Origin of the sequence: Streptomyces sp. MS06, from assembly GCF_047200655.1 — a bacterium.
Classification (GTDB): domain Bacteria; phylum Actinomycetota; class Actinomycetes; order Streptomycetales; family Streptomycetaceae; genus Streptomyces.
Genome location: NZ_JBJZOJ010000025.1, coordinates 1 through 56,590 on the forward strand (window position 1 = coordinate 1; position 56,590 = coordinate 56,590).

The following is a 56,590-nucleotide window of genomic DNA, read 5'->3' on the forward strand; positions in this document are numbered from 1 at the left end:
GAGCTCCGGCTCCCGGGCATACAGCCCGGGAGCCGGAGCTTTTTTGCGTTGAGGTAGGGTCAGGAGGCATCGTTGGTTCGTTTCCCACTGGAGGCCCCCGGGTGGAGGTCCAGGAGACCCGCGTCCAGACTGACCGGGTCCTCACCATCCCCAACATCCTCAGCATGGCGCGGCTCGTCGGCGTGCCCCTGTTCCTGTGGCTGATCCTCAGGCCCGAGTTCGGAGGGCCGAAAAGCGACGGCTGGGCACTGCTCGTGCTGGCGTTCAGCGGTATCAGCGACTACCTCGACGGGAAGCTCGCGCGACGCTGGAACCAGATCAGCAGCCTCGGCCGGCTGCTTGATCCGGCCGCCGACCGGCTCTACATTCTCTCCACACTCGTCGGCCTGACATGGCGTGAGATCCTGCCGCTCTGGTTGACGGCTGTACTACTCGCCCGCGAGTTGGTCCTTCTGGTGATGGTGGGAGTCCTCAGGCGTCACGGGTACCCGCCACCCCAGGTGAACTTCCTCGGCAAAGCCGCCACCTTCAACCTGATGTACGCCTTCCCGCTGCTGCTGCTCAGTGACGGGACCGGATGGATCCCGTCACTCGCTGCTGTTTTCGGATGGGCGTTCGCCATTTGGGGTACGACGCTGTACTGGTGGGCAGGAGTTCTCTACGTGGTACAAGTCCGCCGTCTCGTCCGTGCGGACGCCCTGGTCGACTGAGCCCGGTTCCCTCGACGCGACAGCGGCTCGATGGCCCGTTACAAAGAAGTACGGGACAATCTGGACGGGCGAAGTCGGCCAGACCGTCGTCTCTTCGAGGAGGACGCTTCCGACATGAAGGCCGTCGTGATGGCCGGAGGCGAAGGCACGCGCCTTCGTCCGATGACCTCAAGCATGCCCAAGCCGCTCCTGCCCGTCGCCAACCGGCCCATCATGGAGCACGTTCTCCGGCTGCTCAAAAGGCATGGGCTCAACGAGACCGTCGTCACCGTCCAGTTCCTGGCGTCTCTGGTCAAGAACTACTTCGGTGACGGTGAAGAGCTCGGAATGGAGCTCACCTACGCCAACGAGGAGAAGCCCCTCGGCACCGCCGGAAGCGTGAAGAACGCCGAGGAAGCGCTGAAGGACGATGCCTTTCTCGTCATCTCCGGCGACGCACTCACCGACTTCGACCTCACCGATCTGGTCAATTTCCACAAGGAGAAGGGCGCCCTGGTCACCGTCTGTCTGACGCGTGTGCCCAATCCGCTGGAATTCGGCATCACGATCGTCGACGACGACGGCAAGGTCGAACGCTTCCTGGAGAAGCCGACCTGGGGCCAGGTCTTCTCGGACACCGTCAACACCGGCATCTACGTCATGGAGCCCGAGGTCTTCGACTACGTCGACCCCGATGTGCCCGTCGACTGGTCCGGCGACGTCTTCCCCCAGCTGATGAAGGAGGGCAAGCCTGTCTACGGCTATGTCGCCGAAGGCTACTGGGAGGACGTCGGCACCCATGAGAGCTATGTGAAAGCCCAGGCCGACGTCCTCGAGGGCAAGGTCGACGTCGATATCGACGGATTCGAGATCTCGCCCGGAGTATGGGTCGCCGAAGGCGCCGAAGTGCACCCCGACGCGGTCCTGCGCGGGCCGCTCTACATCGGGGACTACGCCAAGGTCGAGGCCGGGGCGGAAGTCCGCGAACACACCGTCGTGGGCTCCAACGTCGTCGTCAAGACGGGTGCCTTTCTGCACCGGGCCGTCGTGCACGACAACGTGTACGTCGGGCAGCACAGCAATCTGCGCGGCTGCGTGGTCGGCAAGAACACCGACATCATGCGCGCGGCCCGCATCGAGGACGGCGCCGTCATCGGCGACGAATGCCTGATCGGCGAGGAATCGATCGTCCAGGGCAACGTGCGGGTCTACCCCTTCAAGACCATCGAGGCCGGCGCGTTCGTCAACACCTCGGTCATCTGGGAGTCCCGCGGGCAGGCGCACCTGTTCGGGGCGCGCGGCGTCTCCGGCATCCTGAACGTGGAGATCACGCCGGAACTGGCGGTGCGGATCGCGGGAGCCTACGCCACCACACTCAAGAAGGGCTCCACGGTCACCACCGCCCGCGACCACTCGCGTGGCGCGCGGGCCCTGAAGCGGGCCGTCATCTCGGCGCTGCAGGCCAGTGCCATCGACGTGCGCGACCTGGAGAACGTGCCGCTCCCGGTGGCGCGGCAGCAGACCGCGCGGGGCAGCGCCGGCGGCATCATGATCCGCACCACGCCCGGGGTGCCCGACTCGGTGGACATCATGTTCTTCGACGGACGGGGCGCGGACCTGTCCCAGGGCAGCCAGCGGAAGCTGGACCGGGTGTTCGCACGGCAGGAGTACCGACGTGCGTTCCCGGGGGAGATCGGCGACCTGCGCTTCCCGGCCAGCGTCTTCGACTCCTACACGGGCTCGCTGCTGCGCAACGTCGACATCAACGGGATCGCCGACTCCGGCCTGAAGGTCGTCGTCGACGCCTCCAACGGCAGCGCCGGACTCGTCCTGCCCAGTCTCCTCGGCAGGCTGGGCGTGGACTCGCTGACCATCAATCCCGGCCTCGACGAGTCCCGGCCCACCGAGACCCCCGAGATGCGGCGGGCGGGCCTGGTGCGCCTGGGCGAGATAGTGGCGTCGTCGGGAGCCGCGTTCGGCGTCCGTTTCGACCCCGTCGGCGAGCGGCTGTCACTCGTCGACGAGAAGGGCCGGATCATCGAGGACGACCGGGCACTGCTCGTCATGCTCGACCTGGTCGCCGCCGAGCGCCGCAGCGGACGGGTGGCACTGCCGGTGACCACGACGCGGATCGCCGAGCAGGTGGCCGCCTACCACGGCACCCAGGTCGAGTGGACGACCACCTCCCCGGACGACCTGACGCGGGTCGGCAGGGACGAGGGCGCCATCTTCGGCGGGGACGGAAAGGGCGGCTTCATCGTTCCCGAGTTCAGCGGCGTCTACGACGGCGCGGCCGCCTTCGTACGCCTGATCGGCCTGGTCGCGCGGACCCAGCTCACCCTGAGCCAGATCGACGCCCGGATTCCGCGGGCCCACGTCCTGCGCAGGGATCTGGCCACCCCGTGGGCGGTGAAGGGTCTCGTCATGCGCAGCGTCGTGGAGGCCGCCGGAGACCGCTCCGTGGACACCACGGACGGTGTCCGCGTCGTGGAGAGCGACGGCCGCTGGGTGATGGTGCTGCCCGACCCGGCCGAGGCCGTCACCCACCTGTGGGCGGAAGGCCCCGACGACGCCTCCGCGCAGGCGCTGCTCGACGAGTGGTCGGCGGTCGTGGACAGCGCGGGCCGGTAGCCGCACCGGCACCCGTGCGTGCCGGACGGGCATCCCCAAGGGGGCCCGTCCGGCAAGCCGATGGGGCCGTTCGGAGGTCCCGGGCGCGACATGCGACGATGTGCGGCATGCCGCAGCCACCCCCCGTTCGGAGCAGTCGTACGACCTCCACGCGTCCGGACGCGTCCATGTCGCTGCTCACCAACGTCATGGACCACAGCCTCGACGACGGATACGCCGAGGCCGCAGCCCGGAAGGCCGCCGAGAACGGCGGGCTGCCCAAGACCCTGCGCGCCAGACTGGGGCTCGCCTCCGGACTCGTGCTCGCGGCTCTGATCGTCACCGTCGGTGCGGCGCAGGCCCGGGTGGCGGCACCCGTCGTGGCCAAGGAACGCCAGGAACTCATCGACCGCATCGACCAGGGCACCGACGCGGCGGACGAACTGCAGGACTCCGTCGACCGGCTCCGGGACGATGTCGGTGCTCGGCAGCGAGAGGCGCTGAAGCAGACCGGAGGCGGCGGCCGGGCGGACCTGGTCGGCCTCCTGGCCGGTGCAACCGCCGTCCACGGTCCCGGCGTCAAACTGGTCGTGGACGACGCCGAGGAGGCCGACGGGGGCGGCTCCGGCAACCCGCGGGAGACGACGGGCTTCGCCGACACCGGCCGGATCCGCGACCGGGACATGCAGCGCGTCGTGAACGGGCTGTGGCAGTCGGGAGCCGAAGCCGTCTCGATCAACGGGCAGCGGCTGACGGCACTGTCCGCGATCAGGGCCGCGGGCGACGCGATACTGGTCGACAACCGGCCGCTGGTCCCCCCGTACACGGTCCTCGCGGTCGGTGACGGGCGGCAACTGAGCAGCGGGTTCAAGGACAGCGCGGACGGGCTGTACCTGGAGGCCCTGAAGGAGAGCTACGGCATCCGCTACACCCTCTCCGTCCAGGACGACGTCCGGCTGCCGGCCGCGCCGAGCCTGATCGTCCGCACCGCAAAGTCGAACACCGAGAATTCCGAGAAGGGCACATCGTGATCGCCGTACTGGGCCTCGTCGTGGGAGTCGTGGCAGGACTGTTGGTCCGGCCCGAGGTGCCGGCGGCCGTCGAGCCCTACCTCCCGATCGCCGTCGTGGCGGCGCTGGACGCCGTCTTCGGCGGCCTCCGGGCCATGCTGGACGGCATCTTCGACGACAAGGTCTTCGTCGTGTCGTTCCTGTCGAACGTCGTCGTCGCCGCGCTGATCGTGTTCCTGGGCGACAAGTTGGGCGTGGGCGCCCAGCTGTCCACGGGCGTCGTGGTCGTCCTCGGAATCCGCATCTTCTCCAACGCCGCGGCGATCCGCCGGCACGTCTTCCGGGCGTGAGGCCGATGAGCGACCAGAACGAGCAGTCCGGGAACGAACCGGGCGAGGAAGCGCCGCAGAACACCCCCGCGGACGCCCCCGGGAGCGTGCCGCCGGAAGCATCGCCCGACAAGCCGCGGGACACGTCCCGCGAGACGCCGGGCCCCGAGGACCGGGGCATACCGGCGGAGGAACCCGGCACGGCCCGGGAAGCGGCCGACGGGGGCGGGCGGTCGGAACCGGCCGCCGCGCCGCCCGCGGAGCCGGCGCTCACCGGCAGGCAGCGGCTGGCGCAGGGGCTGTGGCCGCCGCGGGTCAGCCGCGCCCAGCTCATCGTCGCCGTGCTCCTGTTCGGCCTCGGCTTCGGGCTCGCGGTGCAGGTGGCCTCGAACAGCGACAGCGACAGCGCCCTGCGCGGCGCGCGCCAGGAGGACCTGGTGCGCATCCTCGACGAACTCGACGACCGGACTCAGCGTCTTGAGGATGAGAAGCAGGGGCTGGAGAAGCAGCGGGAGGAACTGGAGAACAGCTCCGACCAGGCCGAGGAGGCCCGCAAGCAGACCCTCCAGAAGGAGAGGCAACTCGGCATCCTGGCGGGCACGGTCGCCGCCCGGGGCCCCGGCATCACGATGACCATCGACGACACGAAGGGGACGGTCGAGGCGGACATGCTGCTGGACGCGATCCAGGAACTGCGTGCCGCCGGAGCGGAGGCGATCCAGGTGAACGGGGTGAGGGTGGTCGCCGACACCTATCTGACGGATTCCGGCAAGAGCGTCAGCATCGACGGGAACAAGATCACCGCTCCCTATCGTTTTCAGGTCATCGGCAAGCCGCAGGACCTGGATCCGGCGCTGAACATCCCGGGAGGCGTGGTGCAGACTCTGGAAAAGGAGCAGGCCACGGTGGTCATCGAGCGGTCGGACAAGATCGTCGTGGACGCCTTGCGAGCGGCGAAGCGGCCTGACTACGCTCGGTCGTCCTCCCGGTGAAGCGGCGGTGCATGGCAGGCATCGGGCGAGGGCATGACGTTGCGGGGGGTCGGCGCACCGAACCGGTGGTGCGTGGTGGAAACTGTCTGGTGGATACGGACGTTGTGAAGATGTCCGGGTCGACCGGTGTGTTCAGTCAGGGTTCGTCCTGCCCCACGGGCGGGTCTGTTTCGGTCAAGGGGAATCGCCCGTGAAGTTGTTTGGGAAGTTGTTCGGCAAGAGCACGCGAGAGGGCGGCGACAACGCGACCGCCCGGCATCGCGCACAGCCCGATGCCGAGGGACGGCGGCCGCTGTTCCGGGACCAGGTGGCTGGTCCGGGCGGTGACGCGTCCCGGGCGCCGGGCGCGCCGTCGGTTGACCCTGCCCAGGCGGGCGGCATAGGTTTCGGACAACCGTCGACCTCGGGTACGGATGCCCCGTACGCGTCCAATGCGCCGGCGGGGCAGCCGCGGCAGGAGGATCCGTCCATGTCGGCCCTGGTGTGTACGAGGTGCGGTAACCGCAACGCGGAGAACAGCCGCTTCTGCTCCCACTGCGGTGCTCCGCTCCGGGCCGGGGCCGCCGCGGAGCGCCCGTCGGAGACCACCTCGACGATCTCCATCTCCGGCATCGAGGCCTATGACGCGGAGGCCACCGGCCAGACGGCCGTCCCGGCGCTGTCGTCCGAGGCGCAGGCGGCCGTGGACGCGCTCCCGCTGGGCTCGGCGCTCCTGGTGGTGCGCCGCGGGCCGAACCAGGGCAGCCGCTTCCTGCTGGACAGCGACCTGACCACGGCCGGGCGCCACCCGCAGAGCGACATCTTCCTGGACGACGTCACCGTCTCCCGCCGGCACGTGGAGTTCCGTCGCGGACCGGACGGCAGCTTCACCGTGGCCGACGTGGGCAGCCTCAACGGCACGTACGTCAACCGGGAGCGGATCGACTCGGTCGCCCTGTCCAACGGGGACGAGGTGCAGATCGGCAAGTACCGGCTGGTCTTCTACGCGAGCCAGCGGGCTTACTGAGCGCTCCCGGACTCGGTCCGGGAGCACCCTCCAAGGAAGTTTGATGCTTCGAACACCGAGCGGCGGTGCCGATCACGGCGCCGCCGCCGCGGACAATGACCTGATGAGCATCGGTACCGTGTTGAACGCGCTGCGGGACGAGTTCCCCGAGGTCACCATCTCCAAGATCCGGTTCCTGGAGTCGGAGGGGTTGATCGAGCCGCGGCGGACCCCTTCCGGCTACCGCAAGTTCAGCGACGAGGACGTGGAGCGCCTTGCTCGGGTGCTGAGAATGCAGCGGGACCACTACCTCCCGCTGAAGGTGATCCGCGAGCACCTCGACGCCGTGGAACGCGGCGAGGCGGTGCATCTTCCGCCGCTGGGCCGGCCGGGAGAGGGCGACTCCGCGCAGACATCCGGCGAGCCGCCGGCCGCGGCCAGAATCGGCCGCGAGGAGCTGCTGGACGCCGCCGGGATCGGCGAGCAGGAGCTGCAGGAGTGGGAGTCGTACGGACTCGTCACGCCCCTGGAGGACGGCGTCTACGACGCGGAGTCGGCCACTGTCGCCTCGCTCGTCGCGCAACTGGGCCGCTTCGGGATCGAGCCGCGGCACCTGCGGTTGATGAAGGCTGCCGCCGACCGGGAGGCCGGGCTGGTGGACCAGGTGGTGGCCCCGCTCCGGCGCCACCGCAACCCGCAGACCAGGGCACATGCGGAGGACCGGGCGAGGGAACTGGCGGATCTCGCGGTGCGGCTCCACTCGGCGCTGGTGCAGACGGCACTCGGGGTGCGGTTGCCCTGACGGAAGGGGTCCTCGCGGTGCGTGATCGGCCACGCCTTGCCGGCTCGACTACCCAAACATCCCGGGCACGGCCTAGGGTTGCTGTGTGAACGAGCTCGATGTCGTAGGTGTCCGGGTCGAAATGCCCTCCAACCAACCGATCGTGCTCCTGCGCGAAGTGGGAGGCGACCGCTACCTCCCCATCTGGATCGGGCCGGGGGAGGCGACGGCGATCGCCTTCGCTCAGCAGGGCATGGCCCCCGCGCGGCCGCTGACCCACGACCTTTTCAAGGACGTGCTGGAGGCCGTTGGTCAGGAGCTGACCGAAGTGCGCATCACGGACCTGCGCGAGGGCGTTTTCTACGCGGAGCTGGTCTTCGCCAGCGGAGTCGAGGTGAGTGCCCGCCCGTCCGACGCCATAGCGCTGGCCCTGCGCACCGGCACGCCGATCTACGGCAGTGACACGGTCCTCGACGACGCGGGCATCGCCATCCCGGACGAGCAGGAGGACGAGGTGGAGAAGTTCCGCGAGTTCCTCGACCAGATCTCTCCGGAGGACTTCGGGACCAGCAACCAGTAGGCGCGGCACGCCTGCTACCCGCCGACGCACGGTCCGGCGGGCGGTTCCGCCGGACGGCCGCGTCGCGCAAAATACCGGCAAGTGCCACGAGGGTATGAGAGAGTCCTGCGACCCCCTCCGGACACATTCCGCTAGCCTTTCCCCGCGGTGGGGTGCGGGAAACCACTCCCAGGGTGATTATCACCCGGCGTGCCGAGTGTGGCGATCGTTGACGCACCCATGGTGACTGCCTACCGTCGAGAAGGCAGGTCAAGGACGGAGGTCGGCGTGGGAAGCAGCGGCGGCGGTACGGCTGGGGGTGCCCCCGGACGTGGTTTCGGGGCGGGCGGTCCGTTTCCGCTTCACAGCAGCACGGCCGATCACGTTCCGCAGCGACCGGCGGCCGTGCCGAGCAGCGGAGGGGCGGCGTCGATGACGTCCGAGCAGATCGGCTACCGCGGTCCGACGGCCTGCGCGGCAGCCGGCATCACCTACAGGCAACTCGACTACTGGGCCCGCACCGGCCTCGTCGAACCCAGTGTCCGGCCCGCCTACGGATCCGGGACGCAGCGCCTGTACAGCTTCCGGGACGTCGTCGTCCTGAAGATCGTCAAGCGGTTCCTCGACACCGGGGTCTCGCTGCAGAACATCCGCACCGCCGTCCAGCACCTGCGGGAACGCGGCTTCCGCGATCTGGAGCGCATGACGCTGATGAGCGACGGCGCCACCGTCTACGAGTGCACCTCGCCGGACGAGGTGCACGCCCTGCTGCAGGGCGGACAGGGCGTCTTCGGGATCGCTGTCGGAGTGGTGTGGCGGGACGTGGAGAGCGCGCTCTCGCAACTGCACGGGGAGCGCATCGACACCGGGGAGACCCTCGTCGGGCACAATCCAGCGGACGAACTGGCCCGCCGACGGAACCGGGCCGTCTGAGCGGTTTCCGCGACCCTGCGGCGGTGCCCGCAGAGAGCCCGCCGCGTTCCCCCGGCGGCACCGGGTGCGACGTCAGTGGCGATGTCAGTGGCGTGGTGCAGCATCGGAGGTGTGAGAACCGCGCCCACGATCCTGCATCTCGACATGGATGCCTTCTTCGCCTCGGCGGAGCAGGCGTCCAAGCCGAGCCTGCGCGGGAAGGCCGTCGTGGTGGGCGGTCTCGGACCACGCGGGGTGGTGGCCACCGCCTCGTACGAGGCGCGGGTCTTCGGCGTCCACTCGGCGATGCCCACGGCGCAGGCCCGCCGACTGGCGCCGCACGCCGCCTACCTCACTCCGCGCTTCGACTTCTACCGGTCGATCAGCGAGCAGGTGATGGGGCTGCTGCGGGCGCTGTCGCCGCTGGTGGAGCCGCTGAGCCTGGACGAGGCCTTCGTGGACCTGGAGGCCTCGGGAGCGGCCCGGGACAGCGCCTCGGCCAGGCTGGCCGGCGAGAGGCTCCGCGCCGACATCCGCGCCGTCACCGGGCTCACCGGATCGGTCGGCCTCGCGGCCTGCAAGATGCTCGCGAAGATCGGCTCCGAGCAGGCCAAACCGGACGGCCTCGTCCTGATCGAGCCGGGCAGCGAGCGGGCCCTGCTGGGCCCGATGCCGGTCCGGACCCTGCCCGGCGTCGGGCCGGCCACCGGCGACCACCTGCGCAGAGCCGGGATCGCCACCGTCGACGAGATCGTCGAGGCCGGAGAGGACGAACTGGTCCGGCTGCTGGGCAAGGCGCACGGCCACGGGCTGTACGCGATGGCGCTGGCGCGGGACGACCGCCCGGTGGTCGCCGAGCGGGAGACGAAGTCGGTGTCGGTCGAGGACACCTACGACGTGGACATCCACGACCGGCTCCGGATCGGGATGGAGGTGCGGCGGCTGGCCGACCGCTGCGTCCACCGGCTGCGCGCCGCGGGTCTGTCCGGCCGGACGATCGTGCTGAAGGTGCGGCGCTACGACTTCTCGACACTCACCCGGTCGGAGACGCTGCGCGGGCCGACGGACGATCCGGCGGTGGTGCGGGAGGCGGCGGCGCGGCTGCTCGACCCACTGGACACCACGGGCGGGGTGCGGCTGCTGGGAGTGGGGGTGAGCGGCCTCGCCGACTACACCCAGGAGGACCTCTTCGCCCAGGCCGCGGGGGAGCGTACGGAGCAGGCGGAGGAGGAGGCCGAGGCCGCACCGGCCCCGGACGAGGCCGAACCCGCCGAATGGCGCTGGCGGCCCGGCCGCGACGTCCGGCACGCCCTCCACGGGCACGGCTGGGTGCAGGGCAGCGGCCTCGGGCGGGTCACGGTGCGGTTCGAGACCCCCGACTCGGCGCCCGGGCGGGTACGCACCTTCCGGGTGGACGATCCGGCGCTGGAGCCGGCGCAGCCGCTGCCGCTGGTGCAGCGGGGGGCCGACCCGGAGGCCGGGGACGTGCCGCGGCGGGCGGGGGCCGGTCCGGGCCCGGCAGCGGCGCCGAGACCGCCGACGCCCGCGTGACACGGCCCGCGCGCCCGGGGAGGCAGGCGGCCCGCTGGAGCGTGCGGCGCGCGCGGAGGCGTACCGGGGGGGAGCGGAACCCGGAGCGCCGGACGGGAGCTGCAGGGGGCGGGGGAGGGCCGGGCCGGTGGGGCCGGGGCGGGGGAGGGCGGGACCGGGAGGGCGGCGATCGGGGGATGCCGGGGAGGAGAGTGCGGGGCGGGGCCGTTCAGGTCTCGTCCGTGCCCGCCAGCCGGCCGAAGTCGCGGTCCGGGAGGGACGGGGGCGGAGCCACGTCGAGGCCGTAGTGGTGGTAGAGCTGGAGCTCCTGCTCCGGCGAGAGGTGGCGGCCCACACCGAAGTCGGGGGCGTCCTTGATCAGCGCGCGTTCGAACGGGATGTGCAGGGTGCCCTCGACCAGCTCGCTCGGCTCCAGCGGGACGAAGGCGTCCCGGGAGAAGAGGCCGGTCCGTATGGCGGCCCACTCCGGCACACCGGTCGCGTCGTCGAGGTACACCTCGTCGACGGTGCCGATCTTGGTGCCGTCGCGGTCGAACGCCTTGCGGCCGATCAGGTTGCGCGGATCGATGTCGGTCTGCACGGTCCCTCCATGAGGTCGCAACTCATCCGTAAGCACTACGAAAGAGCACAATGCGTGCCGCGGCCACTCGAGGAACCGGCCACGGGCCTCGCTGGTAGGCTGGCAAGCGGCTGCTGACCCCGTGCGGGAGAGTCCTCCGTCCACCACCGGAGGCGCCGAAGGAGCAAATCCTCCCCGGAATCTCTCAGGCTCACGTACCGCACGGACGAGGTCACTCTGGAAAGCAGGGCGGGTGTCGACGGCTTCCGCTCTCACCGACGGTGAAAACCGGCCGCCCCGAGGCGGCCCGGTGAAGCTCTCAGGTTGAGATGACAGAGGGGGAGGCCGTCGGGGCACCCGTGCCGTGGTGCTCCTCGAAGGTCGCGTCAGACCAGGAGGCCTCCGCAATGACCGCCCATCGCACTCCGCTCTCCGAGCTCGAACAGGGCACTCCCTTCGAGCGGCGCCACATCGGCCCCGACCACGAGGCGCGGGCCAAGATGCTCGCGCAGGTCGGCTACGGCTCGCTGGACGAGCTCACCACCGCCGCCGTACCGGATGTGATCAAGAACGCCGACGCGCTCGATCTGCCGGGAGCCCGCACCGAACCGGAGGTGCTGGCCGAGCTGCGCTCCCTCGCCGACCGCAACCAGGTGCTCGACCCGATGATCGGGCTCGGTTACCACGGCACCTTCACCCCGCCCGTCATCCTGCGCAACGTCATGGAGAACCCGGCCTGGTACACGGCGTACACGCCGTACCAGCCGGAGATCTCCCAGGGCCGCCTCGAAGCCCTGCTGAACTTCCAGACCATGGTCGCCGACCTGACCGGCCTGCCCACCTCCGGAGCCTCCCTCCTCGACGAGGGGACCGCGGCAGCCGAGGCCATGGCCCTGTCCCGGCGCATGGGCCGGAACAAGAAGGGCGTCTTCCTGGTGGACGCGGACGCACTGCCGCAGACCCTCGCGGTGCTCCGGACCCGCGCGGAGCCGACCGGCGTCGAGATCGTCGTCGCCGACCTGTCCGACGGCATCCCGGCGGAGACCGCCGAGCGCGAGATCAACGGCGTGCTGATCCAGTACCCGGGCGCCTCCGGCGCGGTGCGCGACATCAGGCCCGTCATCGAGCAGGCCCACGCGCTGGGCGCCTTGGTCACCGTCGCCGCCGACCTGCTTGCGCTGACCCTGCTGACCTCGCCCGGCGAGCTCGGCGCGGACATCGCGGTCGGCACCACCCAGCGGTTCGGTGTGCCGATGGGCTTCGGCGGTCCGCACGCCGGCTACATGGCCGTGCAGGAGAAGTTCGCCCGCAGCCTGCCCGGGCGGCTCGTGGGCGTGTCCCTGGACGCGGACGGGCACAAGGCGTACCGGCTGGCGCTGCAGACCCGCGAGCAGCACATCCGCCGCGAGAAGGCCACCAGCAACATCTGCACCGCGCAGGTGCTGCTCGCCGTGATGGCCGGGATGTACGCCGTCTACCACGGCCCCGACGGACTGCGGACGATCGCCCGGCGCACCCACCGCTACGCCTCGATCCTCGCCGCGGGACTCGCCGACGGCGGAGCCGAGATCGTCCACCGGTCGTTCTTCGACACGTTGACCGTGCGGGTGCCCGGGAAGGCCGCCGAGATCGTGGCCGCCGCCCGCGGCAACGGGGTCAACCTGCGCCTCGTCGACGCCGACCTGGTATCCATCGCCTGCGACGAGACGACCACCCGCGCGAACCTGGCCGCCGTCTGGGCCGCCTTCGGAACCGAGGGCGACATCGACGCGCTGGACGCCGCCACCGGGGACGCGCTGCCGCAGCCGCTGCTGCGCTCCGACGACTACCTGGCGCACCCCGTCTTCCACCAGCACCGCTCCGAGACGGCGATGCTGCGCTACCTGCGCACCCTGGCCGACCGCGACTACGCGCTCGACCGGGGCATGATCCCGCTGGGCTCCTGCACCATGAAGCTCAACGCGACCACCGAGATGGAGCCGGTCACCTGGCCCGAGTTCGGGCAGCTGCACCCCTTCGCACCGGCCGAGCAGGCGGAGGGCTACCTCACGCTCATCCGCGAGCTGGAGGAGCGCCTCGCCGAGGTCACCGGGTACGACAGGGTCTCGCTCCAGCCGAACGCCGGCTCGCAGGGCGAGCTGGCCGGGCTGCTGGCCGTGCGCGGCTACCACCGTGCGAACGGCGACGAGCAGCGCACCGTCTGCCTCATCCCGTCCTCCGCACACGGCACCAACGCGGCCAGCGCCGTCATGGCCGGGATGAAGGTCGTCGTCGTGAAGACCGCCGGGGACGGCGAGATCGACGTCGAGGACCTGCGGGCGAGGATCGAGCAGCACCGCGACGAACTGGCCGTGCTGATGATCACCTACCCGTCCACGCACGGCGTGTTCGAGGAGCACGTCGCCGACATCTGCGCGCAGGTCCACGAGGCGGGCGGCCAGGTGTACGTCGACGGCGCCAACCTCAACGCGCTCGTCGGCCTCGCCAAGCCGGGCCACTTCGGCGGGGACGTCTCCCACCTGAACCTGCACAAGACGTTCTGCATCCCGCACGGCGGCGGCGGCCCGGGCGTCGGCCCGGTGGGCGTGCGCGCCCACCTGGCGCCCTACCTGCCCAACCACCCGCTGCAGCCCGCCGCGGGGCCCGAGACGGGCGTCGGCCCGATCTCCGCGGCGCCCTGGGGCAGCGCGGGCATCCTGCCCATCTCCTGGGCCTACGTCCGGCTGATGGGCGGCGAGGGGCTGAAGCGCGCCACACAGGTGGCCGTGCTGTCCGCCAACTACGTCGCCAAGCGTCTGGAGCCGCACTTCCCGGTGCTCTACACCGGCCCGGGCGGGCTCGTCGCGCACGAGTGCATCATCGACCTTCGCCCGCTGACCAAGGCGACCGGGGTGAGCGTCGACGACGTGGCGAAGCGGCTCATCGACTACGGCTTCCACGCGCCGACGATGTCCTTCCCGGTGGCCGGCACGCTGATGATCGAGCCGACCGAATCCGAGGACCTGGCCGAGCTGGACCGGTTCTGCGAGGCGATGATCGCCATCCGTGCGGAGATCGAGAAGGTCGCCTCCGGTGCGTGGCCCGCGGACGACAACCCGCTGCGCAACGCCCCGCACACCACGCGACTGCTGGGCGGCGACTGGGACCACGCCTACAGCCGCGAGGAGGCCGTCTTCCCGGCCGGGGTGTCGGCCGCCGACAAGTACTGGCCCCCGGTGCGCCGTATCGACCAGGCGTTCGGGGACCGGAACCTGGTCTGCGCCTGCCCGCCGCTGGACGCCTACGAGGACTGACCGCGCACACGTCGGGGCCCGGCCGCACCGTCGGCCGGGCCCCGACGCATGTCCGGCCGTCGCCGTTGCCGTCGCCGTTGGCCTCGCGGTCGCGGTCGCGGCCTCGGTCGAGCAGCGGACGCCCGCCCGGCGGCTACCCACCGGCGCGGCGTTCACCGCCCACCGGACGGCTGCCCGATGCCGTGCTTCGCCCCGACCCGGGGGCTCGGCACGGCGCGGGCGGCCCGCCCCCTCCCACCGTCCGTTGCCGTGCGCACCGGCCCGCGGAGCGCGGTGCGCCGTCCCCGTAGCCGCGGAGGCGTCAGTCCGGGTAGGCGTGCGTCTGCGTCGCCTTCACCGTCGCCCACACCGGTGCCCCCGGGTGGAGATCCAGTTCGGCCGCGGCGACCGCGGTCAGGTCCGCGGTCAGCGGCAGCTCGCCCCTCAGGTCGGCGCGAACCTGGTCCCCGTGGGGCTCCAGCCCGTTCACCTCGCAGCGCCACAGGTTGCGTGCGCTGGATCCGGTGGGCCGGTCGCGGTGGAGGGTGACCGCGCCGGGCGGAAAGGCGACGAACACCGGCCCGGACAGGTCCTCCGTGGTGGTGATGACGGCGCCCGTGCCGAGCCGGACGGTGTGGCCCTCGGCCCGGCCCCGGTAGAGGTTCAGTCCGACGAGCTGGGCGATGTAGTCGGTGCGCGGCCGGCGGGCGATGGCCGACGGGGAGCCCTCCTGGACCACGCGGCCGTCCTCCACCACCACGAGCCGGTCGGCGAGCACCATGGCGTCCAGCGGATCGTGGGTGACCAGGACGGCGACGGCCTCGAAGTCGGCCAGGTGGCGGCGGAGCCCGGCCCGGACCTCCAGCCGGGTGCGCGCGTCCAGCGCCGACAGCGGTTCGTCCAGCAGCAGCAGGCGGGGGCGGATGGCCAGGGCACGGGCGAGCGCGACCCGCTGGGCCTGACCGCCGGACAGGCGCCGGGGCTTGGCGTCCGCCTGGTCGGCCAGCCCCATGCGCTCCAGCCACCGGCCGGCCGCGGCCCGCGCCCGCGCCTTGCCGGCGCCCCGGCAGCGCGGTCCGAAGGCGACGTTGTCCAGGGCCGTCAGGTGCGGGAACAGCAGGTAGTCCTGGAAGACGACGCCCACCGGCCGGGACTCCGGGGGTGTGCCGTCCAGGGCGGCCCCGTCCAGGCGCAGGTGGCCGGCGGTCAGAGGGACGAGGCCGGCGAGCGCCCGCAGGGCGGTGGTCTTGCCCGCGCCGTTCGGTCCGAGGAGGGCGAGAACCTCTCCGGGCGCCGCGGCCAGCGCGACGTCCAGGCGGAACGCGTCGCGGTCGACGACGAGGCGGGCGTCCAGCCCCTCCTCCCGCGCCGCGCCGGCGGTGCGGGAGGCGGCGGCGTCGTCAGGTTCGGTCATGAGGGCATCGTCCCTGGAGGAAGGCCGGGCGGCGGGGCGCGGCGGGGTCAGGAAGGTGTCAGCCAGCGGTCCCGCAGTCCCGCGAGCACCGCGACCGACACGGCCAGCAGTGTCAAACTGAGGGCGACGGCCGCGGCCGGGTCGTTCTGCAGGGCGAGGTACACCGCCAGCGGCATGGTCTGGGTACGGCCGGGGAAGTTCCCCGCGAACGTGATCGTGGCCCCGAACTCGCCGAGTGCCCGGGCCCAGGACAGGACGGCGCCGGCTGCGATTCCCGGCGCTATCAGCGGCAGGGTCACCCGACGGAACGCGGTGAAGCGCGAGGCGCCGAGGGTCTGCGCGGCCTCCTCGTAGCGCCGGTCGGCGGCACGCAGTGTGCCCTCGACGCTGATCACCAGGAACGGCATCGCCACGAAGGTCTCCGCGAGGACCACGCCGGCGGTGGTGAACGGCAGGGTGACGCCGAACCAGGCGTCGAGCCAACGGCCGACCACTCCGTTGCGGCCGAGCGCGAGGAGCAGGGCCACGCCGCCCACCACCGGCGGCAGCACCAGCGGCAGGGTCACCAGCGCCCGCACCAGGCCCCGGCCGCGGAACTCGGTGCGGGCCAGCAGCCAGGCCAGTGGCACGCCGAGCAGCAGGCTCAGCGCCGTGGCCGAGGTCGCGGAGACCAGGGAGAGCCGCAGCGCCTGCCAGACCCCGGGGCTGGTGAGCTGTTCGGCCAGACCGCTCCACGGGGCCCGGATCAGAAGCGCGGCCAGCGGCAGCGCCAGGAACGCCAGGCCCACCAGTGCGGGCAGCAGCAGCGGCAGGGGAACGCCCGGACGGAGGCGGCGGGGGCGGTGCGCCATGCCGCGGCGGGCGTCGGGGGCGGGCGCCGCGGGGGAGGTACGGCGCGCGGTCATGGCTTGGAGAACCCCGACGCGGCGAGCACCTGCTGGCCCGCGGCGGACTTCACCAGGTCGATGAAGGCCTTGGCCGCATCGGGGTTCGGCGCGTCCTTGAGCAGGGTGATCGGGTACTCGTTGACGGCCTCGGCCGATTCCGGGAAGTCCACTCCGTCGACCTTGTCGCCCGCCGCCCGGACGTCGGTCCGGTAGACCAGGGCGGCGTCCGCCTCCTTGAGTACGACCTTGGTGAGGGCGCTCTTGACGTCCCGCTCGTAGGAAGCGGGGGTGAGTTCCACGCCGCCGGCGTCCAGCACCTTCCGGGCGGCGGCACCGCACGGCACGTTCCGGTCGCACAGTACGACCTTCAGCCCGGACGCGGTCAGATCCCTCAGGCCGGTGATGCCGTCGGGGTTGCCCGGCAGGGTGGCGATCTCCAGCCGGTTGCGGGCGAAGGCGGTGGGTGCGCCGGCCGCGTCCCCGTGCCCGGTGACCGTCGCCATCGTGCGGTCGCTCGCCGAGGCGAAGACGTCGGCGGGGGCCCCACCGGTGATGCCGGCGGCGAGGGAGTCGCTGCCGTTGAAGTTGAGAGTGACCTCGGTACCGGGGTGGGCCTTCTCGAACTCCTTGCCCAGCGTCGTGAAGCTCTCCTTCAGCGAGGCGGCCGCGAAGACCGTGACCGTTCCCGAGAGCCGGGAGGACGCGGCGCCGGAGCCGCCCGATCCGGCGGGGGAGCCCGCCGAGGAGGACCCGCAGGCGCTGAGCGACAGCAGGGCGGCGGCCGTGGCGCTGGCCAGCGGAAGGGCCCGGCGGGCGGTACGGGTCGTCACGATTGCTCCCTGAACGGTCCGGCGGTGGGCGCAACGGCCCCCCTTGCGCCGATCATAATGCCGCACCTGCCAGCAGGAAATCCCCTGTGGCATCGCATAAGCCATCCATGAACTCTGGCCGGCTTGCATGTGCGTTGCTACAGAGGGCGGCGGTCCGGGGTGCGGGGGCACGGTTCCCCCGCGGGCAGGGTCGGCAGTCGCCCGGGCTTCCGAAGCGCGGTGGCTGTCCGGCGGTGCGGCGGAGAGCGGTGGCGCCCGGGTCGCGGCCCACCGGAGCGGTCGTGCGTTCCGAGTGCGCCGCCCCGCCGGTGCGTCGCGAGCGCTCCGCTCGGGAAGCGGAGCCGGGTCCCGACCGGCCTGCGCGAGCACGGGAGCGGCGTCCTCCCTCATCCCTTGTCGATGTGCACGTTTGTCGATTTGACGCGGGCGGTGGCCTCCATGCCTACCTCCAGGCCCAGCTCCTCGACCGCCTCCCGGGTCAGCAGGGAGACCAGCCGGTGCGGGCCGGCCTGGATCTCGACCTGGGCGGCGACGTCGCCGAGTTTGATCGCGGTGACGATGCCGGGGAAGGCGTTGCGGACCGAGGTCCGCGGTACCTCCTCCTCTCCGCTGCCGGTTCCGGCCATTTCGACGGAGAACGCCGCGAGCGCCCTCCCGTCGATCAGTCGCCGTCCGCTCTCGTCGCGGTGGGTCGCCATCCGGCCGGCGTCCGCCCAGCGGCGCGCGGTGTCGGGGCTCACGCCGAGCAGTCGCGCTGCCTGGCCGATCGTGTAGGACTGCATGCCGGTCACGATAGGGCGGCGGCGGGCGGCCGGAGCCGCCGGACCCGTCAGCGCACCTACGACCGGATCGCAGGACTCCGGGCGAAGCAAGCGCCGGGCCCTGGACCGGCAGCACAGGAGCAGCACCGCCATCGCCCGCACCTACGGCACGGTCGTGGTCGGAGCACTCACCATTCCGGGCCGAACCGCTCCATCAACGGGAGAGGCGTGGGGCCGGACGGTCACCGTGCTGACGTACGAGACCGCCCAACGCGGCGGCACCTTGGTCGAGGTCCCCGCCCCCGGCGCGGCTCGGCGTGCGGTTTTACTACGCCCGGCAGTCGGGAATCCCAGGCTGTGTTCGTGTGCAGGAACCCGGACTGCGGCTGGTCGGGCAACGCCGGCCGCAACGCAGCCCGGAACGTCCTGCACCTGTACCGGACGGGCCACGCGCTCGGACCGCGGTTCAGCGGCTGCGGCCGGCCCCCGGCGGTCCGGGCGGCACCGCGGCCGCCCGGTGGAGATCAGGCGGCCGTCGCCACCCGGCTGGCGTCCAGCGGGCGGTGCGGGGCGATGATCTGGCCGTTCGGCAGCAGCTCGCCGGTGTCCTCGAAGAGGAGCACGCCGTTGCACAGCAGGCTCCAGCCCTGCTCCGGATGGTGCGCCAGGAGGCGCGCGGACTCCCGGTCGGCGGATTCGGCGGTCGGGCACGGTGGCTGGTGCTGGCACATGGGTGGGGTCTCTCGCTCGGTCGTGGTCGGTGAGATGGTGGTGTGTTTTCCGCGGTGTGAAGCGTCGTTCATGGCCGCCCCCGTGATGACAGACTCGGTCGGGACCCAGTGTTCCCCTCCGGGCGTCGATCCGCAGGGATTTCGCCGCACCGCTATGCAACGGTTCATGACCTGTCACCCGGCTGGGCGGTTCATGCCAACTGTGCTGTCACTTGGGGTGGTTGGCGGTAGCACTCGGTCGCCGGCCGATGTCCTCGCGCACTGCCGGCGGAGGGTCTGCTCGGATGAGCGCACGGAGAGTGCTGCGGAAACGTCGCACCCCGCGGCCGGCGATCCGGCTGCGGGGTGCGAAGGGGCGGGTGCGGCGCGTCAGGCGGACGAGCCGAGCAGCGGAGCGGGGGGCACTCGATGGGTGAGTACCGGGAGGAGCTCGGCCACCGCGTGCGGCCGGTGGGCCGCGATCCCGGGCGGTGCCGGCGCCAGCGGCACCAGCAGGTCACCCGCGGCGGGGTGGCCGGAGGCGGTGTCCGCCGCGAAGTCGCCGTGCAACCACAGGGTGAACATGTACAGGCTGGGCACGGACAGCAGGCGGGGCTGGTACGGCTGCGTCACGGACTCCGCCTGGCGCAGTGCGCGCTCGGTGGAGGCGACGTAAGGGCCCTCGAAGAAGTGGGAGAAGGCCCAGCCGTCGGGAGTGAGCCGGCTCTCGGCGGCCGCGACCGCGTGATCGCCGCAGCGGATCAGGAAGCGCCATCCGGTCAGTCGGGTGGAGAGAGCACCCTGCGGTGTGATCTTGTCCAGGACGTGCACCGGCAGGGGCAGTTCGGGGCCCGCCGGCTGCTGGGCCGCCCGCAGGGAGGGAGTGGGTGCCTCGCTGACCGCGGTGGGGGAACCGAGTGCCGTGAGGACGGAGCGCAGGGCTGGGGCGGGAGCCGAAGGGACGTGCAGCGGCATGGTGGGTCGCCTCTCAATCGACAGGCACGGTGGCGCGAGGGCGGGGCGTGGGCGGACGACGCTGTCAGCTCGCGAGACCAGAAAGGCGGGGTCCGGGTCCGAGACCGGTGGGTGCACGTAGGGCCCGCCGTCCGTCATACGGGCGACAGGCTTCCGACCGCGGGCGGCCACCTTCTGTCTGGTCCACGGAGTTTATACGACACATGTTCAGACTGTGTTTCCGCTAGCTGTTTCCCGGGCTCTCGGCAAGAGTGCATCACGTCGACGATACGCGGTAATCATCCTGGTTTCGAACCGGGCCCGCAGTGATGACCTCGTGATATGACGTGGCTACGGTCGGCTTATTCGCGTCGGCGCTTTTCACGAGATCCCCGGACCGGAAACCCCACGGCGCTTCATGCCGCGTGAATGTGCCGCCGGACTCCTCGCTACAGCGTAGCCGGTGGCGCCCCCGCGTGGGACGTTATCGATCGCTTCAGCGGGGCATCATCCCACGTGCACCAGCACACCGGCGGCCGGGAAGGGCCTGCTGCCCGAACCAGGAGGGACGCTTCGATGGGCGAGAAGGTCGCGGCAGGCGCGTTCGACCTGTCCGATCGCCAGCGCTACCGTCAGAAACTGCGGCAGTGTCTGACGGGGCTGGAGCTGCTCCTGGACCGGCAGCGCTTCGACCGTCCCAGGAACCTGATGGGGCTGGAGATCGAATTGAATCTCGTCGGTCGCGACGGGCAGCCGAGAATGCTGAATGCGCAAGTACTCGAGCGCATCGCGAGCCGCGACTTCCAGACCGAGCTGGCCATGTTCAATCTGGAGGTCAACATTGCGCCGCACCGGCTCGGCGGCCGGGTTTTCGACCGGCTGGCCGAGGAACTGCGCACGTCCCTGGCCTATGCCGACCGGAAAGCGGGGGAACTGGACGCCGGGATCGCGATGATCGGTATCCTGCCCACGCTCGACCGGGACGACCTGGTCTCCTCCAACCTCTCCGACGCGGACCGCTACACCCTGCTCAACGACCAGATCGTCGCCGCCCGCGGAGAGGACTTCAGGCTCGACATCGCCGGGGTCGAGAGGCTGACCTGCACCGCCAGGTCCATCGCCCCCGAAGCGGCCTGCACCTCCGTACAACTCCACCTCCAGGTCACCCCGGCCCGCTTCGCCGACGTGTGGAACGCCGCCCAGGCCGTGGCCGCGGTACAGGTCGCCGTCGGCGCCAACTCGCCCTTCCTGTTCGGCCGGGAGCTGTGGCGCGAGTCCCGGCCCCCGCTGTTCCAGCAGTCCACCGACACCCGTCCGCCCGAACTGCAGGCCCAGGGGGTCCGACCGCGCACCTGGTTCGGGGAGCGGTGGATCTCCTCCGCCCGCGACCTCTTCGAGGAGAACCTCCGCTACTTCCCCGCGCTGCTGCCGATCTGCGACGACGAGGACCCGCTGGCGGTACTGGAGGCGGGCGGCGTTCCGCGGCTCGGCGAGCTCGTCCTGCACAACGGCACCATCTACCGCTGGAACCGCCCCGTGTACGGCATCGCCGACGGCGTCCCGCACCTCCGGGTGGAGAACCGCGTGCTGCCCGCCGGCCCCACCGTCACCGACGTGATCGCCAACACCGCCTTCTACTACGGCGTGGTCCGGGCCCTGGCCGAGGACGCCAGGCCGGTGTGGACCCGGATGCCGTTCGAGGCCGCCGCCGCCAACTTCGACACCGCCTGCCGGTACGGCATCGACGCGCGGCTCGAGTGGCCGCGGCGAGGCCGGCTGGGCGGCACCGGCGAGGTCGACGCGGTGAACCTGGTCCGGGACGAGCTGCTGCCGCTCGCCGAGGCGGGGCTGGACGCGTGGGGCGTCGAGGCGGCGGACCGCGACCTGTACCTGGGCGTCATCGAGGAGCGCTGCCGGCGCCGGGCCAACGGCGCGTCCTGGCAGTCCGCGACCTTCCACCGGGCGCGCGAGGCGGGGCTGTCCCGGGAGGCCGCACTGGCCGCGACGACCCGCCGCTACTGCGAGCTGATGCACCTCGGGGAACCGGTGCACAGCTGGCCGGTGGGGTTGCCGGAGCCGGTGCCGCTGGGCTGAGCCCGGTGCCGCCGCCCGTCCGGCGCCCGGCGCTGCGCCGCGCTCGGCCCGTGCCGTGCCCGCCCCGAGGGCGCCGGTGGGCCGTGGCGGCTACCGGAGCACGCGGCGCCGGGCCGGGGCACGCGGTATTGGGCTCGTGGGGTGCGCGCCGGAGTGTCGGGGTATGCGGCGGTGGGCCGGTGGGGTGGGCGCCGGCGGGGCGGAGTACGCGGTGCCGGGCCGGGCCGACGCGCGGGAGCAGGGGCCGCCGGAAAGGGAGCCGAGTCCATCAGGCAAGCTGTGACCTCCCATGACAGTGGGCCGCTCCCGACCCGCCCGGCGCGCCGCATCCGGCCGCCCCAGGCGCAGGGGCGCGCCCTCGGCGCGCACGTGGAGGCAGAGCCGGTGGCCGATTCCCTTCCTCAGCAACGGCTCTCGCGACGGTTCCTCCGGGACGAGACGCTGCTCGTCCTGGGCCTCTCGCTCGGAGCGAGCGGGGTGTCCGCCCTCATCAGCTTCGTCGGCTCGGTCACCAAACCCGGGGGACTGAAGGACCAGGCCGCCACCCTCAACGCCTCGGCCGCGCCGGGCCGGCCCTGGCTGGACCTGGCCTGGCAGCTGTTCGGGATCGCCAGCGCGCTGGTGCCGGTCGCGCTCGTCGCGCACCTTCTGCTGCGAGAGGGCGCGAACCTGCGCAGCATCGGCTTCGACCGGACCCGGCCCTGGCCCGACCTCGGCCGGGGAGCCGCGATCGCGGCCGTGATCGGCAGCACCGGCATCGCCTTCTACCTCGCCGCCCGAGGCCTCGGCTTCAACCTGACCGTCGTCCCCGAGGCGCTGCCCGACGTGTGGTGGAAGTACCCGGTGCTGATCCTTTCGGCCGTGCAGAACGCCGTCCTGGAAGAGGTCGTCGTGGTCGGCTACCTGCTCCGCCGGCTCGGTCAGCTGGGCTGGTCGCCGGGCACCGCACTGGTCGCCAGCGCCGTGCTGCGCGGCTCGTACCACCTCTACCAGGGGATCGGCGGTTTCCTCGGCAACATGGTGATGGGCGTGGTCTTCGTACTGCTCTACCGCCGCTGGGGCAGGGTCGGCCCGCTGGTGGTGGCGCACTCCCTGCTCGACATCGGGGCCTTCGTGGGGTACGCGCTCCTCGCGGGCAAGGTGGGCTGGCTGCCGACCGCGTGAGCCCGGCCGGAGCGGGACGGCGGGTCTGCCGTCCCGCTCCTTCCCTTCCTCCGTGGGCTCGGGGGTGCCCCGGGGCGGCGAACGACCGCTCGTCCGCCCCGGCCCCGGAATCAGACGGCTGCCAGGACGGCGCGCAACCGCTCGTCCTCGCGGATGATGCTGTTCGCCACGCCTGAGTCGACGATGCGCCGGTCCCCCTCGGCCAGTTCGGCTACGCGCAGGCGCTGCCGGGCGCTCAGGGCGGTGGCACCGAGGGTGCGGAGGGCCTCGCAGGCGCCCGCGACGTCCGCTCCGGTCTCGGCGGAGTCGAGGACGGCCCCGGCGAGCCGACCGAGGTCGACACCGTCCGGGCCGGTGACGGCGAGCAGGGCGAGGGCGGCGGCGGGGGCCTTTTCGGGGGCGTCGAGCAGTTCTTCCAGCCGGGGAACCAGGGGCCTGGCAGCCGCGCCCAAGAGGGCCGCGGCCCGGAGGGCGCGGACCACGGTCCACCGGTACCGGCGCCGGTCGCCACTGGTGCGGTCCAGGACGGAGGCCAGGATCCTCACGGCCTCCGCGGCATCGCCGTCGATCTGCCACAGGGCGAGGGCGATCGCGGTGTCCCGGTCCAGTTGCGGGGTGGTCGGCTCGGCGTCCTCGCTGACGGCGGCCCGCAGGGCGGGGAGCAGTCCGGCGGCAGTCGCGCCCAGGGCGGCGGCGGCTCCGGCAGCCTCGGCGATCTCGCGCGGGCCGGCGGCGAGCGCCCGGGCGGCGGCGTCGAGCAGGACGTCGGTCTCGCCGGTGAGCTCGTGGTGGGCCCGCGCCACCATCAACGACCCGCCGGCGGCCCGCAGCACCGCGCCGGACCGTTCGCGCTCGTGCTGCGAGCCGCCGGCTGCCACGGAGGTGACGGCGCTGGCCGCGTAGGGGAAACGAGGCAGCACGGCGTGCAGCTCGGGCAGCGCCGCGACGGCCTGCGGGCCCCACCGGCGCAGCAGGTGGACAAGGTTGGCCGTCTCGTTGTTGCCGAGCCCGTCCAAGGCCAGGCGGGCACGGACGGCGTCGAGCAGGGCCGGGTCGAAGGGGAAGGCAGGGGCCAGGAATTCGGCTGCGGCTTCGAGCGCGCGGGGGCGCCGATCGAGGTCCCGGGCCAGCAGCGGGGCGGCCTGCCGGGGTGCGACCCGGACGAGTACGGCCAACGCCTGGTCGGCCGCCTCGTCGTCGGGCCGGACGGCGAGTTCGGCGAGGACGGGAGCGGCCTCGGCTGCGGCCGGCCCGAGCCGGCCCAGCAGGCTTGACGCCGGGTACTCGGCGGCGAGTGGTGCCAGGGCGGGTACGAGTCGCCGGGGGGCTCTGCGGGAGAGGCGGCAGGCGTGGTCGGCCGCGGCGAGCCCCTCGGCCCGCACTTCGGGGCGGCTGTCCCGCAGGGCGGCGTCCAGCAGGGAGAAGGCGGCCTCGCGGTCCGCTTCCGTCGTACGGCGCAGCAAGGTGTCGACGATCCTGTTCAGCGGCTCGTGTGAGTGCATGCCGTACCGGTCGACGCCGCATGTGCGGGCGGGCAGCACGTCGCGCACGGCGTCGTGGTGGGCGGCGGTCCACGGCTCCCCGGTGGCCAGGGCGACGAGGAGCGCGGCCAGTCGCAGGGGCGCGGGCGTGTCCGCGCCGAGCAGCGCGCGGGTCTCGACGGCGGCGCCGGAGGGGTCCACCCGGCCGAGGGCGACGAGCAGCTCGGCCCGGACACGGGGATCAGCCTCGGCCGTCCACCGGCTCCGCACGGCCGTCGAGCCGGCCCCGGACCTGCGGGTGTGGCCGAGCGTCCAGGCGGTGAGCAGCCGGACGTCCACGTCCTCATGGGCCAGCAGCGTCGTCAGGAGCGGGATCTGGTCTGCGACGGCGGCCCGGACGGCCCCCGGCGCTATCCCCCGTTCGTCATCGCTCTCGGCCAACCCGCCGAGCAGGTGGAGGACTTCGGCCGTACCCGGCCGGCCGGCAGCGGCGATCCCGGCAAGGTACGGGACGGCTTCCACGCTGGCGGAGTACACCGTGCCCTGGTGGAGGATGCACGAGTACAGCTCGGAGATCGCCTCCTCGGCGTCCCCGCCGCCCTCGGCGAGCGCGCGGAGCAGGTCGGGCAGATCCTCGGCGGGACCGTAGGCGTGCGAGACGGAGGCCCAGGGGCGCGAGTCCAGGCCGGCGAGGGCGTCAGGGAGAGTCATGGTGTGATCGTCGCAGCAGGGTCCGACAGGACGCTCGGGTGCCGTTGGCCGTCCGCACCGCGTGCATGATTCGTCCCCGTCGGCGTCAGCGGTGCGAGGCGGGTGGCACCGCACCGTTGCCGCGGCCCGGGCATTCCACAACGGGCCGCTGACGCTCCGGAACACGGGAAGCGCAACGGACCACGCCACTGCCGCAGGCCGAGCCGCGGGCGGTGAACGCCGTCTAGGAAGGCGGGACGTCCTCCGGGCGAGCCGTCTCCGCGGCTCGCAGTACGCCGTCGATGACGGTGACCGCCCGGCCGGTGAGCAGGGTGCGCTCGCCGCGCAGTGCGGTGCGGACGAAGCCGGGGCGGGACGAGGCCTGCAGTCCGGTGAGCTCGGTGCGTCCCAGCCGCCGCGACCAGTAGGGGGCCAGGGCGGTGTGGGCGCTGCCGGTGACGGGGTCCTCGGCGACGCCGACGTTCGGGAAGAAGCAGCGCGAGACGAAGTCGTGGTCGCCGTCCGGGTCCTCGGCCAGGGCGGTGGCGATGATGCCGCGCTCCGAGTAGGCGGCGAGCGCGCCGTGGTCGGGGGTGAGGCCGCGCACGGTCTTCTCGTCGGCGAGTTCGACCAGCAGGTCCCCGACGTTCGGGCCGGTGTCGAACGCGGCGCGCGGCTCGGTTCCGAGGGCACTGGCGACGCCCTCCGGAACCGCGACCTCGGTCAGCGGGGCGGTGGGGAAGTCCAGGGTGATCGAGCCGTCCTCGTCCGGCCGGGCGACCAGCACGCCGCTGCGGGTGGCGAACCGAACGGGGCCCCGGTGGTCGCCCGTGGTGGTGAGGACGTGCGCCGCGGCGAGCGTCGCGTGGCCGCACAGCGCCACTTCGGCGGTGGGGGTGAACCACCGCAGCGCCCAGTCCGCCTCGCCGCCCGGTGGCAGCGGGTGGGTGAAGGCGGTCTCCGCGTGGTTCACCTCCCTCGCCACCGACTGCAGCCAGTCGTCCCCCGGGAAGCGGTCGAGGACGAGCACCCCGGCCGGGTTGCCGGCGAAGGGGCGGTCGGTGAAGGCGTCGACGATTCGGATGCGCATGCCCCGACGCTAGTCCCTCGGCCGGAACGGGGGCATCGGACGGTGCCCGGTACCCGCCCCGCGGTGCCAACAGCGGCGCCCTCCTCCGGAGGGCCTGCGTCGCGCGGAGCGCGTTTCATCGTGGGCCGCCTCGTGGGGTGAGGTCAGCGGACGCCGGACCGTGCGACGCGGAACCCCACGTCGTCCACCTGGAAGGTCGGGTGGCTCCGGCGCCGCACGGAGGCCCGGCAGCTCCAGTGCTCGTCGAACCATCCGCCGCCGCGCAGGACCCGGTAGCTGCCGTAGACCTCGGCGTCGTAGACGTCCCAGCACCACTCCCAGACGTTGCCGAGCATGTCGTGCAGCCCCCACGCGTTGGGGCTCTTGCCGCCCACGTCGTGGATGCGCTCCCGCGAGTTGCCGCGGTACCAGGCGACCTCGTCGATTTCCCCGTGGCGCGGCCCGGTCGTGCCGGCACGGCAGGCGTGCTCCCACTCGGCCTCGCTCGGCAACCGGTATCCCTCCGAGGTCTCGTCCCACTCGACGCCCTCGTCGTCGGCGGTTGGACGGTAGGCGGGCGTGAGTCCCTCGTGTCGGGACAGCGCGTTGCAGAAACGCACCGCGTCCCACCACGAGACGCACTCGACGGGCAGCCGGTCCCCGTGGGCGGTGCTCGGCCTGCGGCCGGTGATCCGCGCGTACGACGCCTGGGTGACCGGGAAGGCCGCGAGCCGGTAGGGCGCGAGGTCGACCGACCACCTGCGCTGCGTGCGCCGGTCCGACAGTGCCACCCGCCCGGGCGGGACGTCGACCATCTCGTTCCCCGTGTGAGCCCCCATGATCGGACGATCCTAGCGGGGCCCGCCGTTCGGGGTGGATACCCGCGGGGCGACCGGGCCCGACCACCGACTGCCGTCGTCGGTCGGGCCGGTGTGCGGACCCCGCGTCCCTAACGTGGCGGCCGGGGCCCGTCCGCGTCCCGCACCCCGGCGGACGAGGCGAGTGCGGATCAGCCGAGACTCAGGTGGATCACTTCGCCGGTGACCGGGATGAGGCAGCGCCCTTCACTGCAGGCTCCGTAGCTGACGATCACATCGGCCCGGTGGGATCCGGTCTGGCGGACCGGCAGCGTGAAGGTCACCGGGCCGTTCGGGTAGACGGGGAGTTCGGTGGTGAGCCCGGCAGGCCGCAGGTGGAGAACCGAGCGGTCCGCCGTCGGCCTGCCCACAGCGGTGAGATCCCCCTCGACGGAGAGCCTGGTCGGGACCCCCAGGCCGTCGACGCCCTGCGCCGGCAGGTCGATGCTGTAGATGTGGAATCCGGCCTGCTGCGGGCTGAAGGTCGCCCGTAGGCGGCGCTGGCCGTCGGACGCCGGAAGGAGGGTGACCGTGACGGTCACCCCGTTCGCCGTGGCCTTCGCCGTCGGCGCGGGTGACCGGCTTGGCGCGCAGCCGCCGAGCAAGAAGAGCGCCGCTGCGGCCCCGACCGCGAGGCTGCATCGCGATGGGGTCTTCACGGGTTTCCGGCAGGCGCCCAGCGGGTCAGGAACGCACTGATCCGGCCCGGTGCCATGGAGCGGGCGTCGGAGAAGCTGCCGTCGTTGGTCGCCGTCCGCAGGACACCGCTCGGCTTCAGCACCGCCAGGGCCGGTATCCCACTGGTCCGCAGGTCGACGTAACGTCCGGCGAGGTCGAGGTTGTGGTTGAACTGGCCCACGTCGACGGCGACCACGACGTAGTTCTTCTCCAGCAGCGGTTCCACCTGTGCCGAGCGGAACATCTTGCCCAGCGCCCGGCAGTCGGGGCACCAGTTCGCGCCGAAGTCGATGAGAACCTCGCGATGGTCCTCGGCCGCCTTGGAGAGTGCGGCCTGAATATCGGCCTCGGCGTCGCGTGTGGCGTCGTATCCGTCGGGGATGCTCCGATCGCTCACCGGAGTCGCCACGGGAGCGGAGCCGGTGGCGGCCGAGGCAGTAGGGGTCGGTGTTGCGGCCGAGGCCGCCGAGGTCGTCTCCTGGGAGGCCTGCGCCTGCGCCGTGGTACCGGGTGCAGCGCATCCCGCGGTGAGCGCGGCAGCGGCTATGGCTGTTGTCATCCCGAGGCGTCGCACGGGTGTCTCCTTCGGCAAAAGATCAGTCGCAGGAGGATAGCGGCAGCGCTCCGCCCCTGATGAACTGGTCTTTGGCCCGCACGCCACCGGTTACCGGCAAGGCTGGACAGCGGTGACCGGACTTCGATGGGCCAGACGGACAGGCGATCGTCCGACTTCGGTGGATCGGTCGAGTTCCGATCCGGACATGTCTGGTGACGGTGAACCTCCGATCGAATGCCACCGAGGCCTGACCGCCCGGCGGCGCTCTACCGGCGGACCGCCGAGATCAGGCCGCCGGGCCGCTCCTCGCGCTGCGGCGGGGTGCTGATCGGGCGGCCGTAGGCGGCAGCGCGCTCGCGCAGGGTGTGGCTTTCGGCCTCCCAGCCGTGCCCGGCCAGCCAGCCCACCGGGTCGTCGGGCGTCTCCGAGACCCACATGGACGCCGCCGATCCCGGCACGGCGTCCGCGCCGAAGCGCTCTATCACTCCGCGCGAGCCCAGAGTCAGCCCCATCCGACTGCCGGCCGCCGAGTGCGCGCTGATCCGGGCCAGCAGCAGTTCCACCGCGTCCTCGGGCAGATAGATCAGCAGTCCTTCGGCGATCCAAGCGGTCGGTACCGCCGGGTCGTGCCCTGCGGCGGCCAGCGCGCCGGGCCAGTCCTCACGCAGATCCACCGCGACGGTGATCCGCTCGCAGCGTGCGACGGCCCGCTCCCGGCACAGCACCGAAGCCTTGAAGTCGAGTGGCGCGGCGGTGTCGACCTCGAACAGCCGGGTGCCCTCGGGCCAGTCCATCCGGAAGGCCCGGCTGTCCATGCCGGCGCCGAGCAACACGACCTGCCGGACCCCGGACGCGGACGCCTGCTGCAACAGGTCGTCGAGGAACCGCGTCCTGATGACGATCGAGAACGACACGGCCAGCCGGCGGCGGCGCGCGGCCTCGTCGTCGAGCATCGGCGGCGACGGGGGCCACAGGCCGCCGGCGGTGGCGAAGGCCCGTGCCAGCGGGTCGCGGAACAGCGCGTTCTCCCGCTCCGACTCCAGCGCCCGCACCCGGGCCACGCCCACCGCTGTGGCCCACACTCCCGACGGCTGCACCCGCTCCCGCTCATCAGCCACCGCGCCAGCCTAGAGGTGATCGATTCCAGGGGGGACTGAGTGGAGCCGGTTCACGCGCGGCCGGCCGGTCATGCGCGCACCGACCGCCCAGGACCACCGAACCCCTTGGAGCGGCGTCTTGTCAGGCGAACTGTTCCGATATATCGTTGAGGTGTCGCGACAGGTCAATGATGGAATGGAGTGGTTGTGATGCGTACCCATGGATTCGAGCGTGGGCACCACGGTGCCGGTCACCGGGGCGGCTTCGACGGGCGGCGCGGGGCTTTCGGTCCCTTCGGCCCCAACGGCCCCGTGTTCGGCGGGCCGGGTTTCGGTGGCGGCCCCTGGGGGCCGCGTGGGCGCGGCGGACCGCGCGGCCGGGCCCGGCGGGGTGATGTGCGGGCGTCGATCCTCGCCCTGCTGAAGGATCGGCCCATGCACGGCTACGAGATGATCCAGGAGATCGCCGAGCGCAGCGGCGGGGCGTGGAAGCCCAGCCCCGGCTCGGTGTACCCCACCCTCCAACTGCTGGAGGACGAGGGGCTGATCGTCAGTGAGGCGGAGGGCGGCAAGAAGCTGTTCTCGCTCACCGACGCGGGCCGCACGGCCGCCGACGAGGGGCCCGACGCTCCCTGGGAAGAGGCGTCCCGCGGCGTCGACTGGGAGGCCCTGAGTGACGTCCGGCAGGCCGGCTTCGGTCTGATGGAGGCCTTCGCGCAGGTCTGGAAGACCGGTAGCAAGGAGCAGCGCGAGAAGGCCCTGACCGTCGTCAACGAGGCCCGCAAGAAGCTGTACCTGATCCTCGCCGACGAGCACTGATCCGTAGCCGGACGCGGATGGAGAGGCGCCCCGCGGTCCCTCCGCGGGGCGCCGTCCGCCGGGCCCGGCGGCTCAGCCGGCGCGCCGTATCACCGCCGCGTCGAACACGTCCCAGGCGCGCGGCAGGGTGCTTTCGTCGTGGCAGTGCCACGCCTCCCAGAACAGGTCGGCCGGCAGCGCGCCGGGCGGCGCGTACACCCGGTACACGTACCGTCTGCCGTCCACGGCCGGTAACTCCACCAACCAGCACCCGTGCTCCATGCTCCTGTGGGACGAGCCGCTCCGGTGCTGTGGTTGCCTTCGGGGCGCAGGATGCGGCCGTGCGCGCCCCCTGTGGGGGCGCGCTCCGCGCGGAGGCGTGCGGGAGGCATGCTCCCTGCGGAGGTGGACACCCGCGGAGGTGGACACCCGCGGAGGTGGACACCAGCGGAGGTGGACCCCTGCGGACGGGGCGGCGCCCGGTCGGGGTGCCGGGGTGGGGCTTCCCTCGGCGCGACAGGTGCCAGTGAGGTGACGCTCATGTCGCCGCCTGTCATCATGGCGCGGTGCCCATGTCTGCAAGCAGCCCGGTCGGCCCGGCGAAGGGTGCGGGACTCTCACTCGCGCTCGCCTCCGCGGTCGCCTTCGGCGGTTCCGGAGTGGCGGCCAAGCCGCTGATCGAAGCGGGTCTCGACCCGCTGCACGTGGTGTGGCTGCGGGTGGCCGGCGCCGCGCTGGTCATGCTGCCGCTCGCGGTGCGCCACCGCGCGCTGCCGCTCCGCCGGCCCGCACTGCTGCTCGGGTTCGGCGTCCTGGCCGTGTCCGGCGTGCAGGCCTGCTACTTCGCCGCGGTCTCCCGCATCCCGGTGGGTGTCGCGCTCCTCGTCGAGTACCTCGCGCCCGCCCTGCTCCTGGCCTGGGTGCGGTTCGTGCAGCGCCGGCCGGTCACCCCGGCCGCCGCCTTCGGTGCGGTGCTCGCCGTCGGCGGGCTCGCCTGTGTGGTCGAGGTGTGGGCGGGCCTGAGCTTCGACGCTCTCGGGCTGCTGCTCGCGCTCGGCGCCGCCTGCTGCCAGGTCGGCTACTTCGTGTTGTCGGACCACGGCGGCGGTGCGGGCGGCGACGCCCCCGACCCGCTCGGCGTCATCTCCTACGGCCTGCTGGTCGGCGCGGTCGTGCTGACCGTCGTCGCCCGCCCCTGGAACCTGGACTGGCGGGTGCTCGCGCGGACCGCGCGGATGGACGGTGCGCCGGTCGCGGCATGGGTGCTGATGGCGTGGATCGTGCTGATCGCCACGGTCGCCGCCTACGTCACCGGCGTGCTCTCCGTGCGCCGGCTCTCCCCGCAGGTCGCCGGCGTGGTGGCCTGCCTGGAGGCGGTCGTGGCCACCGTGCTCGCCTGGGTGCTGCTCGGAGAGCACCTCTCGGCCCCGCAGGTCGCCGGTGGTGCCGTCGTCCTGGCCGGTGCCTTCGTCGCCCAGTCCTCCACCCCGGCAGCAGGTGCGGTGACCGAGCCGGTGGCCGGCGGCGGCTCGGGGCGGGAGCTGTCGGCCCGGGGCGCGTCGGGCTAGGGTCTGCCCGGCGCGGCCTCGACAGGTCCGCGCCTTGAGGAGCGGCGTCGGGCGCCGGCACCTGGGGCACTCCCCCGGGGTACTCCACTCCCCCCGGGGGAGTGCCGTGCCCGGCAAAATGCCGTGTCGCGTGGGGGAGTGCCGGGCGGACCCCGTCGCTGCCCGGGCGGGCGTGCGGTGGTGTCGGGGTCGGAGTCAGGGGGCGGCCAGGTAGTCGGGCGGCTGCGTGCCGGGGGACAGGCGGGCGTCGGGCACCGGGGTGTCGTAGCCCTTGCGCAACGGGACGACTCCGGCCCAGTGCGGCAGGGTCAGGTCCTCCGGGTCGTCGTTGACGCCGCCCGTGCGCGCCTTGGCGGACACCTCGTCGAGGTCGAGTCGGAGCACCGCGGTCGCGGCCAGCTCCTTTCCGTTCGCGGGCCGGGAGTCGTTCGCCCGGCCGGGCACGACATGGTCGACGAGGGTGTCCAGCGCCGCCCGCTTCTCCTCGGGGTCCGTCACGGCGCGGGCGATGCCGTGCACCACGACCGAGCGGTAGTTGACGGAGTGGTGGAAGGCCGAACGGGCCAGCACCAGCGCGTCGACATGAGTGACCGTCAGGCAGACCGGCAGGCCCGGGTCGGTCCGGCCGGCGGCGCGGAGCGGTCGCGAGCCCGTGGACCCGTGCACGTACAGGCGCCGCCCGACCCGGCCGTACAGCGTGGGCAGCACCACCGGTGCGCCGTCGCGGACGAAGCCGAGGTGGCAGACGCAGCCCTCGTCGAGTATCGCGTGCACCAGCTCCTCGTCGTACGAGGCCCGGTCGGGGGCGCGGGTGGGGACGGTGCGGTCGGTGGGCGTGTAGGCGGCGGGCCGGGGTGCCGGCTCGGCGGTGCCCTGCATGGCGCTCTCCATTGCACTAGTGCATAATTGATTTTGTGCTAGGAGAATATCGGATCCAGGGGCGGCGTGCAGCGGATATCGCTGCCGACGTCGAACGGGCCGTGGCCGACGGCGAGCTGTGCCCGGGACAACCGCTGCCTCCCATGAGGGAGTTGGCCGTATCGCTCGGGGTGAATCCGAACACCGTCGCCGCGGCCTACCGGACCCTGCGCGAGCGCGGGGTCATCGAGACCGCCGGGCGCCGGGGCAGTCGGGTGCGCGCCAGGCCGGCCACCACGGGCCGCGAGTACCTCGCGGTCGAGGTCCGTGAGGGAGTACGGGACGTGTCGGCGGGCAACCCCGACCCGGCGCTGCTGCCACCGCTCGGTGCCGCCTTCGCCTCGGCCGCCGCCCAGGGCGACCGGCATCCGGTCCTGTACGGCGAAGCCGCGGTGGACCCCGAACTGGCACGCCTGGCACGGGCCGGACTGGACGCCGACGGCGTACCCGACGGCCCCGTGGCGGTCACCTCCGGCTCGCTGGACGCCATCGAACGGGTCCTGGCGGTCCACCTGAGGGCCGGCGACACCGTCGCCGTGGAGGACCCCGGCTGGGGCAGCCTGCTCGACCTGATCCCGGCACTCGGCCTGCGGACCGCTCCGGTCGGCGTCGACGACGAGGGGCCGCTGCCCGGAGCGGTGCGGCGCGCCCTGGCAGCCGGGGCCCGCGCCCTGGTCGTCACCGACCGGGCGCAGAACCCCACCGGCGCCGCCGTGAGCGCCGCCCGCGCGCGCGAGCTCCGCGCGGTGCTGCACGACTGCCCCGGCACCCTGCTGATCGAGGACGACCACGGCCACCACATCGTCGACCTGCCGCTGCACCCCTTGGCGGGAGCCACCCGGGACTGGGCCCTGGTGCGCTCGGCGGCCAAGGCCTACGGGCCCGACCTGCGCCTGGCCGTGCTGACCGGCGACGCGGCCACCGTCGACCGGGTGCGCGGCCGGCAACTCCTCGGTCCCGGCTGGGTCAGCCGGATCACTCAGCGCGCCGTGGCGCGGCTCTGGGAGGAGGGGGCCGTCGACGTGCGGGATGTGTCCGCGGCCTACGGGCGGCGACGGGAGGCGCTGATCGGGGCGCTCGCCCGGCGCGGCGTCCGGGCGCACGGGCGCAGCGGACTCAACGTGTGGATTCCGGTGTCCGACGAGACCGGTGCCGTCGCCCGTCTGGTGCAGGCGGGCTGGGCGGTCGCCCCGGGCGCGCGCTTCCGGATGAGCGCCCCGCCCGGAATCCGGATCACCGTGGCGACGCTGGCCGAGCACGAGGTCGGCACGCTGGCGGACGCGGTCGCCGAGGCCCTCGGGCCGAGCACCGCCCGCGGATACGTCTGACCGCCTGCAGGCACGTCCGACGCCCCCCGCGGGTGCGTCCGAACGCCCTCGGACCCACCCGCGTCCGAATGCCCTCGGGCACCCCTGACGGCGCGAGGAGGCGTCCGACCGGCAACCGCACGCGGGCGCGCACCGCGCACCGCGCACCGCGCACCGGACACCGCGCGGCCACTCCGCGGGCGCCGGCGCCGCTTTCCGCCGAACGCGTCGACAGGGGGTCGGTGCCGTACCGCGGACGCCACGGTGGCGACGCGGTCCAGGTGACGAGGGGCCGCATCCGCGCCCGGCACCTCGTAGCATCGCGGAACCATCGACCCGGGAGCGCCATGCTGAACCTCGACCGCCTGCGCACCCTCGACGCACTCGCCCGCCACGGCTCGGTGAGCCGCGCCGCCGAGGGCCTGCACCTCACCACCTCCGCGGTCTCCCAGCAGATGGCCAAGCTGGAACGGGAGGTCGGTCAGCAACTGCTCGCCAAGCACGGTCGAGGCGTGCGGCTCACCGACGCCGGCCTGCTGCTCGCCGAGCACGCTGCCCGCATCCTCTCCCAGGTGGAGATCGCCCGGTCCGCGCTGGAGGCGCAGCGCGGGAAGGTCGTCGGCGAACTGCGCCTCGCCGGGTTCCCCACAGCCGCCCGCGGGCTGTTCCCCACCGCCCTGGCCGACCTGCGTACGCGTCACCCCGGGCTGCGGCTGCGCTCCTGCGAACTGGATCCGGAGGACGGTGTCCGGGGGGTGGTGCGGGGCGACCTCGACCTGGCGGTCGTCCTGGACTGGTACAACAAGCCGCTGACGCTGCCCGGCGGCCTGGTGAAGGCGCCCGTCCTGGACGACCCCGCCGACGTCGCCCTGCCCGTCGGCCATCGTCTGGCGGACCGGGAGGAGGTGGATCTCGGCGAGTTCGCCGAGGACGAGTGGATCACCTGGGGCGAGGGCGAGTTCTGCCACGAGTGGCTGATGTTCACACTGCGCTCGCGTGGCGTGGAGCCCCTCGTCGGTCATCGCGCCGGCGAGACCCACACCCAGCTCAACCTGGTCGCCGCCGGCCTCGGCGTGTGCATCGCCCCCCTGCTGGGTCGCCATCCGATGCCCGCCGGCGTGGTCACCGTCCCGCTCCTGCAGCGCGTGCGGCGGCACGTCTACGCGGTCTGGCGCGCCGACGCCGACCGCCGCCCGTCGATCCGTGCGGCGGTGGCGTCGCTGCGGGCGGCGGCGCAGCGGGTCGGGCAGGCTCCAGGGCGGCAGGCCGAGCGGCAGGCCGGGCAGCAGGCCGGGCAGCAGGCCGGGCAGGGGGTAGGGGAGTGGGCGGCTACCCCGGGTTGAGCTTGCGGAAGTCCCAGGAGACGACCTTCTCCGGCGTCAGCCGCAGCCAGGCGTGCCGGCCGTCGTGCGGCAACTCCTCCAGACCGAAGTACTTGCGGGCGAACAACGTCTCCGGGAAGTCCAGTTCGGCGCACAGCCCTCCGCTGCGCGGGATCTCGCCCACGGCGTCCGCCCGCCCCGACAGCTCCGCTCCCCGCAGCTCCTCGTACTCCTCGCCGCAGTCCACGACCACCGCCATCCGCGGCTCGCGGCGCCAGTCCGCCCACCGCCTGCTGCGCACCACCGAGTACAGCCACAGGGACGTGCCGTCCCAGGCGAACCACAGGGCGCTGACGTGCGGGGCGCCGTCGGGGGACACCGTGGCCACCCGGCAGGTGCGCTGTGCGGTGAGGAACGCGTCCAGCTCGCCGGGCGTCATCATGATCTTCCGGTTCCGGCGCTGAGCGACGGTCATACGGCCCCCTCTTCTGCCATGCGCTCTCTTCTCCCCACACGCGGGAGTGGCCAACCTCGCCCGCCCCGACCCGCGCCGGCAAGGGGAACGCGCGTCCCTCGTACGAAGAACGCGGCGAACCGCCCGATCCGGCCACCGTGGTCCCCGCCCACCCGGCGCGGCCGGCGGGGACCGGTCCACGCGTCCGGGGTGATCCGCGCACTGGTACGGGAGGGGGTCGAGCCCCGTTCAGCGCACCTCCGGCCGGACGTGCGCCGCACCCGTCACGCGGGTCGTTGGTTTGACCGTTTTCGCACCAATCACTCCTCGCCGGCCCCGACACCTGTAAGGTGCTGGAAGTTCTACATCTCGTAGGAGACAGGGGTCGAGTGATGTCCAGGACCCAGCGCACCGCCGAGGTCCGCTCCCTCCGGCCGTCCGAGGCCCTCGAGCGGTGCAGGGGCAGGGGCACGACGTGGTTCGCCGCGGTCGGGGCCGCCTTCACCGCAGCCCAACTCGTCCTGGTCCGACCGGTCATGGGCCTCGGCTGGGATGAGACGGTCTACGTCAGCCAGGTCAGCCCGCATGCTCCACCGGCGTTCTTCAGCGCGCCGCGGGCCCGCGGCGTCTCGCTGCTGGTGGCACCCGTCGCGTCGTGGACGTCGTCCACGCCCCTGCTGCGGATCTGGCTGGCGGTGCTGTCCGGGCTGGGCCTGTTCCTGGCGTTGCGCGCCTGGCGGGGCGTGCTCCCCACACGGGTGGTCGTCCTGGGCGGGGCGCTGTTCGCCTCGCTGTGGGTGACACTCTTCTACGGCCCGCAGGCCATGCCCAACCTCTGGGTGGCGCTGGCCGGGCTCACCGCGGTGGGCTGCTTCCTGACCGCGCAGGCGGACCGGAGCCGGTCCGGTCCGGTGTGGGGGCTGGCGGCGAGCGCGGCGCTGATGGCGCTGATGCGGCCGACGGACGCCGTGTGGGTGAGCCTTCCGCTGCTGGCGGTGCTCGTTGCCGTGCACGGCCGGCGACAGGGCCGGCTGCTGCTGGCCCTCGTCGGAGGGCTGGCGGTCGGCGCGTCCGAGTGGGTGATCGAGGCCTACGCGAACTTCGGCGGACTGTCCCGGCGGCTCTCCGTCGGCTCCCGCATCGAGGGCGGCCTCGGCTGGAACAACGCCGTGGCCGACCAGATCCGCAGCCTCGGCGGACGCACCCTGTGCCGCCCCTGCACGGGGCCGATGCCGAGCACCGTGGAGACCCTGTGGTGGTTCGCCCTTCCGGTCCTCGCCCTGCTCGGGCTGGTCGTGGCCGTCCGGGCGCGGCGCGCCGCGGCCACCGCGCTGCCGTGCGCCTGCGCGGCGACGGCGGCGATTCCCTACCTGTTCTTCATCGGCTACGCCGCCCCCCGCTTCCTGCTGCCCGCCTACGCCCTGCTCTCCCTGCCGGTCGCCGGCGCCCTGGTCTTCCTCGTGACCGCACCGCGCGGGGGGTGGCGGCCGTTCGCGGTGATCGCGGTGGCCGTCGGACTGGTCGGGCACCTGGTGGTCCAGGGGGCGGTGCTGGAGCGGCTGATCGACCGTACGACCGCGGGCCACCGACGCTGGGCCCGGGTCGCGGCCGGACTGCACCGCGGGGGTGTGCGGCCGCCGTGCGTGCTGACCGGCCGCGACCCGCAGGCGCCGTTGGTGCCCATCGCCTTCTACGCCGGGTGCGCCTCCGCCAACACCGCCGGACACAACGAGAACACCACCGCCGCGGCGCTCGCGAGGACCGCGCGGCGGATCCCGGTCGCGGTGCTGACCGCCGACGGGGTACGGCCGCCGTCCTACGCCCGCACCTGGAAGCCGGTGCATCTGGACGGGCCGGTGTACGCCTACGTCGCCCCCGTCGCCCAGGGGAGCCGGAGCGGATGACCGTGCCGCCACCGATGTCCCCGCTGGTCGGCCGCCGCGCCTACTGGCACTGGGCCGCCACGCTGTCGGTGCTGCTCACCGCTGCGGTAGTGGCCGTGTGGCACCGGCAGGCCGTCGACACCGGCACGGATCACCTGGCCGTCGCCGACCGCGGCTGGTTGTCGCTGGCCGCCGCGGCCGCCTTCTCGACCTGGGTGTGTGCGGCGGTGACCCAGCAGGGCGCGGTCGTCCTCCGCCTCCCCGCGGCCCGACTGCTGGCAGCGCAGTTCGCGGCGTCCGCCGCGAACCACGTCCTGCCCGGCGGGCTGGGTGCGACCACGGTCAACTGGCGCTTCCTGACCCGCTGCGGCCTCACCCCCGCGGCGACGGCGACCGCCCTCGTCCTCAAAGCGACCGCGAGCGCCGTCACGCGGGGCGCCCTGGTCACCGGGCTGGCCCTGGCCTGCCCCGGCATCCTGCGCCTCCCACGCGTGCCGGCGGCCGTTCTGCTGGTGCTGGTGCCCCCCTGCGCGCTGCTGGTCAGGCCGGTGCGCGCGAGGGCGCGCTCACTGCTGAGGACGGTGAGTGCCGAGGTCCGCACCGTGCAGGCGCACCGGGGGAGAGCGGCAGCGCTGTGGGGCGGCTCGCTCGCGTTCGCCGCCGCGCACGCGCTCACCGTGTACGCCGTCGCCCACGCCCTTGCGCTGTCGGTGCCGGTGGCGCGGGTCGCCCTGGCCTACCTCGCGGCGAGCAGCGCCGCCGTACTTCTGCCCACCCCCGGCGGCCTCGGTTCCCTGGACGCGGCGCTCGCCCTGGCGCTGGTCGCGATCGGGGTACCGGGAGGCGCCGCTGCCTCGACGGTCATCGGCTACCGCTTGCTGACGGCCTGGATTCCGCTGGTGCCGGGCCTTGCGGTGCTGTTCGTGCTGGCACGCCGCAAGGCACTGTGAGCCCTCGCCGCACGCGCCGGGGCACCGCACGGGAGACCCCGGAAGGCCCGGGAAGGCGGGCCCCCGGGGCACGCGGTCCCCGGGGGTACGCGGCGCCATGGCGTCCCGGGCGTGCGGTGCACCGGGTGGCGCCCGGCTGCCCGCGGTCCGGAGCGCTCTGCGGCGGCGGGCACGGCGGTTCCCGCGTGCGCTGCGCTTGACGCCGGTCCCGGGTGCGCCGAAGGATGCGTCCGACGGCCCGGAGCCGGCCGGTCACGCTCCGATCGGCGCAGCCGAGGAGCGGCCGGCGACGGCCCGGCAGCGGTCGCCGGGCACGGGACGGCCGTACCCGGAGGGGACCCCAGGGGAGGACATGTGAAGCCGGGCCGCAACTCCTCGACGACCGGGCCGCACCGGGAGACGGCCGGGGCACTGTCGCCGTGGCGGTTCGTGATGGTGTTCGGGGGCGTCAGCCTCCTGATGGACTTCGTCTACGAGGGTGCCCGCTCCGTCACCGGCCCGCTGCTGGCCCACCTGGGTGCCTCGGCGGTCGTGGTCGGAGTGGTGACGGGGGCGGGCGAGGCCGCGGCCCTCGGGCTGCGGCTGGTCTCCGGGCCCCTGGCCGACCGCAGCGGCCGCTTCTGGGCGTGGACGATCGCCGGCTACCTGCTGACCGCGGCCAGCGTCCCGGTGCTCGGGGTGACGGGCGCCCTGTGGGCGGCGTGCGCCCTGGTGGTCGCCGAGCGGGTCGGCAAGGCGGTGCGGTCCCCGGCCAAGGACACACTGCTCTCGCACGCCACCGCCGCCACCGGCCGCGGTCGGGGCTTCGCCGTGCACGAGGCGATGGACCAGGTCGGTGCCCTGCTCGGCCCGCTCACGGTGGCCGGCGTCCTCGCCCTCACCGGCGATGACTACGCACCGGCGCTCGGGGTGCTCGCCCTCCCGGGGTTCGCCGCCCTCGCGCTGCTGGTGTGGCTGCGCGCCAGGGTGCCCGCCCCGGTCGCCTACGAGACGTCCGCGGGCACTGCGGCACCCGGGGGACCGGCCGGTGCCGACCCCCGGGAGGCCCGGCTGCCGCGGGCCTTCTGGGTGTACGCGGCGTTCACCGCCGTCACGCTGGGCGGGTTCGCCACGTTCGGCGTGCTCTCCTACCACCTGGTGGCCCGGCATCTGATGTCCACGGCCGCGGTCCCGGTGCTGTACGCGGCGGCCATGGCCGCGGACGCGGTCGCGGCGCTGGCCACCGGCTGGCTGTACGACCGGTACGGCGCCAGGGTCCTGGTGGTCCTGCCGCTGCTGTCGGCCGCCGTCCCCGCCCTCGCCTTCACCGACACGCTGCCGATCGCCGCCGCGGGCTCCCTCGTGTGGGGAGCGGCGGTCGGGGTCCAGGAATCCACGCTGCGTGCCACCGTCGCCGACCTCGTACCCGTCGGCCGCCGGGCCACCGCCTACGGGGTCTTCGCCGGAACCATGGGCGCCGCCGCCCTGGTCGGAGGAGCCCTGTCCGGCGCCCTGTACGAGGTCTCCATCCACGTCCTGATCGCCACGGTGGTCGGAATCCAGGCTGCTGCGCTGGTTCTTCTGTGGCTCACCCGGACCCGGCGGCCGACGGCCGTGCGCGGTGCCTGAACTCCGTGGCGCGGTGGGGCCGGAGCCGGGCGGCGGGGCCGACGACCGCGCTCATGACCGCGATCATGACCGCGCCCATGACCGCGGGACGACCGCGTCCATGACCGCGGGACGACCGCGTCCATGACCGCGTGCAGCCGGCGCCGCCCTCGGGAGGCGCGTGACGGACCGCCGACGCGACCGGGGACGGCGGTGGGCCGTACCCTGCGCGGCCTCCCGCGTCGGCAGCGACGGGGGAAGGCGGTCCGCGGTCCGGGAAGGCGGTCCGCGGTCCGGGAAGGGGGTTCGCGGCGCGCCGCCCCGGAGCATAACTCCTACAAGTAGTAGTAGCTGGCCGGGTAGTCTGGGGAAGCGGCGGAAGAAGGAAGGCGGACGGTGCAGGACGGAAGAGGCGAGGACCCCGGGCGACCGGCCGGCCGGCGGGCCCGCGGTGAGCTGGAGGGCGATGTGCTCGCCGCGCTGTGGGCCGCGGGCGGCCCGCTGACCGCCCGGCAGGTGCGGGAGCGGCTGCCGGGCGGGCTGGCGTACACGACGGTCCTGACGATCCTGTCCCGGCTGCACGGCAAGGGCATGCTCCTCCGGCACCGCCAGGGCCGCGGATACGCCTATGAGCCGGCCCGCGACGAGGCGTCCCACACCGCCCGGCGCATGCACTCGCTGCTCGGGGGCGGCGCCGACCGCCAGGCGGTGCTGGCCCGCTTCGTGTCGGAACTCTCCGCCCAGGACGAGCGCGTGCTGCAGCAGTTGCTGTCCGGCCACGACCCGCACGTCGACGGCGAGCGCTCGCGCCCGGACCGGTGAACCGGATGCCCGGCGGGGACCGCGTCCCGCTCGCCGTCACGGCCCTCGCGGCCGTCGCCGCCGCCGAGCAGGTCGCCGCGGCTCACCCGCCGGCGAGGGCGCGGAGCCCGCACCCGACGCGTCCCACCACACGGGCGTCCTCCTCGACGCGCCGGAGGCGGCCGGACGACGCGGGGCGGAATCAGTGGACCTGAGGCCGGGAGCACGTCTATATGCTCACTGCGGGTGCCCGGTTCCCGAGGTGGAGGACGAGGGTGAACGGCCGTCGGCGGATGCCGGGGGAGACGGTGCGGTCCGCGCGCCGGCCGAAGCTCCCCGGAGCCTCCCGGACCGGTGACGGGCGGTTCCTGCCGCCGGACCCTGCGCGGTCGGCCCCACATCGCAAGGCGAAGAGACGGATGTCCTAGGAACATGCTGCAAGAGGTCACTGCAACCCGCTACATCACGCCCCTGCGTGAGGGCGGTTCCCTGCCGGGGCTCGTCGAGGCCGACGACTTCGGGACCTACGTCATGAAGTTCACCGGCGCCGGTCAGGGCCGCAAGACCCTCGTGGCCGAGGTGGTCTGCGGGGAACTGGCCCGCCGGCTCGGTCTGCGTGTGCCCCGCCTGGTGGCGATCGGCCTCGATCCGGTGCTGGGCCTCGGCGAACCCGACCAGCAGGTGCAGGAGCTGCTGAGGTCCAGCGGCGGCACCAACCTCGGGATGGACTTCCTGTCCGGCGCCCTCGGTTTCGACCCGCTCGCCTTTCCGGTCACGCCGGAGGAGGCCGGCCGGATCGTCTGGTTCGACGCACTGGTGGGCAACGTCGACCGGTCCTGGCGCAACCCCAACCTGCTCGTCCGCCACGGCGAGTTGTGGCTCATCGACCACGGGGCCACCATGATCTGGCACCACAACTGGCCCGGCGCCGAGGCCTCCGCGGCCCGCCCCTACGACGCCTCGGACCACGTCCTGCGGCCCTTCGCGCCGGACGTCGCGGCGGCCGCCGAGGCGCTGGCGCCGCTGATCACGGACGAGTTGCTGGCGGAGGTCACCGCCCAGGTCCCGGGCGCGTGGCTGGCCGGTGAGCCCGGCTTCGACTCGGCGGACGCCCTCCGCCTGGCCTACGCCCGGCCGCTGCGTGCGCGGGCCGCCGCCGTCCACCGGCGGATCCAAGGACTCGGAGGAGCCCAGTGAGCGAGTTTCCCGGCGCCCGGCTGACCGGGCGCCACATCACCAGAGCGGGCCAGGGCGGAGGCCGGGACGTCTTCGAGTACGCGCTGCTGCGGGTCGTCCCACGCGTCGAACGCGGCGAGTGCATCAACGCCGGGGTGCTCCTGTACTGCCGGGCCCACGCCTACGTCGGTGCCCGCACCCACCTCGACGAGGCGCGGCTGCTCGCTCTCGACCCCGAGGCCGACACGGCCGCGGTGCGGGCCGCGCTCGGTGCCGTCGAGCGGGTGTGCCGGGGCGGCGAGCCGGCGGGGCAGGCGGCGGAGGACGACGCGGGGCGCAGGTTCCGCTGGCTGGTCGCCCCGCGTTCCACCGTCGTGCAGCCGGGGCCGGTGCACACCGGCCTGACCGCCGATCCGGCCGCCGAGGCCGAACGGCTGCTCGCTCTGCTGGTGCGCTGACGTACCCGCCGCGCCCCGGGGATCAGTCGCGGCGGCGCCGGATCAGGTATCCGGCCGCGAACGCGGCGCCGGTGGCGAAGACGAGGCCGATCGCGATGTCCCAGCCGCCGGGGCCGGAGGAGGTGGACCCGCCGTACCCGCCGTGCACGCCCCGGGCAGGTGTGCCGGTCGGCGTGCCGGCGGCGGGTGTCGGCGCCGCGGGGGCGGTGGTCCGGGGCCGGAACGTGGAGGAGATGGTGGGGTCCCCGCGAAGCGGCAGCGCCTCGCAGGCGACGCCGTCCTCCGGCCCCTGGTCCTCGTCCAGTCTGTTCGGGTCGAGGGGGTTCGAGTCGAGGACGGCCTGCGCGTCCTCCTGGTAGGCGAAGTCCCGGCAGTCGAGGTCCCGCGCGTGAGCGGGGGCGGCCGCCGGCAGCAACGCGGACGCTGCGAGCAGGGCGCCGAGGGCACCGGTACGACGGCGCATGGCGCGCCTCCTCTCCGGTCGCGGATGGCTCACGCTTCGATGCTGGGGGCCGTTCGGCGGAACGGCGCGCCGCGGTGGGCCGAACGGGTTCCCGTGCGTCCCGCCGCGGCGGGACGATGGGCCGGGGGACCGTCCCGGCCGGCGGCGGGCCGACCGGGGAATGGATCACACCGGGCGGTGTGCCGTTGACACCGGGTGCCAGGGCTTCTAGCGTCACGTCTGCTGAAGGTACTAAGCGGTCGCTCACCAACGGGCGCAACCGCGGGAGCCGGATCCCGAGGGCGAGGAGAAACAGCAATGTCCACCACTGAGCAGCGGGTCGCCGTGGTCACCGGAGCGGCGCGCGGCATCGGCGCCGCCGTAGCCGTGCGCCTGGCCGCCGAGGGCCGCGCGGTCGCCGTGATCGACCTGGACGAGGCCGCCTGCAAGGACACCGTGGAGAAGATCACCGCGGCCGGCGGCAGGGCGCTCGCCATCGGCGCCGACGTCTCCGACGAGGCGCAGGTCGAGGCCGCGGTCGCGCGGGTCGCCGAGGAACTCGGCGCCCCGACCATCCTCGTCAACAACGCGGGCGTGCTCCGCGACAACCTGCTGTTCAAGATGAGCGTCTCCGACTGGGACACCGTCATGAACGTCCACCTGCGCGGTTCCTTCCTGATGACCAGGGCGTGCCAGAAGCACATGGTCGACGCGGGCTTCGGCCGCGTCGTCAACCTGTCGTCGTCCTCCGCGCTCGGCAACCGGGGGCAGGCGAACTACTCCGCCGCCAAGGCCGGCCTGCAGGGCTTCACCAAGACCCTGGCCAAGGAACTCGGCAAGTTCGGCGTCACCGCCAACGCCGTCGCGCCCGGCTTCATCGCCACCGAGATGACCAAGGCCACCGCCGACCGGGTCGGCATGGGCTTCGACGACTTCAAGGCCGCGGCCGCCACCCAGATCCCCGTGCAGCGCGTCGGGGAGCCCGAGGACATCGCCAACACCGTCGCCTTCTTCACCGGCGAGGCGGCCGGCTTCGTCTCCGGCCAGGTGCTGTACGTCGCCGGCGGACCGCTCGACTAGGGATCACCGACATGACTGAACTGCCTGCACTCTCCGGCAAGGTGGCCCTCGTCACCGGCGCCAGCCGCGGCATCGGCTACGGCGTGGCCGAGGCACTCATCGCCCGCGGAGACCGGGTCTGCATCACCGGCCGCAACGAGGAAGCCCTCAAGGAGGCCGTCGAACGCCTCGGCGCCGACCGGGTCATCGGCGTGGCCGGCAAGGCCCACGACGAGGCCCACCAGGCCGAGACCGTGGAACGCACCATGGCCGCGTTCGGCCGGGTGGACTTCCTCGTCAACAACGCCGGAACCAACCCGGTGTTCGGGCCGATCGCCGACGTCGACCTGGACGTGGCGCGCAAGGTGTTCGAGACCAACGTGCTCTCGGCGCTCGGCTTCGCCCAGCGCACCTGGCACGCCTGGCAGAAGGACAACGGCGGCGCCATCGTCAACGTCGCCTCGGTCGCCGGCCTCTCGGCCTCCCCGTTCATCGGCGTCTACGGGGTCAGCAAGGCCGCGATGATCAACCTGACCGCGCAGCTGGCGCACGAGTTCGCGCCCGGAGTGCGGGTCAACGCGATCGCCCCGGCCGTGGTGAAGACCAGGTTCGCCCAGGCCCTGTACGAGGGCCGCGAGGAGGAGGCCGCCGCGGCCTACCCGCTGAAGCGCCTCGGGGTGCCCTCCGACATCGGCGGGGCCGCCGCGTTCCTCACCTCGGAACAGTCCGACTGGGTCACCGGCCAGACGCTGGTCGTCGACGGCGGCATCTTCCTGAACGCCGGTGTGGCCTGACCGGGTCCACCGGTCTGTCGCGCGGGCGCCTCTTCCCTGACCGGAGTGGCGCCCGCGCCGTCCGAAAACGGACAAGCTGTTCCCATGACAACGTCGTCATAAACAATGTGTTCAACAGCCACGCGCGTAGCAGGTCCCACACGGCTGACACTGCGGTATGGTCTGCCGACCCTTGGTATGGCAGATCGAGGAGCGTGCGCGTGTTCAACCGGAACCGATGCCTGCGGCACATGGCGGCGATCGCTTCCATATCCCTGGCGACCGGATGCGGTCTTCTCTCCAGTGGAGGCTCCGCTCAGGCGGAACCGATCGTGGTGGGGACGACCAGCGCGCCCAGCACGCTCGATCCGGCCGCCTCCTGGGACGGCTCGTGGGAGCTCTTCCGCAACATCTACCAGACGCTGCTCGCGTACCCGTCCGGCGTGACGACGCCCCAGCCCGACGCGGCGGACCACTGCGGCTTCACGGACGACGCCAACCGCACCTACAGCTGCGAGCTGCGGAAGGACATGACGTTCTCCGACGGGCACCCGCTGAACGCCGAGGCCGTCAAGTTCTCGATCGACCGGATCAAGAAGATCGACGTGCCGGGTGGCCCCGCCGGTCTCCTCGGCAGCCTGGACCGCGTCGAGACCGTCGGCGACCGCGAGGTCGTCTTCCACCTCAACGAGTCGGACGCGACCTTCCCGTTCGTGCTGGCCACCCCGGCCATGTCGATCGTCGACCCCAAGGAGTACCCGGCGGCGGCACTCCGCAAGGGCACCGAGATCACCGGCTCCGGCCCCTACCGGCTGAAGGACTACCGGGAAGGGCAGAAGGCCGAACTGGTCAGCAACGACCGCTACCAGGGCTTCGCCAAGCGCAGAAACGATGCGGTGACGATCCGCTACTTCCAGGACTCCGCCGCCATGGTGAAGGCGCTGCGGGACAAGCAGATCGACGTCACCTACCGGGGTCTCGCCGCCGACGACATCGTCGACCTGCAGCGCCAGGACCCCAACCGGGAGATCCAGCTGATGGAGGGCGCCGGCGCCGACATCAACTACCTGGTGTTCAACCCCAAGGACCCCTGGGCGCGGAAGAAGGCCGTCCGCCAGGCCGTGGCCCAGATCGTCGACCGCGCGGCCATCGCCCACAAGATCTACAAGGACACCGTCGACCCGCTGTACTCCATGGTCCCCAAGGGGCTCGTCGGCCACACCACCGGCTTCTTCGACGACTACGGCGACCCCGACCCCGCCAAGGCCCGCGAGATCCTGCGCAAGGCCGACATCACCGAGACGGTCCCGCTCACCCTCTGGTACACCTCCGACCGCTACGGCTCGGAGACCGCCACCGAGTTCAAGGAACTCAAGCGGCAGCTGGAGGCGTCCGGCCTCTTCAGGATCACCCTCAAGAGCCGCCCGTGGAAGACCTACGTGGAGGGCTACCAGAAGGGCGAGTACCCGGTGTTCGGGCGCGGATGGTTCCCCGACTTCCCCGACGCGGAGAACTTCATCGCCCCGTTCGTCGGAGAGCAGAACGCGCTCGGCACGCCCTACGACTCACCCAAGATCACCAAGGACCTGCTGCCCCGCTCCCGCCGCGAGAGCGACCGCGGCAACGTGGTCAGGGACTTCGAGGAGGCCCAGCAGATCCTGGTCGACGACGCGCGGCTGCTGCCCCTGTGGCAGGGCAAGCAGTACACCGCCGCCAGCCAGGAGATCGCCGGCGCCGAGCAGTCCCTCGACCCGTCGACGATCATGATGATGTGGGAGCTGTCCCGCAAGACCAGCTGGTAGTCCGCCATCGGCCCCCTGTTGTCAGTGGCCGCCTGTAGGTTCGATGACCTGGAAGCGATCGCACGACAGAAGGAAGCCGACGTGACCGACACCGCCATCCTGCCCGAGTCCTGGCGCGGGGTCCTGGGCGACGAACTCCACCAGCCCTACTTCAAGGAGCTCACGGAGTTCGTCGAGGAGGAGCGGGCGAAGGGGCCCGTGTACCCCCCGCGCGAGGAGGTCTTCGCCGCGCTGGAGGCGACGCCCTACGACCGGGTGAAGGTGCTGATCCTCGGCCAGGACCCGTACCACGGGCCTGGCCAGGGCCACGGGCTGTGCTTCTCGGTGCGTCCCGGGGTGCGGGTCCCGCCGTCGCTGCGCAACATCTACAAGGAGATGCACCAGGAGCTGGGCACGCCCGTCCCCGACAACGGATGCCTGACACCCTGGGCCGCACAGGGCGTCCTGCTGCTCAACGCGGTGCTGACGGTCCGTGAGAGCGAGGCCAACTCGCACAAGGGGAAGGGCTGGGAGAAGTTCACCGACGCGGTGATCCGGGCGGTCGCCGACCGCCCCGACCCGGCGGTCTTCGTCCTGTGGGGCAACTACGCCCAGAAGAAGCTCCCGCTCATCGACGAGAAGCGCCATGTGGTGGTCAAAGGCGCGCACCCCTCGCCGCTGTCGGCGAAGAAGTTCTTCGGCTCCCGCCCGTTCACGCAGATCAACGAGGCGGTGGCCCGGCAGGGTCACACCCCGATCGACTGGACCATCCCGAACCTGGGCTGAGCGGCACCCGGCCTGATCCGCATCCGGCCTGATCTGCATCCGGCCTGATCCGAGTACGGTCCGATCCGCATCCGGAGCCGGCCGGGCGCCGCCGCGCCGGGGCGGGCCGCCGCCGGACGGGCCGGGGCGCTGCGGCCGCACCGGGGCCCGCATCCGGCCGTCCGCCCGCTGACCGCGGCTCCCCGGTGGCCGGCCCCGGACCCCCGGGCGCTTGGTCCTTGGTCCGGCCCCGGATTTCGGCCGCCGGAAGCCTGCCGGGCGGAAGGACACCGCCGCCGCGGCCCCGTCCCCGCGACTCGCCGGGCACCTGCGCGATCCCCCACGGATCCGGGAGGAGCGGGGCAGGGACCCGGGCTTCCCCGGTCGGTCAGCGGCGTCGCAGGGACGGCTCGAGCAGCGCGGGGGGTGTGTCGTGCTTCTCGTGCGCGGCCAGGTCGGTGCCGGGGGCCACGATGGCGTCGATCGCATCGAGCACATCGTCGGAGAGCACGGTGTCGGCGGCGGCGAGCTGTGCGTGCAGGTGGTCCAGTGTGCGGGGGCCGATGAGCGCGCCGGTCACGCCCGGGTGCGCGGTCACGAACCCGAGGGCGAGCTGGATCATGGTCAGGCCGGCCTCGTCGGCGACCTCGGCCAACTGCTCGACGGCGTCGAGCCGGGCCCGGTTGGCGGGCACGGTGATGTCGAAGCGCTCCGGCAGGAGACTCGAGCGGTTGCTCGTGATCTCCCGGCCCTCGCGGATCGCGCCCGACAGCCAGCCCGAGGCCAACGGGCTCCACGCCAGCACACCGAGCCCGTACTCCTCGGTCACGGGCAGGACGTGTGCCTCGATCCCGCGCTGCAGGATCGAGTAGCTGGGCTGTTCCGTGACGTACCGGCCCAGGTGGTGCTCGCGGGCGGCCCACTGCGCCTGCACGATGCGGTAGGCGGGGTAGGTGGAGGAGCCGAAGTAGCGGATCTTCCCCGCGCGCTGCAGGTCGGTCAGCGCCGACAGCGTCTCCTCGTCACTTGTACGGGGGTCCCACCGGTGGATCTGGTAGAGGTCGACGTGGTCGACACCGAGGCGGCGCAGGCTGTCGTCCAGCGCGGTGACCAGCCAGCGGCGCGAACCGCCCCGGTGGTTGCGCTCCTCGCCCATCGGCATGCTCGCCTTGGTGGCGAGCACGATGTCGTCGCGGCGGCCGGCGATGGCCTTGCCGACCATCTCCTCCGACTCGCCGCCGCTGTACATGTCGGCGGTGTCGATCAGGTTGACACCGGCGTCGAGAGCGGCGTCGACGAGGGAGGTGGCCTCCTCCTGGGTGGTGCGCCCGATCTTGCCGAAGTTCATGGCGCCGAGCGCGAGGGTGCTGACCTGCACGCCGGTGCGGCCCAGATTGCGGTACTGCATGACCGTGTGTCTCCTTGCTGCGGATGTTGCGAATGCTGCGGGTGGAGGCTGGTGGCGAAGGGGTGGCTTGGCTACCGGGCTCCTGCTCTGCCATCATGAGCAAAGCGGAACACCGTTCCGGAAAGGACGATACGGAACGCTGTTCCGTTTTGGCAAGTGCGACGACGGCGAAGGAGCGCGGTGAACGACAGCGACCAGGGGGCGGAGCGGGCCGCCCCGTCCAAGCGGAGGGACGCCCGGCGCAACAAGGAGGCCCTGCTCGACGCGGCGGCCGCGGTGTTCGTCGCATCCGGCGTGGAAGCACCGGTGCGCGACATCGCCGCCAGGGCGGGCGTCGGCCTGGGCACGATCTACCGTCACTTCCCGACGCGAGCGGACCTCATCGTCGCCGTCTACCGGCACCAGGTCGACGCCTGCGCCGAGGCGGGTCCGGCGCTCCTGGCAAGCAGCCCGACCCCTCATGCCGCACTGGGTCACTGGATCGGCCTCTTCGTCGACTTCCTGGTCACCAAGCACGGACTCGCCGCGGTGCTCCAGTCCGACAACACCGCCTTCGACACGCTGCACGCCTACTTCCTCGACCGGCTGGTGCCCGTCTGCGCCCGGTTGCTCGAAGCCGCGGCAGCCACCGGGGAGATCCGATCCGACATCAGCGCATACGCACTCATGCGCGGAGTCGGCAACCTCTGCATCGGCGCGGGCAGCGATCCGGACTACGACCCGCGCCTACTGGCCGCAGTCCTCATCGCCGGACTGCGCTCCCCGCGATAGCGGTGCCGGCGCCGACACCGCCCACGCCCTGCAGGCCGTCAGCCACGCCGGGGCTGCTCCGGAGGGCGCCCAACGCCCGGCCCTCGCACGCCTACCGCCATGCGTCTTCGCGGCCTGCCGGCCCGCCGTCGCCGTGGCCGTTCGAGAACAGGGCAGCCACCTGCGGCCCGATCGGTCCGTCAGGCCGTAGCGTCGGTCGGACGGGACGGTCCCGTCGGCCCAGGGCGGCCGGTGCGTGTGTGCGGAGGGCGCGGTGGCGGAGAGGCAGGAGCAGGTGGCGCCGGACACCCTGCTGACCAGGATCGGGCAGATCGTGATGCTGCACCACGGCGGAGACCGGGAGGAGGCCCGGCAGCGGTTCCTCGACGTGTGGGCGGAGATCTGCGAACACGGCGACCCGCTGCACCGCTGCACGCTCGCCCGCTACCTCGCCGACACGCAGGACGATCCGGCCGACGAACTCGCCTGGGACCTGCGCGCCCTGACCGCCGCGGAGGAGCTCGCGGACGACCGCCCCGCCCTGACGGCCGCCGAGGAAGGCACCGGCGGCGGCTCCGCACCGCACCGGGGAGCGTCCGCCGCACGGGCCCTGTATCCGGCTCTCCACCTGGACCTCGCGGCCGACTACCGCAAACTCGGCCGGCCCGAGGCCGCCCGCAGCCATCTGCGCCGGGCCCGCGCGGCGGCCGACGCGCTGGCCGACGACGACTACGGCGACGCGGTGCGGGCCGCCATCCGCAGCTTGGAGTCGCGGATGGGGGACTGAGGTCCCCACGCCCGAGCCTCAACGCCTGAGCCTCAACGCCTGAGCCCCCCAGCCTCAACGCCTGAGCCTCAACGCCCCGGAGTCTCAGCGTCGCAGGGTTTCCTCGCACACCACCGCCTCCGGGCTGTCCGCGCGCCAGTGGCCGTACTTCCTGCCCAGCGAGCACACGTCGGTGTTCTGGCGGATCTCTCGGCGGACCGATTCGGGCACATCGGGCATCCCGTCGAGGGGCGGCCGCTGCCGGTGACCGGACCCCGAGGAGTGCCGGTGCCCCGGCTCGGCCCGTGCGGGACCGGGCCGTCCAGGGGCGGCCCGACGCGGGCCCGCCGACCTCCGCGGCGCGGCCGCCTCCGGCTCCACCCGCCGGGACGGTCCGACCCGCTCCAGTGCCTCACGGGCGGGCGCCTGCACGATCTGCCGTTCCGTCCCGCCCTCCGGCCGCGACACCGGCGGCGCCGCCCGGCCCGGTGCGGTGGCGGGGGGTGCCGCGGGCGGCCGCGGGCGCTGGACCGTCGTACAGCCGGAGAGGCCCGCAACCGCGAGGGTGACCAGGAGCGCTGCGGTGGTCGTCGTTCGATGCACGCGCGTCACTCTGCTGGGTCCGGACCGGTGCGGGACAGCCGACGAACACCAGGACGCCCCGGACGGGTGATCCCGGTCCCCGTACGGGCGGTCCGGACGGGCCGCGGCTGACGTCAGTCGCCGGTCGCCCCGTCGATGCGTTCCCGGATCAGGTCCGCATGGCCGTTGTGGCGGGCGTACTCCTCGATCATGTGCGTGTAGATCCAGCGCAGGTTGAAACGCTCGCCGGTGCGCCGGTGCCGGCCCTTGGAGAGGTCGTCCAGGCCGAAGCCGGCGGCGATACGCCGAGCCGCCTCGATCTCGGCCTGCCAGTCGGCGTGCGTCCGCTGCCAGGTGTCCGTCTCGGTGAGGTGGAAATCGCCGTCCGGGTCCTCGTCGCCGCAGTAGAGCGGTTCCGCGTCCTCGTCCGCGAGGACGCGGCGGAACCAGCCCCGCTCGACCTCCGCCATGTGCCGTGCCAGCCCCATCAGGGAGAGCACCGAGGGCTCCACGGCGGCGGTCCTCAGCCGGGCGTCGTCCAGCCCTTCGCACTTCCACGCGAGGGTCTGCCTGTGGTAGTCCAACCAGCCCTCCAGCATGGTGCGTTCGTCGGCGGTGGTCGCGGGTTCGCGTCGTTCGGTGGTCATGCCCGCATCCTTTCCCGCCGCGTCCCGCCGTGCCATCGGTTTACCGCCGGCCGGCGGCCTCCGGCCGTCCCCGGGCGGCGGTTTCCGGCCGTTCCGCACAGCCGGTCGCGCCGCCTGGCACGGTCGGTCGCGCCGCCTGGCACGGCCGGTCCGCACGGCGGCTCCGGATGCGACGGGCCGAGTGGTTCGCACGGCGGTCAGGGCCCAGCGGGCGTCGGCCGGGGGCATCCGGCCCGCCCAGCGGGCGTCGGCCGGGGGCGACCGGCCCGCCCCGCGCGCGAGCCCCGGTGCGCCGGCGCGGCCTCGCTGCGGCCTCGCCGACCGCCGCCCCGCACCGGCCACGTATGCTTCCGTGCAGCTCGGCTCAGGCAAGCAGTGAAGGAGCGCCCGTGAAGGTCGGCTGCATCGGACTCGGCGACATCGCGCGGAAGGCGTACCTGCCGGTCCTCGGCGTCCAGCCCGGCGTGCAGCTGCACCTGCAGACCCGCACGCCGGCCACTCTCGCCCGGGTCGCCGACAGCCTCCACCTGCCGGACGGCCGGCGCCACCACGACCTGGACTCCCTCCTCGCCCAGGACCTCGACGCCGCCTTCGTGCACGCCCCCACCGCCGCCCACCCGGAGATCGTCGCGCGGCTGCTGGAGGCCGGCGTCCCCACCTACGTGGACAAGCCCCTCGCCTACGAACTCGCCGACTCCGAGCGGCTGGTGTCCCTCGCGGAGCAGCGCGGAACGTCGCTCGCCGTCGGTTTCAACCGCCGGTTCGCGCCCGGCTACGCCCAGTGCGTCGAGCACCCGCGCGAGCTGATCCTCCTGCAGAAGCACCGGGTGGGGCTGCCCGAGGAGCCGCGCACCATGATCCTCGACGACTTCATCCACGTCGTGGACACCTTGCGGTTCCTGGTTCCGGGCCCGGTCGACGACGTGACGGTACGGGCGCGCGTCGAGGACGGGCTGCTGCACCACGTCGTGCTGCAGCTCGCCGGGGACGGCTTCACCGCGCTCGGTGTGATGAACCGGCTCAGCGGCTCGGCGGAGGAGGTCCTGGAGGTCTCCGGCCAGGACACCAAGCGCCAGGTGCTGAACCTGGCCGAGGTGATCGACCACAAGGGCCAGCCGACCGTGCGGCGCCGCGGTGACTGGGTGCCGGTCGCCCGGCAGCGCGGCATCGAGCAGGCGGTCCTGGCCTTCCTCGACGCCGTGCGCGCGGGCGAGGTGCTCAGCGCCCGGGACGCGCTGGCGACCCACGAACTGTGCGAGCGGGTGGTCCGTGCGGTGCGGGAGGGCTCCGGCGGAGCCTGACCGCCCGCACACCCTCGAACAGCCCCAGCGCGGCCAGGACCAGCAGCGCCGCGTGCACCGGCCAGTCACCGAAGCGGACGTACGGAGTGATGCCGGCGGTGAGCGGCACCTCGTACACCACCGCCGTGTCCGCGTCCGTGCCCAGCCGCGGCCCGATCCGCTGCCCGGTCGGCCCGAACACCGCCGACATACCGGTCAGCGTGGCGTGCACCATGGTGCGCCCGGTCTCCGCGGACCGCAGCGCGGCCAACGAAGCGTGCTGCTCCGGCGCCCAGCTGTGCTGGAACGTCGACGTCGAGGACTGGCCGACCAGGACGTCCGCGCCGTCCGCGGCGAGCCGACGGCTCATGTCGGGGAACGCGGTCTCGAAGCAGATCAACGGTCCGAGGCGCAACCCCGGTCCGGCCGACATCACCACCTGTCCGCTGCCGCGTCGCCGGTCCTCTCCGGCCGCCTTCCCGACGGACGTCGCCCAACCCAGCACGGAACGGGCGGGAACGTACTCGCCGAACGGGACCAGCCTTATCTTGTCGTACCGTTCGCCGGTCAGGCCGTCCGGGCCGACCAGCACCGAACTCTTGTAGATGCCGGGCCGGTCGGAGCGCCGTGCATCCACGTTGACGAGGATGTCGGCCCCCGTCGCGCGGGACAGCGCGGCGATCCTCCGGGTCAGGTCGGGACGGTCGCCGAGGTCGTGCCCCACGCTGCTCTCACCCCAGACGATGAGGTCCGGATCGCGGCCGACCAGGCGCCGGGTGAGCTGCTCCTCGCGGTCGAAGCGCCGGTCCCCGCTGTCGACGCCGTCGATCACGCCCGGCTGCACCACCGCGATCCGCGCCTGCCCGACGGTCTGCGGGCGCGGCGACCACGCCCAGGCCGTCGAGGCCGCGGCGGCGACCGCCGCCAGCGCCGCCAGCGCGGGCAGCCGGGCGGGGCGGACGGCGACCAGGACGGCAACCGCCACGTTGACCGCCACCAACAGCAGGCTCAGCAGCCACACCCCGCCCACCGAGGCCAGCCGCAGCGCCGGTACCACCTGCCACTGGCTGGCGCCGAGCATCCCCCAGGGGCCGCCCAGGCCTTGCCACGACCGCACCAGTTCGATCGCCACCCACCCCGACGGCAGCACCAGCAGGGCCGCTGCGACCCGGCCTCGGCCCGGCACACCGGACAGCAGGCGGCGCACCAGCCAGGCCCACGGCGCCCAGAGCACCCCGAGCAGGCCCGCGATGACGAGGGTGAACACGTGCAGGCTCGGCAGCAGCCAGTGGTGCATCGCCAGCATGAACCCGAACCCGCCGCACCAGCCGTCCCACGCCGCCCGCCGGCCCGTCGGCGCCGCGCGGGCCAGCAGGATCCACGGCACCAGGGCCACGTAGGCGAGCCACCACAGCGACGGCGCGGGGAAGGCCGGCACCGGCAGTGCCCCGGCGAGTACCGCGAGGGCCGAGCGGCGCCACGGGGAGGCGAGCCAGTGGTCGGGCATCTTCATGCGGGCGCCTCCCTGCCGGGCGGGTGGCTCCAGTCTGCGTGCCGGACTCGATCTCCGACAGGGGGCCGAGACCCAGTCCACCACAGCGCGGGACGGTCGGCCGGGCACGGCGCCGACGCGGGGCGCGAACCGGCTGCGCCGGACCCCCGCAACAGGATGGTGCTCGAGCACGACTACTTCTGGTCCGTTCCCGGCGACGAACCCCCACGAGGTCCGCAACGAACCGGGAACGATCACGGCCGGGCAGCTCGCCGAGTCGTGGCCGCCCGCTGTGCGGCCTCGCCGTCGAACTCCACGGCGGTGCGGATCCAGGCAGGGTGCAGGGCGGCGAGGACAAGACAGGCGAGGGACATGGCGCACCACAATCCGGCCGCTCCGGTGTGTTCGAGCAACTGTGTGCCGACGAGCGGGGCGGCGATCCCGCCGATGCCCCAACTCGTGCCGTGAACCGCCAGGTATCGCGCCCTTCCGGCGGCGGGCGCGAGACTTGCGACGAGTGCGTGGGCGCGGCCTGCGAGGAGCAGGTCGCCGGCGCTCCACGTGATGGTTGCCGCGATATGGGCGAGCAGGCTGTGGGCGAGCGCGTATCCGGCACAGCCAAGGGCCGTCAGGAGGTAGCCGCCGGCGAAGGCGGCGGCCGTCGGGAGGGTGGCGAGTCGACCGAGCGCCAGTAGAGGCTGGCCGGCGGCGATCGTGAGGGCGGACGTGGTGAACAGCAGCCCGGCGTCGGCGGGCTGCAGCCCTCGAAGGTCCAGGGACAGCGGGAGCGTGATCATGATCTGGAGGTGGACCACCGCGAACAGCGTCCCTGCCGCGAGCATCACGAGCAGCGAACGATCCCGCCAGGGGGCGACGGCGGCGCCCTGCTCCGTGGCCGGGGCCGCAGTGCGGTGGTCCGCAGGCAGCACACGGTGCACCGTCAGTGCGCAGAGCAGACAGGTGAGGGCATCGACCACGAAGAGCCACCGCAGGTCCCAGCGTCCCAGCCCGGCCGCCAGAAGGCCCGCGCCCATGCCGGCCAGCGCCAGGGCCACGTTCAGCAGGCCGTAGGCGCGGACCTGCTCGCCCGGGTCCACGACGTCCGCGATCATCGCCTGGCTGGGCGGCTCGTAGATCTCGAAGGCCAACCCCATCAGCACCGCGAAGCAGGCCGCCGGCACCGGACCGCGCGCCGAGGCGACGCCCAGTTGTGCCACCGCGCACCCGGTCAGCCCGACGACGATCGTGCGGCGCCGACCGATACGGTCGGCCAGGCGACCGCCGACCAGGCGCGAAGGGACCGTGGCGAGTCCGAAAGCGGCGCTGACGCATCCGGCGACGGCGGTGCCGGTACCGAAGCGCGTCGTGATCAGAACGGTGAGGAACGGCAGGGAGAAGGCCCCCATCCGGTTCACGGCCCGGGCCGCAATCAGCAACCGCACCGTGCGCGGCAGGGGCAGGTTCTTCCGGCTCTGCGCAGACCTCCGGATCCCCCTGGCGGCAGGCCTCACGGAACCCCCTCGCGTGTGACCGACGAAATGGCTATCGTCGGTTGCGCATGCACGCTAGAGGTCGAAGGAGTGACCGGTCAAGTGATGTTTGATGGTCACGTGGTGACGTTGCTCGATGCGGCCGTCTCCCTCGTGAACACGCTGACCGACGGCGCCCGTCAGGGCCGTCCCTACGCCGCACCCCACGGGGATCGGCTCCCGCAGGCGGTTCACGAGGCGCTGCCGGGCCCGTCGGACCGCCCCGCGGTCGCCTCGGACCACGCCACCTACCTGGCGCACACCGCTCAGCGGATGCGGGCGGTGTTCGAGGCCGTCGACCGTGGTGACGTCGATCAGGCGGCCCGGCTGGTCAACACCCTGCTGCGGACCACCGGCGCTCGCCCGCAACTCGACTGCGTGGCCGGAGAGCCCTGGCAGGTCCACTTCCACGGCACCGACGACAGCCTCTCCGTGGGGTGGAGCGCCGGATGCGCCACCGCTCTGGCCCTGGCGATCGGCAGCAACCTCGCCGGGCGCCTCGGCGTCTGCACAGCCCCGCACTGCGACCGCGTGTACGTCGACGCTTCCCGTAACACGGTCCGCCACTTCTGCTCCGCGGCCTGCCGAAGCCGTGTCAAGGCG

At 73.0% G+C, this 56,590-nt stretch carries 53 protein-coding genes and 1 riboswitch (1 of these 54 cut by a window edge); of the genes, 31 read left to right on the forward strand and 22 right to left on the reverse strand.

The window, feature by feature from the left end:
- The first annotated feature begins 101 nt into the window (after window positions 1-101).
- From ACL02U_RS15620 to ACL02U_RS15665, 10 genes are all read left to right on the forward strand, one after another.
- Window positions 102-710 carry a CDP-alcohol phosphatidyltransferase family protein gene (locus tag ACL02U_RS15620; protein WP_412791424.1) on the forward strand — a complete coding sequence of 203 codons (609 nt, stop codon included), beginning with the start codon at window positions 102-104 and terminating at the stop codon, window positions 708-710.
- Window positions 711-824: 114 nt separating this feature from the next.
- A complete protein-coding gene (locus ACL02U_RS15625; RefSeq protein ID WP_412791425.1) occupies window positions 825-3,320 on the forward strand; it encodes a sugar phosphate nucleotidyltransferase in 2,496 nt (831 codons plus the stop codon).
- Between the two features lie 98 nt (window positions 3,321-3,418).
- Window positions 3,419-4,330, forward strand: coding sequence for a DUF881 domain-containing protein (locus tag ACL02U_RS15630; protein WP_412791426.1), 912 nt, complete (start codon window positions 3,419-3,421; stop codon window positions 4,328-4,330).
- Complete coding sequence (locus tag ACL02U_RS15635; protein WP_003977440.1) at window positions 4,327-4,659, forward strand: small basic family protein; 333 nt, start codon at window positions 4,327-4,329, stop codon at window positions 4,657-4,659. Before ACL02U_RS15630 ends, ACL02U_RS15635 begins: the two co-directional genes overlap by 4 nt.
- A gap of 5 nt (window positions 4,660-4,664) precedes the next feature.
- Window positions 4,665-5,630 carry a DUF881 domain-containing protein gene (locus ACL02U_RS15640; RefSeq protein ID WP_412791427.1) on the forward strand — a complete coding sequence of 322 codons (966 nt, stop codon included), beginning with the start codon at window positions 4,665-4,667 and terminating at the stop codon, window positions 5,628-5,630.
- Between the two features lie 190 nt (window positions 5,631-5,820).
- A complete protein-coding gene (locus tag ACL02U_RS15645; protein ID WP_412791428.1) occupies window positions 5,821-6,636 on the forward strand; it encodes an FHA domain-containing protein in 816 nt (271 codons plus the stop codon).
- A gap of 43 nt (window positions 6,637-6,679) precedes the next feature.
- The gene (locus tag ACL02U_RS15650; RefSeq protein ID WP_412791429.1) at window positions 6,680-7,417 is read left to right on the forward strand and encodes a MerR family transcriptional regulator; all 738 of its coding nucleotides are present in this window, start codon (window positions 6,680-6,682) and stop codon (window positions 7,415-7,417) included.
- Window positions 7,418-7,502: 85 nt separating this feature from the next.
- On the forward strand, window positions 7,503-7,976 hold the full coding sequence (locus tag ACL02U_RS15655; RefSeq protein ID WP_004934251.1) for a bifunctional nuclease family protein: 474 nt from the start codon (window positions 7,503-7,505) through the stop codon (window positions 7,974-7,976).
- Window positions 7,977-8,243: 267 nt separating this feature from the next.
- Entirely contained in the window at window positions 8,244-8,888 is a 645-nt protein-coding gene (locus ACL02U_RS15660; RefSeq protein WP_412791430.1) for a MerR family transcriptional regulator, read from the forward strand.
- Window positions 8,889-8,999: 111 nt separating this feature from the next.
- Entirely contained in the window at window positions 9,000-10,418 is a 1,419-nt protein-coding gene (locus ACL02U_RS15665; protein WP_412791431.1) for a DNA polymerase IV, read from the forward strand.
- 208 nt (window positions 10,419-10,626) lie between these two features.
- On the opposite strand, the gene ACL02U_RS15670 is transcribed toward ACL02U_RS15665, so the two are convergent.
- Complete coding sequence (locus ACL02U_RS15670; RefSeq protein ID WP_412791432.1) at window positions 10,627-10,998, reverse strand: PRC-barrel domain-containing protein; 372 nt, start codon at window positions 10,996-10,998, stop codon at window positions 10,627-10,629.
- Between the two features lie 114 nt (window positions 10,999-11,112).
- A riboswitch (glycine riboswitch) is annotated at window positions 11,113-11,208 on the forward strand.
- Between the two features lie 176 nt (window positions 11,209-11,384).
- Here ACL02U_RS15670 and gcvP point away from each other — a divergent pair.
- Window positions 11,385-14,270, forward strand: coding sequence for an aminomethyl-transferring glycine dehydrogenase (gene gcvP / locus ACL02U_RS15675; RefSeq protein ID WP_412791433.1), 2,886 nt, complete (start codon window positions 11,385-11,387; stop codon window positions 14,268-14,270).
- Between the two features lie 301 nt (window positions 14,271-14,571).
- Here the strand turns inward: gcvP and ACL02U_RS15680 are convergent, their stop codons facing one another.
- From ACL02U_RS15680 to ACL02U_RS15705, 6 genes are all read right to left on the reverse strand, one after another.
- Window positions 14,572-15,663: an ABC transporter ATP-binding protein gene (locus ACL02U_RS15680; protein ID WP_412791434.1), complete on the reverse strand. Its 1,092-nt coding sequence runs from the start codon at window positions 15,661-15,663 to the stop codon at window positions 14,572-14,574.
- Between the two features lie 47 nt (window positions 15,664-15,710).
- On the reverse strand, window positions 15,711-16,568 hold the full coding sequence (gene modB / locus ACL02U_RS15685) for a molybdate ABC transporter permease subunit (protein WP_412791435.1): 858 nt from the start codon (window positions 16,566-16,568) through the stop codon (window positions 15,711-15,713).
- Window positions 16,565-17,380, reverse strand: coding sequence for a molybdate ABC transporter substrate-binding protein (gene modA, locus ACL02U_RS15690; protein WP_412791436.1), 816 nt, complete (start codon window positions 17,378-17,380; stop codon window positions 16,565-16,567). Before modA ends, modB begins: the two co-directional genes overlap by 4 nt.
- A 386-nt stretch (window positions 17,381-17,766) precedes the next feature.
- Window positions 17,767-18,171 carry a TOBE domain-containing protein gene (locus ACL02U_RS15695; RefSeq protein ID WP_412791437.1) on the reverse strand — a complete coding sequence of 135 codons (405 nt, stop codon included), beginning with the start codon at window positions 18,169-18,171 and terminating at the stop codon, window positions 17,767-17,769.
- A 494-nt stretch (window positions 18,172-18,665) separates the two neighbouring features.
- Window positions 18,666-18,872 (reverse strand): DUF5999 family protein, encoded by a 207-nt coding sequence (locus tag ACL02U_RS15700; protein ID WP_412791506.1) that lies wholly within the window; start codon window positions 18,870-18,872, stop codon window positions 18,666-18,668.
- 369 nt (window positions 18,873-19,241) lie between these two features.
- Window positions 19,242-19,826 carry a hypothetical protein gene (locus ACL02U_RS15705; protein ID WP_412791438.1) on the reverse strand — a complete coding sequence of 195 codons (585 nt, stop codon included), beginning with the start codon at window positions 19,824-19,826 and terminating at the stop codon, window positions 19,242-19,244.
- A 555-nt stretch (window positions 19,827-20,381) separates the two neighbouring features.
- On the opposite strand from ACL02U_RS15705, the gene ACL02U_RS15710 reads away from it, so the two are divergent.
- Both ACL02U_RS15710 and ACL02U_RS15715 read left to right on the forward strand, forming a co-directional pair.
- Window positions 20,382-21,899, forward strand: a complete 1,518-nt coding sequence (locus tag ACL02U_RS15710; protein WP_412791439.1) for a glutamate-cysteine ligase family protein — start codon at window positions 20,382-20,384, stop codon at window positions 21,897-21,899.
- 384 nt (window positions 21,900-22,283) lie between these two features.
- The gene (locus ACL02U_RS15715; protein WP_412791440.1) at window positions 22,284-23,063 is read left to right on the forward strand and encodes a CPBP family intramembrane glutamic endopeptidase; all 780 of its coding nucleotides are present in this window, start codon (window positions 22,284-22,286) and stop codon (window positions 23,061-23,063) included.
- Between the two features lie 110 nt (window positions 23,064-23,173).
- Here the strand turns inward: ACL02U_RS15715 and ACL02U_RS15720 are convergent, their stop codons facing one another.
- The 6 genes from ACL02U_RS15720 to ACL02U_RS15745 form a co-directional block, all read right to left on the reverse strand.
- Window positions 23,174-25,255 (reverse strand): hypothetical protein, encoded by a 2,082-nt coding sequence (locus tag ACL02U_RS15720; protein WP_412791441.1) that lies wholly within the window; start codon window positions 25,253-25,255, stop codon window positions 23,174-23,176.
- A gap of 223 nt (window positions 25,256-25,478) precedes the next feature.
- Complete coding sequence (locus tag ACL02U_RS15725; RefSeq protein ID WP_412791442.1) at window positions 25,479-26,324, reverse strand: PhzF family phenazine biosynthesis protein; 846 nt, start codon at window positions 26,322-26,324, stop codon at window positions 25,479-25,481.
- Window positions 26,325-26,467: 143 nt separating this feature from the next.
- Window positions 26,468-27,142 (reverse strand): formylglycine-generating enzyme family protein, encoded by a 675-nt coding sequence (locus ACL02U_RS15730; protein WP_412791443.1) that lies wholly within the window; start codon window positions 27,140-27,142, stop codon window positions 26,468-26,470.
- 170 nt (window positions 27,143-27,312) lie between these two features.
- Window positions 27,313-27,702 (reverse strand): hypothetical protein, encoded by a 390-nt coding sequence (locus tag ACL02U_RS15735; RefSeq protein ID WP_412791444.1) that lies wholly within the window; start codon window positions 27,700-27,702, stop codon window positions 27,313-27,315.
- Window positions 27,703-27,815: 113 nt separating this feature from the next.
- Window positions 27,816-28,412: a thioredoxin family protein gene (locus tag ACL02U_RS15740; RefSeq protein ID WP_412791445.1), complete on the reverse strand. Its 597-nt coding sequence runs from the start codon at window positions 28,410-28,412 to the stop codon at window positions 27,816-27,818.
- A gap of 248 nt (window positions 28,413-28,660) precedes the next feature.
- Window positions 28,661-29,476 (reverse strand): class I SAM-dependent methyltransferase, encoded by an 816-nt coding sequence (locus ACL02U_RS15745; RefSeq protein ID WP_412791507.1) that lies wholly within the window; start codon window positions 29,474-29,476, stop codon window positions 28,661-28,663.
- A 225-nt stretch (window positions 29,477-29,701) separates the two neighbouring features.
- Between ACL02U_RS15745 and ACL02U_RS15750 the strand changes: the two genes are divergently transcribed.
- Window positions 29,702-30,310, forward strand: a complete 609-nt coding sequence (locus tag ACL02U_RS15750; protein WP_412791446.1) for a PadR family transcriptional regulator — start codon at window positions 29,702-29,704, stop codon at window positions 30,308-30,310.
- 72 nt (window positions 30,311-30,382) lie between these two features.
- Here ACL02U_RS15750 and ACL02U_RS15755 read toward each other — a convergent pair whose 3' ends face one another.
- Entirely contained in the window at window positions 30,383-30,535 is a 153-nt protein-coding gene (locus ACL02U_RS15755) for a hypothetical protein (protein ID WP_412791517.1), read from the reverse strand.
- 326 nt (window positions 30,536-30,861) lie between these two features.
- Between ACL02U_RS15755 and ACL02U_RS15760 the strand changes: the two genes are divergently transcribed.
- Complete coding sequence (locus ACL02U_RS15760) at window positions 30,862-31,857, forward strand: EamA family transporter (protein WP_412791447.1); 996 nt, start codon at window positions 30,862-30,864, stop codon at window positions 31,855-31,857.
- Window positions 31,858-32,052: 195 nt separating this feature from the next.
- On the opposite strand, the gene ACL02U_RS15765 is transcribed toward ACL02U_RS15760, so the two are convergent.
- The gene (locus ACL02U_RS15765) at window positions 32,053-32,736 is read right to left on the reverse strand and encodes a pyridoxamine 5'-phosphate oxidase family protein (protein ID WP_412791508.1); all 684 of its coding nucleotides are present in this window, start codon (window positions 32,734-32,736) and stop codon (window positions 32,053-32,055) included.
- 35 nt (window positions 32,737-32,771) lie between these two features.
- On the opposite strand from ACL02U_RS15765, the gene ACL02U_RS15770 reads away from it, so the two are divergent.
- Together ACL02U_RS15770 and ACL02U_RS15775 are read left to right on the forward strand one after the other, a co-directional pair.
- Window positions 32,772-34,103 carry an aminotransferase class I/II-fold pyridoxal phosphate-dependent enzyme gene (locus ACL02U_RS15770; protein ID WP_412791448.1) on the forward strand — a complete coding sequence of 444 codons (1,332 nt, stop codon included), beginning with the start codon at window positions 32,772-32,774 and terminating at the stop codon, window positions 34,101-34,103.
- Window positions 34,104-34,429: 326 nt separating this feature from the next.
- Window positions 34,430-35,425 (forward strand): LysR family transcriptional regulator, encoded by a 996-nt coding sequence (locus ACL02U_RS15775; protein ID WP_412791449.1) that lies wholly within the window; start codon window positions 34,430-34,432, stop codon window positions 35,423-35,425.
- Here ACL02U_RS15775 and ACL02U_RS15780 read toward each other — a convergent pair.
- Entirely contained in the window at window positions 35,412-35,879 is a 468-nt protein-coding gene (locus ACL02U_RS15780; RefSeq protein WP_412791450.1) for a pyridoxamine 5'-phosphate oxidase family protein, read from the reverse strand. The two genes, ACL02U_RS15775 and ACL02U_RS15780, sit on opposite strands and share 14 nt — an antisense overlap.
- 371 nt (window positions 35,880-36,250) lie before the next feature.
- Between ACL02U_RS15780 and ACL02U_RS15785 the strand changes: the two genes are divergently transcribed.
- The 6 genes from ACL02U_RS15785 (at window position 36,251) to ACL02U_RS15810 (ending at window position 42,713) form a co-directional block, all read left to right on the forward strand.
- Window positions 36,251-37,762: a hypothetical protein gene (locus ACL02U_RS15785; protein ID WP_412791451.1), complete on the forward strand. Its 1,512-nt coding sequence runs from the start codon at window positions 36,251-36,253 to the stop codon at window positions 37,760-37,762.
- A complete protein-coding gene (locus tag ACL02U_RS15790) occupies window positions 37,759-38,691 on the forward strand; it encodes a lysylphosphatidylglycerol synthase domain-containing protein (RefSeq protein WP_412791452.1) in 933 nt (310 codons plus the stop codon). The genes ACL02U_RS15785 and ACL02U_RS15790 overlap by 4 nt, the downstream gene beginning before the upstream one ends.
- A 354-nt stretch (window positions 38,692-39,045) precedes the next feature.
- Window positions 39,046-40,299, forward strand: coding sequence for an MFS transporter (locus ACL02U_RS15795; protein ID WP_412791453.1), 1,254 nt, complete (start codon window positions 39,046-39,048; stop codon window positions 40,297-40,299).
- A gap of 375 nt (window positions 40,300-40,674) precedes the next feature.
- Window positions 40,675-41,100, forward strand: a complete 426-nt coding sequence (locus ACL02U_RS15800; RefSeq protein WP_412791454.1) for a BlaI/MecI/CopY family transcriptional regulator — start codon at window positions 40,675-40,677, stop codon at window positions 41,098-41,100.
- A 411-nt stretch (window positions 41,101-41,511) separates the two neighbouring features.
- Window positions 41,512-42,276: a HipA family kinase gene (locus ACL02U_RS15805; protein ID WP_412791455.1), complete on the forward strand. Its 765-nt coding sequence runs from the start codon at window positions 41,512-41,514 to the stop codon at window positions 42,274-42,276.
- A gap of 20 nt (window positions 42,277-42,296) precedes the next feature.
- Window positions 42,297-42,713: a DUF3037 domain-containing protein gene (locus ACL02U_RS15810; RefSeq protein ID WP_412791509.1), complete on the forward strand. Its 417-nt coding sequence runs from the start codon at window positions 42,297-42,299 to the stop codon at window positions 42,711-42,713.
- 22 nt (window positions 42,714-42,735) lie between these two features.
- Here ACL02U_RS15810 and ACL02U_RS15815 read toward each other — a convergent pair whose 3' ends face one another.
- Window positions 42,736-43,176: an excalibur calcium-binding protein gene (locus tag ACL02U_RS15815; RefSeq protein ID WP_412791456.1), complete on the reverse strand. Its 441-nt coding sequence runs from the start codon at window positions 43,174-43,176 to the stop codon at window positions 42,736-42,738.
- Window positions 43,177-43,473: 297 nt separating this feature from the next.
- Here ACL02U_RS15815 and fabG point away from each other — a divergent pair, with 297 nt between their 5' ends.
- The 4 genes from fabG (at window position 43,474) to ACL02U_RS15835 (ending at window position 47,554) form a co-directional block, all read left to right on the forward strand.
- Window positions 43,474-44,235 carry a 3-oxoacyl-ACP reductase FabG gene (gene fabG / locus ACL02U_RS15820; RefSeq protein ID WP_412791457.1) on the forward strand — a complete coding sequence of 254 codons (762 nt, stop codon included), beginning with the start codon at window positions 43,474-43,476 and terminating at the stop codon, window positions 44,233-44,235.
- Window positions 44,236-44,246: 11 nt separating this feature from the next.
- Window positions 44,247-45,008, forward strand: a complete 762-nt coding sequence (locus ACL02U_RS15825) for an SDR family oxidoreductase (RefSeq protein ID WP_412791458.1) — start codon at window positions 44,247-44,249, stop codon at window positions 45,006-45,008.
- Window positions 45,009-45,208: 200 nt separating this feature from the next.
- The gene (locus ACL02U_RS15830) at window positions 45,209-46,789 is read left to right on the forward strand and encodes an ABC transporter substrate-binding protein (protein ID WP_412791459.1); all 1,581 of its coding nucleotides are present in this window, start codon (window positions 45,209-45,211) and stop codon (window positions 46,787-46,789) included.
- Between the two features lie 81 nt (window positions 46,790-46,870).
- The gene (locus tag ACL02U_RS15835; protein WP_412791460.1) at window positions 46,871-47,554 is read left to right on the forward strand and encodes a uracil-DNA glycosylase; all 684 of its coding nucleotides are present in this window, start codon (window positions 46,871-46,873) and stop codon (window positions 47,552-47,554) included.
- Window positions 47,555-47,921: 367 nt separating this feature from the next.
- Here ACL02U_RS15835 and ACL02U_RS15840 read toward each other — a convergent pair whose 3' ends face one another.
- Window positions 47,922-48,941, reverse strand: coding sequence for an aldo/keto reductase (locus tag ACL02U_RS15840; RefSeq protein WP_412791461.1), 1,020 nt, complete (start codon window positions 48,939-48,941; stop codon window positions 47,922-47,924).
- Window positions 48,942-49,121: 180 nt separating this feature from the next.
- Here ACL02U_RS15840 and ACL02U_RS15845 point away from each other — a divergent pair, with 180 nt between their 5' ends.
- Window positions 49,122-49,712 carry a TetR/AcrR family transcriptional regulator gene (locus ACL02U_RS15845; RefSeq protein ID WP_412791462.1) on the forward strand — a complete coding sequence of 197 codons (591 nt, stop codon included), beginning with the start codon at window positions 49,122-49,124 and terminating at the stop codon, window positions 49,710-49,712.
- A 253-nt stretch (window positions 49,713-49,965) separates the two neighbouring features.
- The gene (locus ACL02U_RS15850; protein ID WP_412791463.1) at window positions 49,966-50,478 is read left to right on the forward strand and encodes a hypothetical protein; all 513 of its coding nucleotides are present in this window, start codon (window positions 49,966-49,968) and stop codon (window positions 50,476-50,478) included.
- An 84-nt stretch (window positions 50,479-50,562) separates the two neighbouring features.
- Here the strand turns inward: ACL02U_RS15850 and ACL02U_RS15855 are convergent, their stop codons facing one another.
- On the reverse strand, window positions 50,563-51,060 hold the full coding sequence (locus ACL02U_RS15855; protein WP_412791464.1) for a hypothetical protein: 498 nt from the start codon (window positions 51,058-51,060) through the stop codon (window positions 50,563-50,565).
- A gap of 113 nt (window positions 51,061-51,173) precedes the next feature.
- Window positions 51,174-51,686 carry a DinB family protein gene (locus ACL02U_RS15860; RefSeq protein WP_412791465.1) on the reverse strand — a complete coding sequence of 171 codons (513 nt, stop codon included), beginning with the start codon at window positions 51,684-51,686 and terminating at the stop codon, window positions 51,174-51,176.
- A 389-nt stretch (window positions 51,687-52,075) separates the two neighbouring features.
- Here ACL02U_RS15860 and ACL02U_RS15865 point away from each other — a divergent pair, with 389 nt between their 5' ends.
- On the forward strand, window positions 52,076-52,987 hold the full coding sequence (locus tag ACL02U_RS15865) for a Gfo/Idh/MocA family protein (RefSeq protein WP_412791466.1): 912 nt from the start codon (window positions 52,076-52,078) through the stop codon (window positions 52,985-52,987).
- Here ACL02U_RS15865 and lnt read toward each other — a convergent pair.
- Complete coding sequence (lnt, locus tag ACL02U_RS15870; RefSeq protein WP_412791467.1) at window positions 52,905-54,479, reverse strand: apolipoprotein N-acyltransferase; 1,575 nt, start codon at window positions 54,477-54,479, stop codon at window positions 52,905-52,907. The genes ACL02U_RS15865 and lnt overlap by 83 nt on opposite strands.
- 233 nt (window positions 54,480-54,712) lie before the next feature.
- Entirely contained in the window at window positions 54,713-55,969 is a 1,257-nt protein-coding gene (locus ACL02U_RS15875; protein ID WP_412791468.1) for an MFS transporter, read from the reverse strand.
- An 84-nt stretch (window positions 55,970-56,053) separates the two neighbouring features.
- Here ACL02U_RS15875 and ACL02U_RS15880 point away from each other — a divergent pair, with 84 nt between their 5' ends.
- On the forward strand, window positions 56,054-56,590 hold the 5' portion of the coding sequence (locus tag ACL02U_RS15880) for a CGNR zinc finger domain-containing protein (protein WP_412791469.1). It continues 36 nt past the right edge of the window; the window shows 537 of its 573 coding nt (coding positions 1-537); it begins with the start codon at window positions 56,054-56,056; its stop codon lies beyond the right edge, outside the window.

What these genes read in the sequence shown, in the direction of transcription:
- ACL02U_RS15625 (WP_412791425.1), top strand. Translation starts at nt 825, where the DNA reads ATGAAGGCCGTCGTGATGGCCGGAGGCGAAGGCACGCGCCTTCGTCCG.
- ACL02U_RS15630 (WP_412791426.1), top strand. Translation starts at nt 3,419, where the DNA reads ATGTGCGGCATGCCGCAGCCACCCCCCGTTCGGAGCAGTCGTACGACC.
- ACL02U_RS15640 (WP_412791427.1), top strand. Translation starts at nt 4,665, where the DNA reads ATGAGCGACCAGAACGAGCAGTCCGGGAACGAACCGGGCGAGGAAGCG.
- ACL02U_RS15650 (WP_412791429.1), top strand. Translation starts at nt 6,680, where the DNA reads ATGCTTCGAACACCGAGCGGCGGTGCCGATCACGGCGCCGCCGCCGCG.
- gcvP (WP_412791433.1), top strand. Translation starts at nt 11,385, where the DNA reads ATGACCGCCCATCGCACTCCGCTCTCCGAGCTCGAACAGGGCACTCCC.
- ACL02U_RS15680 (WP_412791434.1), bottom strand. Translation starts at nt 15,663, where the DNA reads ATGACCGAACCTGACGACGCCGCCGCCTCCCGCACCGCCGGCGCGGCG.
- modB (WP_412791435.1), bottom strand. Translation starts at nt 16,568, where the DNA reads ATGACCGCGCGCCGTACCTCCCCCGCGGCGCCCGCCCCCGACGCCCGC.
- ACL02U_RS15700 (WP_412791506.1), bottom strand. Translation starts at nt 18,872, where the DNA reads ATGTGCCAGCACCAGCCACCGTGCCCGACCGCCGAATCCGCCGACCGG.
- ACL02U_RS15705 (WP_412791438.1), bottom strand. Translation starts at nt 19,826, where the DNA reads ATGCCGCTGCACGTCCCTTCGGCTCCCGCCCCAGCCCTGCGCTCCGTC.
- ACL02U_RS15710 (WP_412791439.1), top strand. Translation starts at nt 20,382, where the DNA reads ATGGGCGAGAAGGTCGCGGCAGGCGCGTTCGACCTGTCCGATCGCCAG.
- ACL02U_RS15720 (WP_412791441.1), bottom strand. Translation starts at nt 25,255, where the DNA reads ATGACTCTCCCTGACGCCCTCGCCGGCCTGGACTCGCGCCCCTGGGCC.
- ACL02U_RS15725 (WP_412791442.1), bottom strand. Translation starts at nt 26,324, where the DNA reads ATGCGCATCCGAATCGTCGACGCCTTCACCGACCGCCCCTTCGCCGGC.
- ACL02U_RS15730 (WP_412791443.1), bottom strand. Translation starts at nt 27,142, where the DNA reads ATGGGGGCTCACACGGGGAACGAGATGGTCGACGTCCCGCCCGGGCGG.
- ACL02U_RS15750 (WP_412791446.1), top strand. Translation starts at nt 29,702, where the DNA reads ATGCGTACCCATGGATTCGAGCGTGGGCACCACGGTGCCGGTCACCGG.
- ACL02U_RS15760 (WP_412791447.1), top strand. Translation starts at nt 30,862, where the DNA reads ATGTCTGCAAGCAGCCCGGTCGGCCCGGCGAAGGGTGCGGGACTCTCA.
- ACL02U_RS15765 (WP_412791508.1), bottom strand. Translation starts at nt 32,736, where the DNA reads ATGCAGGGCACCGCCGAGCCGGCACCCCGGCCCGCCGCCTACACGCCC.
- ACL02U_RS15775 (WP_412791449.1), top strand. Translation starts at nt 34,430, where the DNA reads ATGCTGAACCTCGACCGCCTGCGCACCCTCGACGCACTCGCCCGCCAC.
- ACL02U_RS15780 (WP_412791450.1), bottom strand. Translation starts at nt 35,879, where the DNA reads ATGACCGTCGCTCAGCGCCGGAACCGGAAGATCATGATGACGCCCGGC.
- ACL02U_RS15785 (WP_412791451.1), top strand. Translation starts at nt 36,251, where the DNA reads ATGTCCAGGACCCAGCGCACCGCCGAGGTCCGCTCCCTCCGGCCGTCC.
- ACL02U_RS15790 (WP_412791452.1), top strand. Translation starts at nt 37,759, where the DNA reads ATGACCGTGCCGCCACCGATGTCCCCGCTGGTCGGCCGCCGCGCCTAC.
- ACL02U_RS15805 (WP_412791455.1), top strand. Translation starts at nt 41,512, where the DNA reads ATGCTGCAAGAGGTCACTGCAACCCGCTACATCACGCCCCTGCGTGAG.
- ACL02U_RS15815 (WP_412791456.1), bottom strand. Translation starts at nt 43,176, where the DNA reads ATGCGCCGTCGTACCGGTGCCCTCGGCGCCCTGCTCGCAGCGTCCGCG.
- fabG (WP_412791457.1), top strand. Translation starts at nt 43,474, where the DNA reads ATGTCCACCACTGAGCAGCGGGTCGCCGTGGTCACCGGAGCGGCGCGC.
- ACL02U_RS15825 (WP_412791458.1), top strand. Translation starts at nt 44,247, where the DNA reads ATGACTGAACTGCCTGCACTCTCCGGCAAGGTGGCCCTCGTCACCGGC.
- ACL02U_RS15840 (WP_412791461.1), bottom strand. Translation starts at nt 48,941, where the DNA reads ATGCAGTACCGCAATCTGGGCCGCACCGGCGTGCAGGTCAGCACCCTC.
- ACL02U_RS15860 (WP_412791465.1), bottom strand. Translation starts at nt 51,686, where the DNA reads ATGACCACCGAACGACGCGAACCCGCGACCACCGCCGACGAACGCACC.
- lnt (WP_412791467.1), bottom strand. Translation starts at nt 54,479, where the DNA reads ATGAAGATGCCCGACCACTGGCTCGCCTCCCCGTGGCGCCGCTCGGCC.